Genomic DNA, 57,671 nt, shown 5'->3' with positions numbered 1-57,671 from the left:
ATAGGGTAACGAATGAATTGAGGTGGAAGAAATGACGAAAAAATGGGGTTTAATGGCTGTTGTTGTATTTGGTCTATATGCGGCCGCGATGTATTTTTATATTTTTCATGGTCCAAATAGCGGAATACCAGATGCTCTTCAAGGATCGGCAGCGGATCCAAGTACTTTTCTTACAACGCAGGAGTTGTTATTAAGTGAAGATTTATCTAAGATAAGAAATTTCTTGTTCTTTGTAGCAGGGCCGTTGGAATGGCTGCTTTATTTTGCTATTTTGATTACTGGAATGTCACGGGTGTTTGAAAAATGGAGTTCTGTACAGTTTAAATGGTCCTTGTTTAGAACAGGCATGTATGTTTTTTTGCTCTCGTTAGTATTGTTCATCCTACGATTCCCACTGGACTTTTATCAGTATACGGTGAGCAAAAGCTATGGTATTAGTACTCAGTTTTTTTCCTCCTGGATGCGGGATAATGTAATTGATTTTTGGCTTGATTTTGGGATGTCGGTGATTACGGTGTCGGTTCTCTATTGGCTCATCAAAAAAAGTCCGAAGAGATGGTGGTTCTATACTTGGGCGTTAACTGTTCCATTTTCAATTTTCCTTATGTTCATCCAACCCGTCGTGATTGACCCGATCTATAATGATTTTTATCCATTAAAGGATAAGGAATTGGAGACGAAGATTCTTTCACTTGCAGAGCAGGCGGACATTCCTTCAGACCATGTGTATGAAGTGAATATGTCGGAAAAAACGAATGCTTTAAATGCGTATGTGACAGGGATCGGCGAAATTTCTAGAATTGTGCTGTGGGATACGACATTAGACCGGTTAACGCATGATGAGATTCTCTTTATAATGGCGCATGAGATGGGGCATTACTTGTTAAAAGATATTTATATTAACATCGCTGTCTATTTGTTCATGACGCTTATTGGGCTTTGGTTAATTGCAAAAATAATGCCTCGAATGATTAATCGTTATGGATCGATTTTAAAAGTTAAGAAATTAAGTAATATTAGCTCACTGCCATTGTTTTTATTGATTTCATCTTTCCTGTTATTCTTCTCAAATCCATTGTCAAATGCGGTTTCGCGGTATCAGGAGGTCCGGGCCGATGAATATGCAATGGAGCTCGTGGAAAATCCCGAAGCAGCGATTTCGACGTTTCAACAGTTGACGAAAGCTGGACTTGGCGAAGTAAACCCGTCCACACTGGTCAAATGGTTCCGCTACTCCCATCCACCGATGTTAGAAAGAATCAATAAAGTAGCCGAACAAGCTGACGAAGAATAGAATAATTTAGGCGCTTCAAATCCCTGTAAATCAAGGGTTTGGGGCGTTTTTTCTTTTTCTGATGAATTGGCGCGAAGGATGGATTATATTGAACAAAACCTATCATCATAAATTGGTTATGTTATTATTTACATATTAGTCCTAATAATTGGAATAGAATGAAAATTACTGCGGGGGAAAGCTCTAATGGAACAAAAAATACTAGAATTGCTGAACGGAATTTATCCAGTGGAATTGATTAAAGTGGAAGCCGTTACAAATGAAATGTATCGGTGTACCGGAGCACAAGGCGAATATTTTGCAAGGGTTACAAACTACAAAGGGTATGATGAACAAGTAGAAGAGGTTGCCTATACTAACTACCTACATAAAGAAGGACTAGGAGTATCACCAACAATACTTTCAATAAATGGTCAAGAGGTAGAAAAGATCACCATTAATAATAAGGAAGTGCTAACAGTTCTTTATGAAGCGGCTCCTGGTAAGCACTTATCAAGAAAAGAATGGAATGCCGATGTATTAAAAGCGTTAGGCCGGCAAATCGGCAAATTACATCGTTTTTCCAGAAAGTTTGAAGAGACTTATCTGACACGCTATATCAACGATTGGCATCAAAATGAGGAGTACGCTTTCCTGAAATATATTCCTGAGGAAGAAACTACAATTAGAGAGGTTGCACAGAAGGTTTTAACAAAGATTAAAAACCTTCCGAAAGACAAGGCCAATTACGGGTTGTTACATGGTGATTTATGGTTAGAGAATGTAGTAGTAGATCGTGATTTAAAACTGACAATGGTTGATTTTCAGGATTGTGAGAAGCATTTTTATGCTTTTGATTTAGCTGTTCCTATTTATAGTGCGATTGAGTATTCATTTGTCGGTGGTGGCAACATCCTGGAATATGGAAGAAGTATAACGAAAGCAATCATCGAGGGCTACAAAGAGGAAAATGATATCGCGAACGAAATGCTAGAAAAAATTCCTTTATTTATAAAACTTAAAGAAGTGTTTGAATATAGCTTAATGCATATGTACTGGAACAAAGAAAAGTTAACGGAAGAACAGATTCGAATCATGAACCATTTTAGGATGAGAATTGAAAATGGTTATAATTTGTTGGATATAGATGGTTTGTTTTAAGGAGGTACTTCGATGTCATTCGAGCAATGCCAATATGTTAGTTCTTTAATGGGGAAATTCAGTAAAACATGGTTCGTTGCTGGTGGATGGGCGATTGACCTTTATATAGGGGAAGAAACAAGGGAATATAAAGATATTGAAATAGCTATATTTCGAAAAGACCAACTACATTTAAAGAGATATTTATATGACTGGGATTTTAAGCAGGTGAAAAAAGGTGAATTTTATGGTTGGGGAAATGAATTTTTAGAGCTACCAGTTCATGAAATACACGCTACTCATAAGTTAAGTGGAGAGAGAATTGAAGTTCTTCTTAATGAAACAGAGGAAAATGACTGGAAATTTAGAAGAGATTTAAGAATTCATGCGCCACTCAATTCAATTTGCAGCGTTTCTGAAACCGGCATTCCGTATTTAAATCCTGAAATTGTTCTATTATATAAAGCAAAGAATACAAGAGAAAAAGACCATCAGGATTTTCTCGCAATAAAGGACTTGCTTAATAATATGCAGAAACAATGGCTACGAAATGCCCTTGAACTGCACGAACCAGAACATAAGTGGGTTGAATTATTAGTTTAATTTATTTGGCAAGGATCTAAACTAATGAATGGAGATAACTATAGTGAAAAAAACAGCCATCATTTTATATCCGCAATTCAGCGAATATGAATTAAGTGTCGCACTATCGATTTTAATGCAAGGGAACAAGCCCATTGTAACGGTGGGGCTGGACAAACAACCTATTAGGGGAGAGTCTGGATTAACTTGTGTAGCTGACACCATGATTAGTGAAATTAACATTGAAGAGATTGATAGTATCGTGTTACCGGGTTGTTTAGATATTGAACCACTTCTAGATGAAGAGGACTTAGTCGAGTTTTTAAAGCAGGTTGTTTCAACAGAAACAATTGTTGCCAGTATATCAAGTTCTCCGTATTTTTTGGCACAAGCGGGTTTGCTGACAGGGAAGAAATATACGGTGGGGTTACCGATGGAAGCGATTGAAATGTTAGGTGTGTTTGAGAAGGAAAATTACTGCTCTGATTTAGTCGTACAGGATGGCAATATGATTACAGCGCGAGGAAGTGGGTTTATTAGATTTGGCATATGCTTAGGAAAGGCATTAAACCTCGAATTCGATGAAAGCTGGTATCAAGGAACATAAAAAATACATAATGATTTGGTGATGATGAAATGGATACTTCCTATGTTGTTGAAAATATTGATGATATGTTAAAAGGCGCGAAAATGATTGGTATCGGTTCAACAAGAAAAGTTTATCGTTACGAAAACCTTGTCTTCAAAACTTTTTTACACCCGGTTGGATACGCTCAAAGCAAAAATGAATATGAAATATATAAAGCATTAGAAATGAAAGGGTTAGAAAAACATATCGCACCGATTCTTTTTATGAATGAAAAATATGTTATTCAGCCTTTTTATGAGCAGCTTCCTTTAAATAATCACTGCTCATATGATCTTGATTTAGAGACAGATCCAAGAATGACAGAAGATTTAAAAGCTGCTCTTCGTGTATTTGATCAAGAACTAGATGGCTTTGATTTTAAAGATGGTGGCAATTATGGTTTGAATGAAGAGGGGCATCTTGTTTTAATTGATTACGGTATGACGAAAACATTATATGAAGAACAGTGGGTTCCATTAGCTGAAGCAGGTACGTTGCCTCAAATTCAATTTGAAAAATGTCAGGTGTGTAATATTGAAAAGGAACTTCGAATGTATGGGGAAAATGACACCGATCTGCGTTGTGTAGCTTGTGGTAAAGATTATTAATAAATAGTAGATTTTTGATGGAGGGAGGTGTACTCAGTGAATAAAAATAATGAAACTCCCCAAGCACGAAGAGAGCGAATGAGACAGGAAGAATTAAAGCGAAATCCATCTGCTAGTATGCATGGTGGGGGGCTTCAGGATTTGATCGGGGATTTGGGATGGAAAGGGACAGGATTACTTTTTCTTATAATAGTCATTGCTATTGTTATCTATTTAGCATTTTTCAACTAAAGAAGATTATGGGCAGGGCGTAACTTTGAATAATCAAATCTTAAAGGGGGATGCCTATGAAAATTTATTGGGTTTTAGTTGGCATATTTTTTCTCGCTTGGATTGCAATTTCACATCAATATCCTGAACCGAGTTGGTGGTCCATCTTTAATGCGGATCGCTCAACACATACACCCCTCATGGAGCATGTCTCATTAATTAAAGTGTCGATTACACTCATCATTTTTGGGGGAGTGCCTTACCTTATACAGCGGTTTATTTCAGTTTGAACGGGGGGATCAGATGTCCAGACGTTTTAGAGTAATTTTATTTATCGCTATTTTAGTTTTAGCATTAATATTCGCTCGGTTTATTTATATTGAAGTGAATAAAAGTATTTATAAAAATAAGGTATCGGATTATTTGATTACGGAAATGGGATACGATCAAAGTGAAATAGCTAAAGTTGAAGGGGTTTATGGATTTAAAATGCCTGAATTTTATGTAGCTGTGGTCTTTAAAAATGAACCGTACGTAGAATACCTTTATTTTGCACATGGCAGCGTATCACAGTACGAGTATCAGTTTAATGATTCTCAGTACAAAAATTTATCTCAGGATGAATTGAAAAATTATGAACCGAGATACTAGTGGCGATTTTTATGTGAAATAAATAAGGGAACTTTTTACCCTTAAATGCAAATATTGGTGGGATTTGAGTCAAAATAAAGGAAGAAATTACCGTTATTTCATTAATTAGAACGTTTTTTTATGAAATTAGACACGATAAGGGAAAATTCTTCCGTTATTTTTGAGGGTTTTCTGATTATTTTACAAATAAGGGAAATTAATACCGCTATTTTGGCAGGAGGTAAAAAATTTTGAAAAATAAATATGTCATTTTGTTTTCTACCTTACTTTCTATTTTAATAGTAAGCTCTGGATGCGCTATTTCAGGTGAGGAGAAAATAACAATTGAGGTTAATTCGGAATCAGAATATGTGGAAACATTTAAAGATTTGAATTTAGGCGTCCTGTTTGATTTTAATATTAAATTACCGAATGCGGATAAAAGCTGGGTGAATCTATGGGTGGAGCGATATATTGACGGTGAGTTGGAGTCAGAACCATTAACGCAATTGTCCTACGGTAACAGTCCTAATAAAGTTCAAGAAGGTCATTTGGGGTTTGGTATGATTAATACGAGCTCAGAAGATGACACGCTTGTTTTCCTTTATGGACCTAGTGTTAGAACAAATCCAGCAAGAATTGAAAAAGAAACTAAGTCGGGTGTTTTTAGAGGATCTGAATATGCCATTGGTAATGACAAAGTAGAATTGGAATTAGGTGAAACAAAAATTTTAGGAGTCTACAGAGAAACGGAAGGCGGCTCAATGCGTACGTTCGATTACCAAGATGACGATTCCATTAATCAAATGATTCAACAGGATGATGAGGTAATACTACTTAAAATAAAGGTTGAAGAAAGAATTATTAATTATTAACAGAGGGCGTGATTCTGTAATTAGAATCAACGCCCTTTTAATTAATGATTAAGCATCTCACAATAAAGTCCTTTTTTAGCTAACAATTGTTGATGTGTACCGCATTCGACAATTTGTCCTTGGAGCATGACGCAGATGCGATCAAACCGATCCAAGTCTGCTAAGGAATGGGTGACCATTACAACTGTTTTGTTAGCGGCTTCCTCGTGTAAGATGTTGAACAATATTTTTTCTGTTTGAACATCCAGACTCGTAAAAGGTTCATCGACAATCCATAAGTCACTGTCTTTTAATAAAAGTCGGGCAAAAGCTAACCGCTGTTTTTCTCCGCCTGACAAATTCCCGCCTTTTTCAAAAATAGGATCTTCGAGGTTTTTGTTTAATTGTGCTTTTTTAAGTACTTTCTGTAATGCCTCATCGGATGCTTTCTCATTCGCCATTAGCAGATTACTTTTGATTGTTCCCGAAAAGAAATGGTTGTGCTGCAGCATCGTACTCATATGTGCATACATCAACTGTGAACTGATGGCATTAATATCAGTAGTATTCACGCGGATTTCACCGGACGTTCTTTTTATTTCCTTCATTAAAAGTTGCAGTAGTGTAGTTTTGCCGCAGCCACTTGGACCAATAATGGCTATTTTCTCACCAGCCTGAATGTTTAACGAGAGCTGTTCAAGAGCAGGGCGAGTAGCAACAGGATACCAGTAGGAGACGTCGTGCAATTGTATCTGTTGGATAACCCCCTTTATATGCAGTGTTCCATCTGATTCATTTTTAGATGTAATTGCCTCAAGTCGATCAACGGCATTTTTCGTATGTCTTGCAAAAATAGGAACGAGGGCAAGGGGGACGGCCGATTCAAAAACCGTAAGCGAGATGAGCACAATTAACGCAAGATACACGCCATCCAGCTGTCCGACTGAAGTTAAATAAGCTCCGACAAATACTACTGAAAAACTTGTAAACAAAGCGATGAGCTGATTCCATAAATAAGAAGTCTGTTCCTGATCAAGCTCTTTTCTGCGGGAGTTTCCGTATGCTTTGTATAAGGCAGATAACTCCTCGGCTTTAGATTCATTTTGATGATGCAATACTAAATCCCTATAGCCGTAAAAGTATTCTGTAGCTAAAATCGTGAGTTCCTTTTTTTCTAAAGTACTTGTAGAATACGGACGGCGAAATAATATATAGGGAACAACTATGCTTGTCAGTACAATGCCAATGAGTAAAAGTAGTGAAATCCACGGTGAGAAAAACAGTGAAAATAATATGACGACGATAAATACAAAAAGGGCGATAAAGGGCGGATACAACACGCGTAAAAAGAAGTTTTGCAACTGTTCCACATCGCCTGTAATCCGGGTCAGCAGATCACCGCTTTTATAATGGTTGAGTACATGTGCTTGCGGTAAGAGCTTTTTGAAAAATTTCATCCGTACAATGCTAATAAACTTAAAGGTAACGCGATGTGAAATATAGCGTTCGGCATATTTACTTGCGGACTTAGTGACACCGAATAATTTAAGAAAGGCAGTTAAAATTAAAATGATGTAAAAAGGGGGCATGAGGGCAGCTTTTGAAATGAGCAAACCGCTTTGTGCAAATAAAGCCACCGCTGTTAACCCGCTTATTGTGCCAGCTAATAATGCAAGAAGTACATCTTTTTTATCCTGCCAAATCATTGAGACCAGTTCCTGCATTACGTAACCCTCCTTTCAACCATTTCCTTATAATATGGGTGATCTTTTAGTGTATCGGGTGTACCGGCTTTGACGATTTGCCCGTCTTCAACGATAAAAATGACATCTGCAAAACGGATGCTTTTATACTTGTGGGCAGCAATAATAACGGTTGCCTGTTCACTTAGCTTTTCAATGGATGTATTGAGCAGATGTTCTGTCGCAACATCCAATCCAGCTGTTGGCTCGTCAAAAAAGACAATAGAAGGTTCTTTTAGAAAAGCTCGTGCAATGGCTACGCGCTGCTTCTCGCCGCCGGATAGTCCGATGCCACCTTCACCGATCATGGCAGCAAGTCCATCTGGTAAAGACGCAACCCAATCTGTTAATTGTGCTTGCTTTAATGCACTATAAATTTGCATATCTGAAACGTGAAGCCCCATACATATATTGTCGCGAAGTGTTCCTGCAAAAATGTACGGATGCTGTGAAATATAGCTTGTTTGTGCATACCAGTCATTGGCACGGTACAATTTGCGCGGCTCACCGTTTAAATAGATAGCCCCTGAATCGAGTTCAGTTAAGCTTGATAAAAGATTTAATATCGTTGTTTTGCCGTGACCTGTTTTCCCGATAAATGCAGCGGTTTGTCCAGGCTGGATAGTGAATGATAGGGGGCCAATAGTAAAACCGCTGTTATAGCGAAATGTCACGTTTTCAACAGATAGCACCGGTCCATTTGTTAATTTTTTATCTCCCCACTGTACAGGTCTTTCCTCTTCCTTTAGCTGTTCTTCGAGTAATGCAGCAGCACCTAAACTCCCTCTGCCTGTATGAAATGCCGCGCCTAATTCTTTCAACGAATTATAATATTCAGGAGCCAATGTCAAAACAAAAAATGCCGGTGCAAAGGTAAGCGTTTTAAAAACAATCATTTGAAAGCCGATTTCCAGTGCGACTAGGCCAATGCCAAGCGTTGTAATGAGCTCAATAAAAAGTGTCGAGGCAAAGGCAATTTTTAATACACCGAGTGTCCGGCTCATAAAGGCTTCATTGCTCTTTGCTAAAATCTGCTCTTGCTGTTTGCTCTGCCCGAACAAGCGAATGGTCTGCAGCCCTTGGAGCAAGTCCAAAAATTTACCGGAAAATCGATTTAATGCATCCAATTGCTCCTCGGATTTTTTCTTCGTTTGCATTCCAATAATGATATAAGTAATTGGTACAAATGGTGCGGTGATAAGCATGATCCATCCACTGTTCGGATGAATGAGAAACACAGCAGTCAAAATCATAATAGGGACTACGACAGTCTTAATAAGCTGAGGTGTATATTCTCTATAATAACTTTCCAGTTGGTCCACAGTGTCTACTAGTAATGTGACCTTCTCGCCGGTTTGGTAAGAGACGTGTTTTTCCATTGTCGTTGAAGACCAATGCTGCATTAACTTTTCCCGAACTGTCACCTTTACATCTTCCGCCAGCTTTCCGCCGATCCGACCTAAAGAATATTGTGAAGCCAGTCTAACAACAATGGCTAATAGTAAGAGTAAAAAGAATACATACGTATACGTAAAAGGCTTCTTTTCCATAAAAACAAGGTTGACCGTTTCTACAATGCTGTAGCTTTGCAAAATAATACTCCCTCCCAAAAATAATGAGAAGAAAATTAAAATAACAATTTTGGATCGGTTAGCGCGCATGAAATGCTGCAGAAATGGCATAGTATCAACTCCTCATTAGCTATACTAGTCAAATTTTGTTAAAAGCAACCATCCACTATGCATTTTTTAGTTCTTCCGAGCAGAGAATCTTTGCGAGCAGTGAATATTAACAAATTGGATGTGAATACTGATGTGAGAATATTTAGTGAGACATGCACATTATTTACAGATTCTTGATGTTGGAGGTAATACAATGGACAACTCGGCAGTGTTTTGGAGCAGGGCGCTAACAGAGCTTACATTAACTTTTCATATTATATTTGCGACGCTTGGTGTCGGGGTCCCGCTCATCATATTAATCGCCCAATATGTAGGCTATAAGAAAAACGATGAACACTATACGTTATTAGCACGAAGAGTAGCGCGGGGGTTTACGATTACAGTAGCGGTAGGGGTCGTGACAGGAACCATTATTGGCTTGCAGCTATCCCTTTTATGGCCTCAGTTTATGGAGTTAGCCGGACAAACGATTGCGTTGCCGTTATTTATGGAGACGTTTGCCTTTTTCTTTGAAGCGATCTTTTTAGGAATTTATTTGTATACTTGGGATCGATTTAAAAATCCTAAATATCATATGTTGCTGCTCATTCCAGTAGCAATCGGCGCTTTCATGTCGGCTATTTTCATTACGATTGTCAATGCGTTTATGAATGCACCGAGGGGCTTTGATCTCGTTGGCGGAGAGATCATTAATATTCAACCGATTTTAGCGATGTTCACACCTGCAATGCCAACTAAAGTCGGACATGTGTTAACTTCAAGTTTTATGACTGTCGCATTTACATTAGCTGCGATTGCGGCATATAAACTGCTAAAAGGCGAGAACCATATTTATCATAAAAAGTCGTTGAACCTGATGATGAAGCTGGGGCTCATTTTCTCCATAGCAACAGCAGTTGTAGGAGACTTTTCAGCCAAGTATTTAGCGGAATATCAGCCGGAAAAACTAGCAGCAGCCGAGTGGCATTTTGAAACTGAAGCCGGGGCAGATTTAATTTTTTTCGGGATACTCGACGGAGATGAAGTGAAGTATGAAATTCGTATGCCGAAAGTGTTGAGTTTCTTAATCAGTAATAATTTCAATGCAGAAGTAACAGGATTAAATGATTTCCCTGAAGATGAAAGACCACCGCTCATTACCCATTATTATTTTAATATTATGGTGGCAATCGGCAGTCTGATGATTTTTTTAGCGCTCGGATATGTAGTCGGAAAATGGAGAGGTTGGCAGTGGATTGCATCCCGGTGGTTCAGGTGGCTTATCGTATTAGGCGGGCCTTTATCATTTATAGCCATTGAAACAGGCTGGTGGCTCGCAGAACAGGGACGGCAGCCATGGATTTTATACGGGATTATGCGCACAGAGCAAGGTGCCACAACAGCAACCGGTGTCGAATGGTTGTTTATCGCATTTGCTGTTGTCTATTTAATATTAGGGATCGGAAGCGTTGTCGTATTACGGAGAATTTTTAAAAATAATCCCGTTTCCAAAGAATTAGCGCTTCGTAAAGGCGGTGAACAATAATGTCGTTAGAAATCGTCGGAATTTTTGTTTTGTGGATTTTCTTGTTTGGCTACGTCATTGTCGCTTCGATTGATTTTGGTGCAGGGTTTTTCAATGCGTATAGTCTTTTAACGGGAAAAAATAATATTTTATCAAAAATAATTAAACGCTATTTATCACCGGTATGGGAAATTACCAACGTGTTTTTAGTATTTTTCTTTGTTGGCATCGTAGGCTTCTTTCCGCAGACGGCTTATTATTACGGCACAATTTTGTTAGTTCCGGTATCGATTGCTTTAATCTTATTGGCAATCCGGGGGAGCTACTATGCATTTGAATCTTACAGTGGTTTAAGAGGACATAAAGGATATGCGACGGCATACGGCATCGCAGGTTTATTGATCCCAGCCTCATTATCAGTCGTATTGGCGATTTCAGAAGGTGGCTTTGTCACAATGCAGGAAAACGGCCCGAAACTTGACTATAACGCGTTATTTACAAGTCCGTTAGCATGGTCAATTGTCGTATTGAGTCTTACCGCAGTCCTCTATATTTCCGCAGTCTTTTTAAATTGGTATGCCAATAAAGCAGGCGATATAAAGGCAAGTGATTTAATGCGTAAATATGCACTCATTTGGGCTATTCCTTTAATCATCAGTGCCATGGGAATTATTTTAGAAATGCGTAATACAAATAGTTGGCACTATCAAAATATACTGGATCTTACATGGTTATTTATCATATCCGGCATTTTATTTATTATAACGATTTGGCTCATTTGGAGAAAGAAGAGCTATGGTTTATCGGTAGTTGTGATGATTTTACAGTTTGCCACAGCGTTCTTTACTTACGGTATTTCTCATTATCCTTATTTGCTTTATCCTTATTTAACGATTCACGATAGTTTCACAAATGAATCGATGGCCATTGCACTTGTTTTAGCCTTTATCGCTGGACTATTTTTACTCATTCCATCGATGTATTTAGTTTTTAAATTATTTATTTTTCATAAAGGCTATATTACCGGGGAAGACGAAACACATGTTTAGGGGTGGATTTTATGATGGATTTTATAATTTTCTATGCACCGTTTATAGTCGTGTTCCTCTCTGTACTCGCAGCATTTGTAGTAGCGGTGAAGACGGAGACACATTAATTGGGGCTTCTTATAAGTAGCGCTTAGTATTAAATTAAAATACAGACACTATTTTTCTTTAAGGGAAAAATGGTGTTTTTTTGCTGTGCTCCAAATTGAATTTCAATACGATTTGATAAATTATGCTAAAATATGGTTATTACGTTAGGGGGGTATTGTCGATGAAAGCGATTATTCAAAGAGAATTTGGGGATGCAAATGTTCTTACATATGAGGATATTGAGCAACCGAAAATAGGAGATGGAGAATGTTTAATAAAGGTTTCTTATACGAGTGTCAATTACGCTGATATAAAAAAACGGATTGGCAACAAAGGACAAGGGAATTTCCCTTTAATATTAGGCTTAGATATTGCCGGGACTATTGTAGAAACGGCTCCTGATTCAAAATTTTCTATTGGAGACCGTGTTATTGCTTTTCCTAAAGGTGGAGCCTATGCAGAATATGTCCGAGCTAATGAAAAGCTAGTATTTAAAATTCCGGACACGCTTTCATTTGAACAAGCTGCTGCCATGCCGACTGTATCCATCTTATCGTATATGCTTTTACATGAAATTGGACAAGTAAAAATGACCGATACAATTGTAATACATAGTGCTGCGGGTGGCGTAGGTTCAATGCTTATACAGTTAGCGAAATTAGCAGGTGTTGAACGCATCATCGGAACAGTTGGTAACATCGACAAAGCAAGTTATGTTAAAAAACTTGGGGCGAACATGGTTTATACATATGAAACATTTACAGAGGAAGTTTTGAACGTAACAAATAATCAAGGGGCAAACATTATATTCGATTCGGTTGCCGGTGATGTCACAAGTAAGAGTTTAGACTGCTTAGCGTTCTATGGCACCCTCGTACAGTTCGGAAATAGCAGTGGAAAAGCCGGACAATTAAAAACAAGTGATGTCCACAGCAGTTGCCGAAACATTAAAGGTTTTAGTTTAGGGACAACGAGAGCACATGATCCAATACGACTGGCACCTGTTGCTGAAAAAGTCATTGAGCTTTTTAGTTCGAAACAACTTTCACTTCCAATCGCTCAAATTTTTAATTTAGAAGATGCTGCAGCAGCACATCAATTAATTGAAAGCCGAAATTATGAAGGAAAAGTATTGTTGAAAGTTTGAAGGAACGATTAAGGGGGCGATTCCATGACATCCATCTTTGTTCATGGTTTAGGGCAAAATTCCTCGAGCTGGGGAGAAATGATGTCATTCATGGGGGAATCAAATCAAATGTATCATCCGGATTTGTTTGATCTTGTGAAGGAGCAAGAATTAACTTATAAAAATCTATACACTGCTTTCTCGGAATATATTAATGAGTTTCTTGAATCCGTCAACCTTGTTGGCCTTTCGCTTGGAGCAATTTTGGCATTGCATTATACGTTAGATTATCCGGAGAAAGTGCAATCTCTTGTTTTAATCGCCCCACAATATAAAATGCCGAAATTATTATTGAAAATACAAAATATCGTGTTTCGGTTTATACCAAAATCGTCTTTTCAGAAACTCGGCTCCAGCAAGAGCGATTTTATTCGATTGACTGAATCTATGATAGACTTGGATTTCAGTCAAGATTTGAAGAGGATTGGATGCCATATGCTAGTTGTATGTGGGGAAAAGGATAAAGCGAATAAAAGGGCAGCGGAGCAGTTGGCGGCCAAACTTTCGAATGCAGAAATCCTCAAAGTAAAAGGGGTAGGTCATGAAATAAATACGGAGGCTCCCGAAAAATTAGCGTCCTTACTCACGGACTTTTTAAAAGAACAGCAAAGGAGTGATGAATCATAGAAGCGTTAGCAATTATTGTGATTGTATGGATATTCTTATGGTCCATTACTAGAACAATAGAGAAATCAACAAATAAAATTGTAGAAAAGCAAGTGGAGCAAAATAAACTGTTGGAAGAAATAAAAGAGAAATTGAACGAACGATAGGATAAGAGATTCACACTATAAAGTTCATATATTTAATAATACTGGAAATTAAAAGATAATAAGGTAATATAGTTTATGGGAAGATTATAGGAAAGAAATTTTATATTCATATACGATTAAATAAGTTTTTTCAAAATAATGAACCCTAGTAAAAAAAGAGAGGGAGCTATTGAATGAAGAGAAAACTTTTTGCAGCGTTTAGCGCACTAATGCTTGCGTGCAGTTTACCTTTAACCGGAACATTTGCCGCAAGTACGAACCAATTTTCGGATGTACCGCCTTCCAAGTACTTTGCTGAAGCGGTTTATGATTTGGCAGAACGGAATATTATAGGAGGCTATCCGGACGGTACATTTAAACCCGGAAATTCCATTACACGTGGGCAAGCGGCGGCAATCATTGCGAAGCTTATCAAACTGGATACAGCCAAAGTAAGAGATCCTAAATTTAAGGATGTTACGACAGCAAATGGTTTTTATAAAGCGATTGCAGCTATGGCAGAAAAAGGGATCATCCGAGGGTATGGAGATGGTCGTTTTGGACCAAATGATCCGATAACGCGGGGACAAATGGCTTCGATTCTTGTGAAAGCGTTCGATTTACCACGTTATGATTACTCGTCTCATAAAAATCCATTTGAAGATGTGAAAACAGGGACGGGACATAATCCGAACATTCTGAACATCCATCGACTTGGCATAACGGGGGGAACGTCTCCTACTAAATTCAGTCCCAATGTTGCGATTACAAGAGGACAAGCAGCTAAAATGTTGAAAGCTACAGAGGAAGCAAAGTCACAAATTGTTACATTGCATGCAAGCGACTACAACTGGGAACAGTTTAAAATGTTCGACTCTAATCATAGTGATTCGGGTTTATTTAATGCAGTATCAGGGAGCAATGAATTGAATGGTAGAACTGCTGATAAACTTCACTTAGTTCCGCTAAAAGAAGGGACGGGCACATTGCAAGTCGCTTTAGTCTATTCAGGAAATCCGGACAAGAAGTATTATCGGAAATACTATGTAAATGTTAAAGAAGTGAATGGAAAACTGAAGTTGACGCTTGAAGAAACACAAGATTTTCTTACTACACCTGCGATACTTGATGTGAAGAATAAGAAAGAGGTACAAAACGTTTCCCTCTATACAATGGACGGAAACAAGCTATCTGATAGTGTGGCGTTTACAAAATGTATGTCATACAGTCCATCTGATTGCAAAGACAGCGATCAAACCGATAATGAGGGCAAGTATAATAATATCCGCATCGCTATCGATAAGCCTGGGCGATATATTGCCATTATCCGTGATATTGATGGCAAAGAAGTAAGGTACGGAATTGAAGCGGTAAGTCTCACTCCGAGTTTTAAGTACAGTCTTCGAATACTGGAGGAGAAGACAAACGATTCAGTGGATTTGGGCGCAAACTACCACATCGGAAATCATATTTTACCAAAAGGTTCAGAGGAAATGGCTATAGTGACACGCGCTGAGGGAACCAACGAGTTCAGTGTCGTAGGAAAGAAAAAGGGCCGCTTTGAGATTAAGTTACCAGACCATAAAAAGACGGATCTTTTAGGGGTTCACGTATATGTGGATCAGCTAGGTCCTATTATTAATGTAAATATTTATGAAGAAATCGATACTCATATGTAATTAGGTGAGGTTATTACAGAAGCAGGCATGATGTATATGTCTGCTTTTTGTTATGTATAGAAGTATGTGAAAAGGAAGTTCAACTATAATGAGTCCTATGATAAAATGGAATTGCCAAGTTTTGTTATTCCGAAAATATCATTCGGAAAATCAATGTAAACCAGTTTTTATCTTACTACAATCATTCAATATGAAGGAGAATAAGATGAAAATGAATAAGGTTAATGAATTAATTGAAGAAATCAAATTTTCAGGAACAGTTTTAGTAAAAAGAAATGATCAAGTCATACAGCAGTTCAGCAATGGCTATGCCAATCGTTCATACGAAGCGTTAAATAATGAGCAAACGCACTTTGGTATTGCTTCCGGCTGCAAAATCTTTACCGCCGTTGCCATTTGCCAGCTCGTTGGAAAAGGACAGCTGTCTTTTGATACGAAGTTATCGGATGTGTTGGATATAACATTTCCTCATTTTGAACCGGACATTACAATTCATCATTTACTCACACATACTGCAGGAATACCGGATTATTTTGATGAAGAAGTAATGGATGATTTTGAAGAGTTATGGGTGAAGCATCCGATGTATTTAATGCGTAGTGGGAGTGATTTTTTACCGTTATTTCAAAATGAACCGATGAAGTTGGGGGTCGGTGAGCGATTCCATTATAATAACGCCGGCTATATACTGCTTGGACTTGTTGTTCAGGAAATTACTAGCATGCGCTTTGATGAGTATGTAGCGGAATTTATTTTTAAAGTTGCCGGTATGGAGCACTCAGGCTATTTCGCTATGGATGCTTTTCCGAACAATACTGCATTAGGCTATATTGATAATGAAGATGGATCGTGGAGGTCAAATATTTATTCCGTTCCTGCAAAGGGCGGGGCAGATGGTGGCGCTTTTATAACGGTCGAGGATATGTATCGGTTTTGGAAGGCGCTTTTTGATTTTACGTTATTAAGCGAGCAGATGACGAAGCAGCTGTTAACGCCGTATATGCACACAGACGATGACTATGACCGATTTTACGGCTACGGGGTTTGGATAGATATTCTCGATTCGAACATTACAAAATACCATGTAATGGGCTATGATCCGGGGGTAAGCTTTCACTCTGCCTATTACCCGGAAAGCAATGAAATTACAGTAGTATGTTCGAACAAAAGTGAAGGGGCTTTTAACGTCTTTAAGGCAATTGAAACTATGTAAACATGAAAACCAACTAGCAATATTGCGTCTAGTTGGTTTTCGTTTTCTAATATCCGGGTTGGGTTTTCTAATATAACAGTTCCATGTGCTAATAAGTTGTTGCATTGTTCAAATATCACCTGGAAAAATGCTAATAACTTGATTCAATCTGCTAATATCTGCGTTAAAAGTTCTAATATAATTTTTTACCAATCCATGTGCTAATAAGCTGCTGAAAAGTTCTAATATCCTGGTTGAATGTTCTAATATATTTTAAAAAGTGCTAATAAACTTTCGCTTTTCTAATAAACATGTCCGATGTGCTAATAAACTGCTGAAATGTTCAAATATCATCTGGAAATCTGCTAATATCCACCCCAAAGTTTCTAATATCTGAGCTAATTGTGCTAATAAATTCTCGCCCATAGTCAAGTGCAGCAAACCGATCACACAGCATCCCGCTTCTGATCAGCCTTCAACGCGATATATATCATCATAGCTAAGATCAGCGAAGTGCCGAACCATTGGAAGCTGCCAAACGGCTCCTTCAGCCATAAAACCGTTGCGAGTACGGCAGTCAATGGCTCAATATTGCCCAGCAAGCTTGTTTCTTTCGCAGTAAGGGTTTGCAGGCTTTCGATATAAAACCAAAAAGCGAGCATCGTGCCGAAAATAATAACAACGATTAAATAAAAGACAGTCGATCCAGTCCAATTCGAAATATCAGCATCCCAAGGTGGCTGTACAAAACTCATTGTAACTCCGGCAAGCAGCATACCCCAACCAACCACAACAAGTGAATCAAACCGCTGCAGCAAAGGGATGGCATAAAGTGTATAAAAAGCAAGCGACAAACCTGAAAGCAGTCCCCAAATAATAGCCGGGAGAGGTACGGCAAATGCAGACAGCGAGCCGTTTGTTAATAAAAAGAAACTCCCGCACAGGGCCAACACAATTGTTACCGCATCTTTTCTTGTAAATACGGATTGACCGCGTAGTGTGACCCACACAATAATCATGACTGGTGCCAAATACTGCAGTAATGTTGCGACAGCTGCATTTCCTTCTTTAATCGATGCCATATACGTGTATTGCACAGCGAGCATACCGACAATAGCAAAGGTAACTAATCGGAATGCTGTGTATTTTTGACGCCAAATAGCTAAAATTTGATGACGATCTTTAAATATTGCCTGGGTAATTAAAAGTAATATCCCAGCAATGACTAGCCGTGTCGAGACAAGCCAGCTCACTTCAATACCTTGAGTAAACAGCTGCTGTGACATCGTTCCGCCAATACCCCAGAAAAAACAGCCGCTTACAACTAATAGAAAGCCAATCATTCTTTTGTTTTTCATGCCTAACCCTCACTATATATGTAATCTCTTAATTTTAACGAACTTTTATATAAAACTCTATGATCGTTTTAACATAAGCTTGTGACATCGTCATATTTATATAACTATTTTAATATAATTAATAAAATCGCAGTCCCTTTTCTCAGATTATTAGGACATATAAACAATAAAAGAGGTGATTTATCATGTTAACAATTAGTGCAGGTCATTACGGAAAAGGTACAGGAGCAGTAGGGTATCTTGATGAAGGGAAGGAAACGGTTGAAGTTGTAAAGCAGCTCGAAAGGAAATTAAAAGCAAAGGGCATTTTGGTCCATACAATTATTGATACCCAATCGAAAAACCAACAGCAAAATTTATCGTATTTAATCCGACAGCATAACGCCACACAACGGCATTTGGATGTGAGTCTTCATTTTAATGCAACTAAAAATAAACAAAAAGCAGGAATCGGCACGGAGGTATTGTATATAAACCAGGCAATTTTGCCTTTTGCACAAAAATTAAGCGGACAAGTTGCGAAAGCGGGGAATTTTAAAAATAGGGGAGCAAAACTGCGTACAGATCTGGCCTTTTTAAAAGGAACAGTAAAAAAAGCGATTATTATTGAAATATGCTTTGTCAGCTCAGAGGAGGATGTACGATTATACCAAGCAAATAAAGAACAAATTGTTGAAGCCATTGCGGAAACTTTAAAAAGCTTCGTGTCAGTAACTGCACCCGTACAAAAGCAAATAACGACAATTTCCAGTCCTACATTGCAGCAAGCGGTGGAAGTTTTATTTAAAGATAAACAAGCGGTGCGCCGGCAACTAGTAGAGGGTATTCAGACAGGTGTTTACCAAAGGATATGGTTGGATAATTTTGAACAGGGTAAATTAACTCTATACGATTATTTAGCCCTCACCGCACTGCAATTTCAAAAAAATAAAATTTCTTTGTAACCTTTATGGAAATGAATCGACTAATGTAGTGAAATTACCGAAAGGGTGGAATGTTATGAAAAAAATAGTACCGTTAGCATTATCTGCATTTTTATTAGGGACGATGACTGCAGGAGCAGAACAGCCACTGAATAAAGAAGGGGCTGAGCAAGTTGTGAAGGAAGCGACATTTGCGAAGTATGCCGGAGAAATAACAGAAGTTAAACAAATGGAGACATCAAAACTTTATACAGCTAAAGTAGATGAAAACATATTCCACTTCCATGTTGATGATAAAACCCTCGTTTTTGATCAACAAGGCAATGAGGTGGATTTAAAGGTAGGGGATACAACGTCAATCTATATATTTGCCGACCAGCCAATGATTTTAATTTATCCTCCTCAATATTCACCGGCAGTGGTGATTGTGGAAAAAGAAGATGCAGCTGGCTCAGTAAAGGTAGCGCAATTTGATGAAAAACTTTTAAGTGATGACGGCGAATTAAAGCTGAACTTAGATGAAAAATCTGTCATCGTCAATGCAAAAGGTGAAAAAGTTGATGCGAAAGATGTAAAAAAATATAATGCCGCTGTCTTTTACGGACCAACAACGAGAAGCATCCCGGCACAAACTTCACCTGAAAAAATTGTTGTATTTCCAAAACTTGAAGATGCTGAGGAAGTAGAAACACCTGAAATTGCACCGGAAATTCAGGCGATTATTGGTGGGGATTATAAAGAAGTCGATGGGAAAATCATGGTACCTTTACGTCTTGTCGCAGAGGAGCTTGGCTTTAAAGTCACTTCTACAGGAAAAGGGGCTATTCTTTCAAAAGGCACATTATCCTACACAGTAACGCGCGGTGAAAAAGCATATGGACATAACCGTGCACTGCATTATTTTGAAATCGCTCCAGAGTTATTGGAAGATAATAAAACTTATGTAGAACTTAGCTTTGCGCAGGAATTACTTCAATAGTATATTCCAGGCTGAAATTCACTAATAAGGTGAGTTTCAGCCTTTTTATTAGAAAAATACATAAAAAAATCCTCTAGGAAAAGAGGAATTTGGTGATTTTAGTTTAAGTTCTTTCTTTTAAATACCAAGAAGTTTGGAAATAAAAATAGGGCAATGCCAAATATCAAATACCATCCCTTGCCGTCGTATGAAATCATAAGTATCAATTCCCAAGCATTTGATGGACCTGAATGAGAACCATTGCTGAAGGGGTAGGAAAAAATGAACGGTAAAACGCCTATAAACGTAAAAATGATTCCTAATAGCAGTGAGAAAGTAGCGAAAATTTTCATTGAACAGCCTCCTTACTATTAATAATATTCTGATAAATGAACTAATTCAATGAAAAGTTCTTACTATTGGCATCGGAAAAGCTGAAAGGGGAATTACCCATACTTTCAGCTCCTATCTATCCCTCAAACATACGAGTGATGGCTTCTCTATCATAATCCAAAATCCAATCATTATAGTGCTTATACAATGGTCTGAGCTTTTCAACATTACTACCTAAAACATCACAGCCTCGGTCATCATATACATGGAAAATGGTCTGTGTGCGTTTGTTCAGTATGTATACACGGTGAGGGATACTCGGTTTCACGCCTAAATCTGAATGAACAACTGCCCGCAATATTTTTGAAGCCGCAATCTCTTTAGCTCTGCAGGCTATTTCAAAGCGATAGATTAAGATTTCCTCCATTTCATATGTGTTCATTGAGATACGAAAGTGTTGGCTTCTATCCAAAAACGGTGATAGATTTTTCCGTTTTAAATCTACCTCCAATACATCCATAACGATAATGCACTCGTCATCGGGCTTATGCAAATCGTTATACAACGCCGCGGCACGTTCATTACTTCCTGCTATGTATTTCTTGTCATCGTGTTCATTTGGATCTCCCAGTTCAAAGCGGATTGCAGGTTGCCATGAATAAAATAAGCCTGGCATTAGCTTCAAGTTTGAAAAATAACGCTCTAAAAATAATGAATGCTCCATTTGAATCAACCTTTCTTTTAACAGATGCTAGAAAATAGTTTCTATCTATATTATCACATTGATTTTATTACGAGATTTTGCTGGATCATTCAAAAACTTGGGTTGACTTTCCAGAAGGACTTAAAAACAGCGGAAATACCTAATTTTAGAGGACTTGAAATATACTATTTACCCGATTAATTTCCTCTCTAAACAAAATTTTTATCGGATGTAATCATTTTGTAACTATAATGTAACAAGATTTTGATATTAAATATGGATTTACCTCTATTTATTTCCTTATTTCTACTATACAATGATGGAGACAGCTTATGAAAGGATAGGGAACAATGAATCAAAAATTGATTACATTGGTTGTTGCAATCTTCCTCGTTTGTACACTAGCTGTTACACCGACATCAGCTAAAGTAGTATTTGCAGATGTTGCGACAACCGATGCCACTTACGAAGAAATCCAATACTTAATTAGCTTAGGCGCAATTAAAGGATATCAGGAAAAGGGCAAAACATACTACAAACCAAACATGAGTGTGACGCGTGCACAAGCTGCGAAAATGGCAGTAATTGCTGCAGGTAAGAGTCCACTAAAAGTAAGTAAATCTTCTTACTCAGATGTTAAAGTCGGTACAGAACAATCCACTTATATTGAGCGAGCAAAACAGCTTGGATTGTTTTCAGCAAAGTCTGGAAAATTTTCTCCTAATGCACCCCTGTCACGTGAAGAAATGAGCCATGTATTAGCAGTGGCTTTCAATTTAAATGTCAATGACTACAAGGACTTAGCGATTGTTTTCCCAGATGTAACGACATCGAATACATATGCTTCGTATATAAAAGCAATTTATTATAACGGGATTACAAAAGGAAATGATGGCAGATTTATGCCGAAAAGCTCGGTAACTCGAGCACAGTTTGCATCATTTATAGCACGTGCTAAAAGTGAAGAATATCGCCTTGCATTACCAGATCAACTTGATGCAGTCGATGTGACACAAGTGATCGGTTTAGTATCGGTAACGACTGATGGCTTAAATGTCCGTACAGGTCCGAATACGTCAAGTACAGTAATTGGAAGAGTTAATACAGGTGGTAAATTATCTGTCTATGCAGTAGAAGGGAACTGGTTGAAAGTATCTTATCAAGGCTATTACGGTTATATCAGTAAGTCATACGCCAAATTCCTTGAACAAGATGGTAATGCAATAGGTCCATCAATTAAGGCTGTCACAGCAAATGCAACATTGAACCTATATTACAAACCAACTTCTTCTTCAAAAAAAATAACGCAAATTTCAGCTGGAGCAGCATTGTCTGTTTATAAAGAAATAGGCGGCTATTATTTAACGACTGTTGATGGAGTACCTGGCTACATTGTAAAAGCGAGTACGACAGTTGTAGGTGGTTCTGTTGTGGAACCTCCAAAAGTAGATGACGAAAAACCTGTCGCAACGACAAATACAATTGGTAAAGTAACGGTTGCGAGCTTAAATATGCGTCAATCAGCATCAGGCTCATCAAAAACTATCAAAACTTTATCAAAGGGCTCAGTTATTGCAGTTCATTCGATTAACGGCTTTTGGGCAAAAGTTACAGCAGGCAAAGATACGGGCTATGTTCATAAATCATATATTAAATTGATGAATGAAAAAGGCAGCGCTGTAAAAGACCGTATTATTATTCTAGATCCAGGGCACGGCGGTAAAGATCCAGGTGCCGTTAACTCAGGTCATACGGAAAAAGCGATCGTATTAAAAGTTTCCAACCTTGTAAAACAAAAGCTTGAAGCTGATGGTGCGAAAGTGCAGATGACTCGTTCTGGCGATACGTATCCTTCATTACAGGAGCGTGTGAAATTTACGCAGGACAAGTTCGGTGAAATTTATGTGAGTATTCATGTAAACGCTGCAACATCTACAAGTGCACAAGGAACAGAAACGTACTATAGTATCAGTTCAGGTGATCAGTTTGAAGAGGATAAAAAGCTTGCCACGTATATTAATACAGAGATTGTCAATAATGCGAAAATGAAAAATCGCGGCGTTAAAGAAGCGCAATACTATGTAACGCGCAATATGATCATCCCTTCTGTATTAGTTGAGCTTGGATTTATCTCAAATGCTGAAGACCGCAAAAAGTTAGTTGATGATAAGTATGTAGAAATTTATGCACAATCGATTTATAACGGGATTGTGGATTACTATAAAAAATAGATTTTATATGGCCGATTCCTTTATGGAGTCGGTTTTTTTGTGTATTTATTGACAAATTTTAGGGATTTATTAAACTGGAAATAGTTGTATCCTCTAATGCTTCTGCACACACCGCTAAATAGACGGAGGAATTCCGCTTATTCACCTCAAAAACATAAAGTTAAAAGTATTTTATACAAATAGGCGGAAATCTTACCTTTATTTCCTGCTAAAATCACTCCATTATAAAAATAACAGTAAAATCTCCGCTTATTCTTATAATTCCACATTTAAAATTTAGGAGGGTATTTTTTATGAGTTTTGAAGAAGAATATCAAGTATTTTTGAATTTGCACGTACAAGCAAGAACTGGGGAAAGGCTAAGGCGATTAAAAGAAGGTCATAATCAGGCGGAAATGCTGTTTTTAAAGCAAGTATGGTGGCCGCTATTTTCCCATTTCAATTATCTTCATCCAGAATATGAAGTCGATGATTTTAAGGATGGAAAAAGGTATTTGGATTTTGCCTATATTCGTCCAGGTGTCCGGATTTGCTTTGAAATTGACGGGTATGGTCCACACTTGAAGAATATAAGCAGATGGCAGTTTGCCGATAATCTCGAACGGCAAAATCAGTTAGTCATTGACGGATGGACTGTAATTCGCTTTTCTTATGACCAAGTGAAAGAGAGGCCACGACGCTGTCAGCAAATAGTTCAGCAAGTTTTCGGGCAGCGGTTAGGTGATAAACTGGATTATACATCTTTAACCTATTATGAAAAAGAAGTTCTTCGGCTGGCAGTTCGGAAAGGGGGAGCGATCTTTCCAAAAGATATAGAGACATATTTGAAAGTAAGTGACAAAACCGCAAGAAAACTGTTAGCTCAACTAGTCGAGAAGAAAATGCTTATCCCCGCGTCTGGCACGAAGAGAGTCCGCTCGTATCAGCTAGGTAATCACATCAAACTTCCAATCGAAAAATAACGGAAGGAATTTCCGTTATTCACCAAATAAATTAAAAATGTTCTGAAATAAGGGAAGAAATTTCCGTTATTCGTTCAAAACTGGTTAAAAGGGACCCGTTTTACGCAAATAAAGGAAAATGGTTCCGTTATTTTCTACATAAAATGATTCAAGTCGTGAAATAGCGGAAAACGCTTCCCTTATTTTATCCTTACCTAGAGAGATATTGTGTTCTTGCGAGAAGAGAATCCGTTCGTACCGGTTGAATAGACTTCCCATCAAAAATAAAAGAAGGAATTTCCCTTATTCACCAAATAAATTAAAAATCTTCTGAAATAAGGGAACAAATTTCCGTTATTCGTTCAAAAGCTTCAAAAAAGGACTCGCTTAACGCAAATAAAGGAAAATACTTCCCTTATTTTCACATAAAACGATTCGAATCTTGAAATAGCGGTAAATGCTTCCCTTATTTTACTTTTCCCGGTTGGGGAAAATTACACTAGCATTTAAGATACAGGAGTTTCAGAGGCTATAAGTGAAATATCGAACTTTGTTTGATTAGTGAACTGAGAAAGTGTGAATTTATTCAGTATCTTAACGGATGCGGTAGAAGGGGAAAAAATCCTTAGAAGATCATAAATGATGTTCTTCAATTAATGGGGAACAAGGGGGAAGATTAAATGAAAAGAGTATTACTTACTGTATTATTAAGTTTTATATTATTTGGTTGTTCAGATGTAAATAATGAATCGGATTCGAGTCCAATATTAGACAAAGAGTTTGTAGAAGCAAATGCAGAAATAGGTCATTCTAAAGATGAAGTTGAAGAAATATTTGGAACAGAATATTTCTCTGGAGAAGGTGAATTCGAGACCAATGAAGTATGGGTGTACGATAAAGTGAAAGACGATTTCGAGTATGAAAAAAGTATACAAATAGTCCCCTTTGATGAAATCAGAGAAGGAAATGTGGATTATCAGTTATATATAAATTTTGTTGAGGGCGAAACAATTATGTATCTGTATATTTACAGAGGAGAAGATGGGGAACTTTGGCAGTATCAAGTAAATCCAGATGGAACTACACAAGATAGAAAAATGTAGTGATAATGAACTGTTGCGGCCTTTAGTTCAATAAGGATAGTAAAATATTATGCTAAAAAGCGTTCAATTCTGAGCGCTTTTAATTGTTTTTATATGGCTATTTCACTGTTGTAATATATGCTGATTAACCTGTTATTTGCACTTTTCTCCTCAACAACCTAATTTGTTAACCATATTCCCAAGTCTTTTTTTATTTTCTGAATTTTTTGTTGACACACTATATCAGCGTCCGATATATTATATATCAAGAGCCGATATATCAGACGTCGATAGAACGGAGGGGTTTTATTGCAGCAACCTTTAACAGAGGGGGTTTATTATATTTTGTTGGCACTATATGAACCGCGCCATGGATATGGAATTATGCAGATCGTCGAGGAATGGAGCGATGGGCGTGTAAAGTTAGGCGCGGGAACTACGTACGGTGCACTGAAAAATTTGCAGGAAAAGAAATTTATTGAAACATTAGCGGGGGAAGGACGAAAAAAAGAGTATGTCATTACAGCGCTTGGCAAACAGATTGTTGAAGCTGAAGTTACCCGCATTAAAGAGCTCTATAACAACGGTAGAAAAATTATACAAGCGGAAGGAGATTTGTGATGCGTAAATTTAAAGTTTTCCTGGATGATGCGAAAGAAGAAAAGTGGATTAACGATATGGCAACTGAAGGCTGGTACTTCCAAAGCTTTCACTTTCCATTCTACACTTTTGCAAAAGGTGAACCAGGTGAATATGAATACCGTTCAGAAATGCTTGAAGGATTCGGTTTCGGGAAAGCGGCAAATGAGTATTTGGACTTTGTTCAAAGTACAGGTGTAGAGGTCGTGCAAAAACGTTTTAACTGGGTATATTTCCGTCAGCATAAAAGTAAGGGGAATTTTGAGCTATACAGTGATCCGGTTTCAAAGCTCTCTTATATAAACCGAATTTATACTCTTTATGGTACCGCAGCTGTATTAAATTTAGTATTTGCTCTATTTAATGGGGTGATGTCAGTGTTTGAGAATAGTTTACATTTTAACAGCTTTATTTCTGGACTGAACACCGGCGTTTTCATTGCACTTCTCTATCCACTGGCAAAAACAGTTTACCGTAAACAGAATTTAAAAAAAGAAATAGCGTTGTATGAAAATTAATGATGAATTGAAAATTTTTACAATATATTGAAACTTTAACGAGGGAAGCACGTAAAAAATAGTATGTCATCACATCTTACCGATTTAGAAACTTCCCACATTAAAGTGCCTAATAAATCTTTACAAGCAAAAGGGGAAATGTGATGCGTATATTTAAGCTTTTTAGTGATGATGCGAAGGAAGAGCAGTGGATTAATGACATGGCAAATCAGGGCTGGCATCTTAAAAAAATACGATTCTCATTTTATTACTTTGAGCAGGGCGAGCAAGGTGAATACGAGTACCGTCTTGAAGTACTTGATCACTTTCTTAAAGGAAAAGATGTAAAAGAATACTTGGATTTTACAGAAAGCGCTGGGATCGAGCTAATACAAAAGCGTTTAAACTGGTTATATTTCCGCCAGCACAAAAGCAAAGGTCCGTTTGAATTATATAGTGATGCTTCTTCGAAATTAAAGTATTTCAATCGAATGCTGTCGATCTATTATCCATTACTATTTATTAATTTCCTGGCGGCCTGTACAAATGGTGCGTTTGCGTTGGGGGAACTTACGTATGATGTAAATTTCCTCATCAGTGTTATGAATCTACTTGCTGTGCTCTTACTAATCGTTCCGACAATCAATGTTATAAAGCGAAAACGTATTTTAAAAAAAGAAATGGCTATGTTTGAAAATTAAGGAGGGAAATGAGAATGGTGTTACAACTAAAAGATGTTACAAAGAGATACAGAGATTTTGTGGCAGTCGACCGGCTTAATTTTACCATTGATAAAGGTGAAATTTTCGGGTTAATCGGTCAAAATGGAGCAGGAAAAACGACGACATTCCGCATGATTTTGGATTTGCAGGATACGACAGAAGGCTTAATTACGTGGGACGGGCAACCAATTAAATCAGTCGATCGTGATATTTTAGGCTATTTACCGGAAGAGCGCGGTATTTTCCCGCAAATGAAAGTGGAAGAGCAATTATACTTTTTTGGTGAGCTTCACGGTATGGATAAAGCGGTAATTAAAAAGGATATCGATTTCTGGATTCAACGCTTTGATCTGGAAGAAAAGCGAAATGTAAAAGCAGAAACACTTTCAAAAGGTAATAAACAAAAGGTACAGCTTATTGCGAGCTTTATCCATAAACCGAAGTTTTTAATTTTAGATGAGCCGTTTAGCGGGCTGGACCCAGTTAATATGGAGCTGCTAAAAGATGCCATCCTATACTTACGTGATCAAGGAATGACGATTTTATTTTCAAGTCACCAAATGGACAATGTCGAGGAGCTGTGTGATCATTTATGTTTATTAAAACGTGGTGAATCATTGTTCTCTGGCTCATTGCTCGATTTGAAGAAGCAATACGGCAAAACGAAATTGACAGTACGAACAGATAAATCATTTGAAGAGTTAAGCAAGTTCCCTGGTGTAGTTCATGTTAAAATGGAGCGTGACTCACAGGCCGTACTGACTTTGGAAGACGAATCTTATGCACCTGCCATTTTTGATTTACTTTCCAATGGGGGCTATATGGAAAAGTTCAGTTTGGATTATTTATCATTGCACGAGATCTTCAAAGAGAAAGTAGGTGCTGGCCTTGTCTAAATTTATGGTACTCGTTAAACAACTATATAAACAGAAAGTATCGGCTAAGTCATTTATATTAACTACATTACTTTACTTAGTCGTCCTTGCGGGAATTATATACTGGTCGGAAATTAGAGACCTAATTTTCTCTGGCGATGCTGACACGATTGCTGTTGTAAATGAAACAAATTTCGATGTATCGGAAGTACTGCAAAATACAGATGATTACGAATATGAATATGTAACAGCAGGTGAAGTTGCAGATAAGTTAAAGGACGGGGACTATTATGCGGCCTTTACATTAACGGATGCTGATGGGAAATTGGCAGCAAAAATTGAATCTTATGATCCATTACCGTTAAATGACCAGTCAAACTTTCAAGAGATGCTAAGTCAGGCAGGTCAAATTTATGCGATGAGTCAATTAGATTTATCACCGGAGCAACAGCAGCTTTTATTATCATCTGAACCGATCATTACATTAAATTCGATTAATGAAGCAGCAGCAGATGGTAAGTCCGCTGATGAAAAAATGGCTGGTGTATTTATTTCGTATGCTATCGGAATTATTATTTATATTTTTGTCGCTACGTATTTATCCATTATTACGACAGACGTGGCTTCAGAAAAAGGGTCACGTGCACTGGAAATGTTACTTGTAAGTGTTAAGCCTGAAATCCACTTCCGTTCGAAAATCGTTGGTGTATTTTTAGTCGCACTTACGCAGTTTATCATCCTATTCGGTGGCTTATTGTTACTGTTACGCTTCTCAGACGGAGGGAACAAATGGTCCATCGTAACGGATTTACTTGATTCGATGTCAATGAGCTATTTCCTGTATGTGATGGGATTCCTGTTCTTAACAATCTTCATGTATTTAATCATCGGGGCACTATTCGGTTCACTTGTTTCAAAGGTAGAGGAAGCAGGTCAAGTGATGATGCCGGCAATGATGCTAACACTTGTAGGGTTTTATGTCATGCTTACAGGTATGGGTAACCCAGATACAATGCTAATTAAAGTATTCTCTTACATTCCATTTACTTCAGGAATGGTTATGCCAATGCGATTAGGCGCAACGGATATAAGTGCAATCGAACCAATTATTAGCTTCGCTGTATTATTAGGTACTGTATTAGCGTTATACTTCCTGAGCTTATCATTCTATAAACGAAGTGTTCTAACGTATTCTTCGGGTGGTATTATTGAGAAAATGAAAACAGTATTTAAAGTGACGACTTAACTGTGTGAGTAGCTATTGTCCGTCATTCGTAGTAAACTAGAGAAGTACGGAGAGATTTGTATACACAAATCTCTCTTTTTTTGAACGAAAAACAGTAGTAAGGATGAAAACATGAGAAAAAAAGTAGAATTACAAGTAGATGCAAAAGCGATTAAAGATTTAACGAATGGCTATCCCCTCATTTTAAAAGATGCGATTGTAACTAATGAAGTATCAATTGAAGAAGGCAGCCTACTGCATTTAGTCGATAAAAACGGTGGTTATATTGCTACAGGCTATTACGGTGCACAAAATAAAGGGATTGGCTGGGTTCTTTCACGTAAAGAAAAAGAGCTGATTGATGTAAAGTTTTTTGCGAAAAAAATTCGCGAAGCTGCTGAAAAGCGTGCTGACTTTTTTGCATCCGAGCAAACGAGTGCATTCCGCGTATTTAACGGGGAAGGCGATGGCATTGGCGGCTTAACAATTGATTTCTTTAACGGCTTTTACATGGTGAGCTGGTATAGTGAAGGCATTTATTCATTCCGTGAAGAAATTTATGAAGCATTAAAGCAAGCAGTCAATACGCGCGGTGTGTATGAAAAACTGCGCTTCAATACGAACGGCCAATATATCGATCAGGATGATTATGTATCAGGCGAAAAAGGTGAGTTCCCGTTAATCGTGCAGGAAAATGGCATGAATTTTGCGGTTGATCTAAATGATGGGGCAATGACTGGTATTTTCCTTGATCAGCGTAATGTACGCAAAGCGTTAAGAGACAGCTATTCTCTAGAGAAAACGGTACTGAATACATTTTCTTATACAGGGGCATTTTCTGTAGCAGCAGCACTTGGTGGCGCGGCTGGCACAACGAGCGTAGATTTGGCTAAACGAAGCTTGCCAAAGACGATTGAGCAATTTAGTGTGAATGGAATTGACTTTGAATCACAAGATATTAAAGTAATGAATGTTTTTGATTACTTTAGTTACGCGGCTCGTAAAGGCTTGAAGTTTGATGTTGTGGTCCTTGATCCACCAAGCTTTGCCCGTACGAAAAAAATGACATTCAGCACGGCTAAAGATTATCCGAAGTTGTTGAAGGATGCATTAGCTATTACAAATGACAATGGGGTCATCATCGCCTCAACAAATAACGCCAGCTTTAATATGAAAAAGTTCAAAACGTTTATAGACAAAGCCTTTAAAGATGCCGGTACTCGCTATAAAATTCTGGAAGAGCACCAGTTACCGGAAGACTTTACGGTGCCACACAACTTTCCGGAATTCAATTATTTAAAAGTTGTCATCATACAAGTGATCAACTAAATGGAGTGATTTTACATGAAATATAATAAAACGATTATGCTGAAACTTATAAATGAACATCGCGAGCTACATGATGAATTAAAGAAATTAAAATCAGAAATGGGTCTTGAGAAAAACTTTGCTGTCAAAGCACTATATCATTCTGCAGTGGCAGAAGATGGCCCGTACATGAAAGATTATCAGGATTTAGAAAGACTGCGTTAATAACTAGCACCGTAACAATTTGTCACAATTGTTACGGTGTTTTTTATATCGTTAAAATAAAGCACTAAAAAGCAAATTTATGGGGCATAATTTTGTATATAAGTGAACAAATTGAGGAGAAATGTTCATTAAAAGTTTGTTTGTTTTGTATGGAAAATATAGGTATTGTATAGATGAGAAGTGGTAGTAACTATCACTTATTTTAAGGAGGAAATTAATATGTCTCGTTTATCAGGTAAAGTAGCAATTATTACAGGGGCAGCCCAAGGTATGGGTGCAGCACATGCAAAAGCATTTATTGAACAAGGTGCTAAAGTAGTTTTAACAGATTTAAATGAAGAAAAAGGTAACGCATTTGCAGCAGAATTAGGCGAAAATGCTTTATTCGTTAAGCAAAATGTTGTTTCTGAAGAAGAGTGGGCAACAGTTGTAGCGAAAGCAGAAGAAGCTTTCGGTCCAGTAAATGTATTAGTAAACAATGCAGGTATTTCATTAAATAAATTTATGCTCGAGTTATCTTTGGACGAGTACATGAAAATCGTAAACATTAACCAAGTATCTGTATTTTTAGGTATGAAGGCTGTTGCAGGTTCAATGGCAAAAGCTGGAGGTGGTTCAATCGTGAACATCTCATCTATCAACGGTTTAGTTGGTGGAGCAGTTGGTTACACAGATACAAAATTCGCAGTGCGCGGTATGACAAAAGCAGCAGCACTTAACTTAGCGCATATGGGTATTCGCGTGAACTCAGTACACCCAGGTGTAATTGCAACACCAATGATCATGCAAGAAGATGCAAAAGAAGCGATCGAAGAGTTTGCAAAACATATTCCTCTAAAACGTGTATCTCAACCAGAAGAAGTATCACAATTAGTAGTATTTTTAGCTTCTGATGAGTCTAGCTACTCTACAGGCGCTGAATTCGTTGTAGATGGCGGGATTACAGCTCAATAAGAAATATGTAGTTTGGGCATGAGTTCGATATTTAATCGGACTCATGTCTTTTAATTTTGTGTCTGCTTCGTTAGCCATTGTATTCTCCGTTAGCTCGACACAAATCTCTCTGCTACGTGTCTTTCCCCGAGAGTCGCCGACTTAACACTAAACAACTAATTTTTCTTCAATATTAAATAAATCTCCAAATTTTATGTATATATATGGTAAAGTTGGATTGAGGTGAGGTAATGAAGAACTTATTTTTAGTAATCTTTTTCCTTTCATTAAACTTCCTTTTAATTGGGTGCAGTAATGAAAATCAGAAAGAGATAAATGAATTAGAGAAAGTATATATGGAAATGCGGGAAATTGCATGGACGAGTTTGAGTGACTTGGCTAAAGAAACAGTGATAGGTAATTGGGAAGGTGCCAAAGTAACAGAGGAAAGCATTATTGAAGAAAGACAAACAAACGGAGAGGAAAAGCTACTAAAAGTTGTGAAAGTAGGATTTACTACATCTCAAGATCAATTTTTAGGGCCAATTGGGATTTATATTGACCCTTCTACTAAAGAAATAGTTAGTAGAGATATAAGAATGTAAAAATGTGCTCGGGGTATGATGAAGACAAATCGCTGTAGCAAGCGAATCACATTCGAATAGAGGTGTTTTTTAAGTATGTTTAATAATATTTGAAAGATTCTTTTTTCTATATACATATTTTTAGTACTAAATTTTATTGTGATTAAATTCAATGGAGAGCTACAACTTGTTATTAATAGAATACAATCGAATATCCAGCGTAGAAATAATGGAGAATCATTTGCAAACTTAGTTCCTTTTAGAACAATTGAAACTTATATAAGTGATTTGAGTTTTAGTGTAGCTTTTATGAATATTTTTGGTAATATTATTCCACTTATACCTTTGGGTTTTTTAATACCAATGGCTTTTCCCTCTCGAAGAAATTTAATCAAAACAATGATTTCTTGCTTTTTAATCATAATCAGTGTAGAAACTCTCCAACTAATCTTGCTTTTAGGCATTTTTGATATAGATGACATTATTTTAAACCTACTAAGTTGTTTTATAGGGTTTATACTTTTTAAAGCGTATATGAAAATCTTTAAAGTAGGTTCTTAAATTTAGTTATTCTTACTAATGCCTCTTGAAGGTGTATAGGACTGTATCGTATAACAATTCCAAAAACGGGGGAGGTTAGAGCTTTATGGAAACATTAGTTCCTTTATCATTAATAGGTATTCCACTTTTTTCGATAGTGCTTTGTGTCAATATTATCAACTTGCTAAAAATTATAATCCATCACCCAGAACAATCTGTAAAAAAACAAACTTTTATTATTAGTGTCAGTGTTGCTTACATACTATTTTCATTTGCTTGTCTATTCATTGCCATTGCCGACTCAATTATGTGGGCATCTCAATAAGCTTTTGGAACTTTATAAAGGGTTAACAATATCAGATAGAAAATAAAAATATGATAAGTTCGAAAAGGCCTTCCGATTCGTGTTGGGTATTATAAAACAAATGATGTATATAAAGAATTAATCGTATTTTGCGAAGAAAATGAAATTCAATATAAGAAAACAAACGATTATAAGGTCATTGAGAACATGGGGTAATTATACAGATCAGTCCAAACAGTGATCCAGATTTTCTCAAAGACTGTATTAAATTATAAAAAAATTATTTTATTTTTTATAAATTTTTATGGGTTAATTTTCTACCTGTAGCAATAATATCTGCGAAACGAGCCATTTTACATGAATAATTATGCAAAGAGTGTCAGATCCCGTAATAGGTATCTGGCACTTTTTGTTTGAGTGTAGACCTAAAGGGGTATTCACTTTTATTGTAAGGTACTTAGCAAAAGATCTTAGAAATTTATGAAAGGGAATGGTAGGTAATATGCAGTTTAATAAAAGAATCATATTCATTTTCAGTTTACTCGCGGTTTGCTTCTTATCTGCTTGTGCCGAGAAAGAGAAGCTTGCCGACGGATCTGAACTGATACATAAAGATCAATTTGTTTTTGCTGCTTCTGGCGAATTTAAGCCATTTAGTTATGTTAATAATGAAGATCTTAGCATGTCCGGCTTTGATATTGAAGTTGGCGAAGCGATCGCAAAGGAACTCGGTCTTGAGCCGGTTCAAAAGCGGATTAAGTTTAAAGGAATTGTTGAAGGTGTCAAAACGGGCCGTGCAGATGTAGCTGTAGCCAGCCACACGATTAATCCACAGAGAAGCAAACATGTTTCCTTCAGTACCCCCTATTATTATTCCGGACCGCAAATTTTTACGAGACCTGACAGTGACATTGAAACTGTCGACGATTTAGCGGGTAAGGAAGTAGCTGTAGCAAAAGGTTCAACCTATTCTGATACAGCCTCCAAGTATACAGACAATATAAAAACCTATGACAGTGATATCACAGCTTTACAAGCGTTAAGCAGCGGCCGTCATGATGCGGTAATCACCGATTTCGTAACCGGAAAAAATGCTGCAAAAGAAGGCTTTAAAATTGAAGGTAGGGAGCTAATTGAGCGCAGTGAACAAGCGATTGTACTACCGCAGGATAACCCGAACTTATTAAAGCGAGTGAACGAGGCGCTGGAAAAACTCCGGGAAGATGGAACACTCACTGAAATCAGTATGAAATATTTTGGTGAAGACATTACAAAAAAACCGGAATAATTCAATTTATTAAAGACGAAAGGAAGTATGTACAGTGCCAAGTTTTTCACATTTTTTCAATATATTAATGGATACTAGAGATGTTTTTTTTAAAGCAATGCTTTTAACGTTACAACTAACGGTTGTTTCTATTTTGATTGGAATTGTTATCGGACTTTTCTTTGCCTTAATGAAAATTTCTAAAATTAAAGTATTAGAACTTATATCAGATACCTATGTCTTTTTAGTCCGAGGAACACCGTTAATTGTTCAAATCTTTATCCTCTACTTCGGTCTAAGCGGGCTTTTCCTGATTCCTGATTTTTGGGCTGCTTCACTTGCATTAGCGTTACATAATGGCGCCTATATTTCTGAAATCCTTCGAGGGACAATCCAAGGAGTCGATAAAGGTCAAATGGAGGCAGGACGCTCTTTAGGGATGACTAAAGTGCTGACATTAAGAAGAATAATTCTTCCACAGGCATTCCGCCGTGCTCTTCCACCACTTGGCAACCAGTTTATTATTGGATTGAAAGATTCGTCGTTAGCTGCATTTATTTCCATGAATGAACTCTTTAATGTAGCGACAACACTCGGGTCGAATAATTTTGATGAAATGACTTATTTACTCATTGTAGCAGTCTACTACTTAGTACTGGTAGCATTGTTAACATTTATAGTAAACCGATTAGAAAAGAAATTAGCAATTAGCGATAGGTAGGAGGCAACAACAATGGAAGCGAAGGAAATGATTAAAGTCACTCAATTGAATAAGTCATTTGGTGACTTGCACGTATTAAAAAATATTGACATGACTGTTTATGAAAGCGATGTTGTTTGTTTAATAGGATCAAGTGGTTCAGGGAAAAGTACGCTTCTTCGCTGTCTGAACTTTTTAGAAAGAAAAGATAGCGGCGGTATTATTATAGAAGGTAAAGAAGTGGATCCTAGCAACGACGATTTGAATAAGATTAGAGAAAAGGTCGGAATGGTGTTTCAGCATTTCAACCTGTTCCCTCATAAAACCGTTTTGGAAAATATTATTGAAGCGCCGGTTATGGTAAAGGGCGTTGACAAAAAAGTTGCAACGTCCAAAGCAAAAGAATTACTAGAAAAAGTAGGCTTGGAAGATAAGGCCGATGTCTTCCCTAATAAACTATCAGGCGGGCAAAAGCAACGGGTCGCCATTGCAAGAGCGCTTGCAATGGAACCAGACATCATGCTTTTCGATGAGCCGACTTCAGCGCTTGACCCAGAGCTTGTCGGAGAGGTTTTAACTACAATGAAAGAACTGGCTAATGAAGGAATGACGATGGTTGTTGTTACGCATGAAATGGGATTTGCTAGAGAAGTAGCCGATTGGATTGTGTATATGAACGAGGGGGAAATTATCGAGCGCGGAGATCCTGAGCAATTTTTCGAACATCCGAAAGAGGAACGTACGAAAGATTTTTTAAAGACGACAATGCTGAAATAAGCAAAAGAGGATTCTGTCTATCTATTTAGGCAGGATCCTCTTTTTTCTCCATTTAAGGAAAAACAAATTAACAGATGGTTTTAATTTTTCAGTTTTACTTATATAATAGATTATAAAGCAACTTTTAGTTTATGTGAAGTTGTTACTTTTGATGTGATTATTATGTTGCAAGAAATATTTGCAATGGTTTGTAATCTGTTTGTAATGGGTATTTAACATCAGATTAATAAACTTCAAAATTGGATTTTTAAAAAAGAGGAGTGGTATTGTATGCTATCCATACAAAATTTGACGAAAACTTATCGTGGGAATAAAAAGGCGGTAGACAATTTAAGTATTGATATTGAGCAAGGCGAATTTATCGTCTTTATCGGAACAAGCGGCAGTGGCAAAACAACCGCTCTACGTATGATCAATCGCATGATAGAGCCGACCAGTGGCAAAATTATGATGGACGGAACGGATTTATCCAAAATGAATGCAGTGCAGCTTCGCAGGCAAATCGGCTATGTTATTCAGCAAATCGGCTTAATGCCACATATGACTATTAGAGATAATATCACCCTCGTACCAAAACTCCTTAAATGGGACAAACAGGAAAAAGATAAAGTAGCCGAACGATTAATCGGCATGGTAAACCTACCTACCTCTTATTTGGATATGTATCCAGCCCAACTATCTGGCGGACAACAGCAACGAATCGGCGTTATACGTGCTTTAGCAGCGAATCAGGACATCATTTTAATGGATGAACCATTTGGGGCACTAGATCCAATTACACGTGATACACTTCAGGATTTAATGAAGGATTTGCAGGTGCGCCTTGGCAAGACCGTTATTTTTGTAACGCATGATATGGATGAAGCGATCAAGCTAGCCGACCGAATTTGCATTATGCACGAAGGGAAGGTAGTACAGTTTGATACACCAGACAATATATTAGCAAACCCCGCAAATGATTTCGTACGTGATTTTATTGGCTCCCACCGCCTAATTCAAAATAAACCAAGCGTCAAAATAGTAGATGAAGTAATGATCCAGCCCATTTCCATTACAATTGAGAAAAGTCTGGATGATGCACTACGTCTGATGGTATCAAAACGTGTAGATACGTTATTTGTGACAGATGCAGACAAACGGTTGATCGGTTATTTAAATGTTGATAGCTTTACAGGTCCGCAACGAACACGACAAAGCATTAATGAAGTATTACAGCGAGAAGTTATATACGTTAAAACCGGGACAAAGCTGCAGGATTCTGTTCGACGTATTTTAAAACGGAATCTTCAAAACATCCCGATTGTCGATAACGACCACAAACTAATCGGATTAATTACCCGTGCTAATATTGTTGATACAATTTATGACACGATTTGGGGCGACGAGGAAGAAAATAAAAATGCTCTTCTTGTAACTCGGGAGGAGAATGTACTATGATAGCCTTTTTTACGGATAATAGCAGTGACATCCTATTAAAAACATGGGAACATTTTTATATTTCAATTATTGCATTACTTCTTGGTGTAATCTTCGCGATTCCTCTAGGTATATTTTTATCAAAAACAAAAACAATAGCAAAAATTGTTTTAGCCATTACAAGTGTTTTCCAAACATTACCCTCTTTAGCCATCTTAGCTATTATGATTCCATTTCTAGGTGTTGGGAAAATACCGGCAATTGTTGCTTTGTTTATTTATACGTTACTTCCAATTCTAAACAATACTTATATCGGATTAAAATCTGTTAATGCAGATTTGCGAAAAACGGGCATTAGTATGGGGATGACACCATTGCAGTCTATATGGATGGTGGAATTACCTCTTGCAATCCCAGTTATTATGGCAGGGATACGATTATCTGCTGTTTATGTCATTGCCTGGGCAACACTTGCATCGTATATTGGGGCTGGTGGTTTAGGTGACTTTATTTTTAACGGTTTAAACCTTTATCAAACTGAATTAATTATTGGCGGTGCTTTACTAGTTACAGCATTGGCACTGCTCACTGATTTTATATTGTCTAGAGTAGAGATTTGGACAACTCCAAAAGGACTAAAAGTAGAGAAATGAGGCCAAACAGAATGAAAAAAACGATCCTTTTATTCGGAAGTATGCTGCTGGCGTTAGGTTTTCTAGCTGGCTGTTCGATTGGCGGTGACCAGGCAAGTAATACCGACAAAATTAAGATTGCTAGTGCCGTTACAACCGAATCACAAATTATGGGCTATATGCTCAAACATATGATTGAGTATTACTCAGATGAACAAGTAGAATTAATCAATAATCTTGGTTCGAGTACCGTTCTTCACCAGGCAATGCTCAATGGGGACGCTAATATTTCGGCTACACGTTACACCGGTACAGAATTAACCGGCGCTTTAAATGCGGAACTGATAAAAGATCCTGCCGAGGCATTGGACTTTGTTCAAAATGCGTTTCAGGAAAGATATAACCAAACATTCTTTGATAAATATGGTTTTGAAAACACGTATGCCTTTATGGTAACGCAGGAAACAGCGCAGCAATACAATCTTAATAAAATCAGCGATCTGGCTGCAATAGCTACTGATATTGAAGCGGGTGTTGATACATCTTGGCTAAGTCGTGAAGGTGATGGCTTTAAGGCGTTTGTTCAGGAATACGGATTTCAGTTTAAACGTACATATCCAATGCAAATTGGCTTAGTGTATGATGCTGTACAGGCAGGTGAAATCGACATTGTCCTTGGGTATACAACAGATGGCCGTATTGCGTCTTATGACTTAAAGGTTCTTGAAGATGATTTGAATTTCTTCCCACCTTATGAAACAAGCGTACTTGCAACGAATGAAATTTTAGAAGCGAAACCTGAACTAAGGGAAATTCTCCAACGTTTAGTTGGTAAAATTTCTACAGATAAAATGCAGGAACTGAACTATTTGGCGGACAATAACTTATTGGAACCCTCTGTCGTAGCAGAAAATTTCCTGATTGAAAACAATTATTTCAGTAATGAGGAGGGTGAGGAATAATGGAAGATTTATCGCAATTAAGTACGTTTGAACAGCTTTTCTATTATTTTAAGGAAAACGGACTTTATGTACTTGAACTGTTCTTTACGCATTTTTATATTTCAGTGTATGGTGTATTGCTTGCTGCACTCATCGGAATTCCAATCGGTATTTTTATCGCTAAAAATATGAAGCTAGCTGGATTTATCATTACATTAGCAAATATTATTCAAACGATTCCGGCATTAGCCTTAATGGCGATGATTATGCTAGTGCTCGGTTTAGGGAAATCAACGGTTATCGCAACGGTATTCCTTTATTCACTGCTGCCGATTATTAAAAATACGTATACGGGAATTACAACGATCAATAAAAGTTTAACGGATGCAGGGCGCGGCATGGGGATGACACGTAGACAAATCCTCTATATGATTGAACTGCCATTATCTTTATCGATTATTATTACAGGTATTCGAATTGCTTTAGTAATTGCTATCGGTATTACTGCAATTGGTGCTTTCATCGGTGCGGGCGGATTAGGGGATATTATTATCCGCGGCACAAACGCAACAGATGGAACTGCCATTATTTTGGCCGGTGCAATTCCGACAGCGTTAATGGCGGTAATTGTAGATATTGGGCTAGGTTGGCTTGAGCGCCGTTTCGATCCGGAAAAACGTCAGAAACGTCTTAATAAGAGTGCTATTTCCAATACCGGATTGGAGTAATCAAAAAGTAGTCTCAATTTATCAATTTAAATCAATCAAGAAGCGCTTTAAATCTTAGAATACTAGGATTTATAGCGCTTTTTCTTATGTCTTTATGTTTAATATTTAGGCTAAAGTGTTAATCCTAACAGTATGTAGATTATCCACTACATAAACAGGGAAGATGTGTTGAAGAAAAAAGTAAGGCTTTGAAAGGGTGGTACTTATTTATAAAAAATGGAATAAGCAGTTTATTGGTGGCGAATGGAGAGAAGGCAATAGCGAAAGAGTGTATGTAGATCAGAACCCATACAGTGAGGAAACGATCGCGGAAATTCGACTGGCAAATGAAAAGGATATAGATGAGGCTTATCAGGCGGCAAAAGAAGCGCAAAAAGAATGGGAAAAGGTTAATCCTTATGAAAGACAAGCCATTATTGAAAAGGCCGCTCAAATAGTAGAAAAACGAAGAGATGAAATCGTTCAAGTTTTAGTGGAGGAAAATGGGGCTTCCCATACGAAAGCTAATATTGAAGTTTCTGCTGCAATGGGCATTATGAAAGAGTCAGCAACATTCCCTCTTCGAATGCACGGGCAAATTATGCCATCTGTCATCCCAGGGAAGGAAAATCGTGTTTATCACAATCCTGCGGGAGTCGTAGGGATTATTAGTCCATTCAATTTCCCGTTTCATTTAACGATGCGTTCCTTAGCACCTGCTTTAGCAACTGGTAATGGGGTAGTGCTTAAACCGGATTTGCAGACGATGATTTCAGGCGGTTTAATTCTAGGGGAAATTTTTGAAGAGGCCGGCATTCCAAAAGGTTTATTCAATATTACAGTTTGCAGTTCTTCTGAGATTAAAGATACTTTTATTGAACACCCGATCCCGCAAATTATATCCTTTACTGGTTCTACACCGGTAGGACGTCATATTGGGGAGCTTTGCGGAAGACATCTTAAGCGCGTTGCTTTAGAGCTTGGCGGAAACAATGTCATGCTTGTACTAAAAGACGCCGATGTACAACGAGCAGCAGCTTCTGCAGCCTTTGGAAAATTCTTAAACAGCGGTCAAATTTGTATGTCCCTAAATCGGATTGTAGTTGAGCGTCCGGCTTACGAAGCATTTATGAAAGCCTTTGTGGATAAGGCATCCCAGATTAAATATGGAGATCCGAAAAATGAGGATGTTGTAGTTGGCCCGCTAATCAACAATAAACAAATCAAACGGATACAAAATTTAATCGACAAAAGTATTGCACAAGGAGCAGAATATGCGCTAAAAGGCGAAGTGGAAGGAAACGTACTAGCCCCTACCATCTTGACGAATGTCACAAATGATATGCCGATAGCACAGGAAGAAATCTTTGGACCTGCTGTAGGTGTCATCGTTGTAGATAGTGAAGAAGAAGCGATTCGCGTAGCAAATGACAGTGACTATGGACTAAGCGGTGCAGTACACGCCGGTACAACCGAACATGGTGTTGAAGTCGCCAAACAAATTATTACGGGAATGATTCATGTTAATGATCAGGGAGTCAATGACGAACCAATCGTTGCATTTGGCGGTGAAAAAGCTTCAGGATTAGGTCGATATGGTGGAGAATGGGCAATTCATGAATTTACAACAACGAAATGGATTTCTGTTCAGACAGATCCAAGGGAGTATCCGTTTTAATAGCTGGCTTACATGAGGTGACGTCCTAATCGCAAATTGCGATTAGGGCTTTTTACATTTGGGTAAATAAATATAATGAGACTTTAAAATTAGGGACGGTAGTACACTTTACACCTCTAATTTAACTGTCAATGTTTATGAACATTTTATAACAACATGATTTAAATATAGCAAAATTTACTGGTTTTAGGATTGAACTTAAGGTAAAAACACAATAGAGAGAGTATTCTATAAATTTTATTGAAATAGGGAATTGAGTTGTAAGGTGTAAAAGTGTATTGTAAAAGAAGGATTTATCGGTAGAATAGAACAAAAGTAAAAGAAAAGTTTATTTTCTCACTGAACAGGTATTTATTGGATAATGAGTGCTTTATAGTATAAAAGATTAAAAGAAGGAAAAATACTTTGTAGACATATAGTACTAATTTCTAATATCGTGTTATAATAAAGTTACTAAGTATAAAGTCTATTGAGTCGTAAAAAAATTGCGAGGTAAAAAATGAAGAAAACGTCATTGTTACAAGAAGAAAAGCGTTCAACAATTCTATTTTTATGGTTATTTTATGTAGTATTTTTTGTTTATGAAATATTTTATAATAATTTATTCCCAGCATATCCGTGGAGTGATGTTAGTACAAAGAGCTCAGCGTGGTATGATTTTATGTTTATTAAATTTAGCGTCATGATTATCCTTATTCTATTATCAATTTATTTAATTAAAAAGAGAAAAACAGAAGTTGTAAAATATATATTATTTATAGGCTATTTTTTAACGAATGTAATTTCAGACATATTATATTATAAAGATAGTTCGCTTACTTACACTAGTGGTAATATGGTAGAACTTGTAATTATACTTTTCTCCCCGATTTTTGTGAATAGGAAATTTACATATTTTATAACAATTGGATTATTGCTTAAATACATCGTGGTTGGTATATTTATACAGGATCCATTAATCATATTTCCAATAAGTATAATGATTGTACTATCAATTATTTCTTTTATACTACTTCATCGATTTTTAAATTATATTAAAGCATTGAAATACTCATATGATGAACAATTAGAAGGTATTGTTAAAGGTGTCATTGCTATATTGGAGTTGAAAGACCCCTATACTAGGGGGCATAGTGAACGAGTTGCTGCTTATGCAATGAACATGGCGGAAGCTACAGGGAAATTTAAAGCGTCTGAATTAAATTCTTTTTATTATGCTTGTTTACTACATGATATTGGAAAAGTTAATATACCAGATTCAATTTTGACAAAGTCTGGTATGTTGACAGACGAAGAATTTGATATAATTAAAACACACCCTGTTGTTGGAGCTGAAGCTATTCGTGACGTTGATGGGGTTGCTGATAATATTGATGTAATCTACCATCATCATGAAAGATGGGACGGTAAAGGCTATCCAGATAGACTGTCTGGGAAGGATATTCCATTTTCAGCAAGAATTACAGCGGTTGCCGATGCCTTTGATGCGATGACTTCCTCCAGATCTTATCGCCCTGCTCTTCCATTCGAAGTGGCATATGAGAGGATAGTAGAAGGACAAGGCACACAATTCGATCCTCAGCTTACAGAATTATTTAAACAGATTTATCCTGAATGGGTACAGATTTCTAAAAATTACCGTAAAGGTATGGATATGAGAGGAGGGGATAAACATGAAAATTCGCAAACTAAATAAAATCAAAGTTACTTGCTGGTGGTGTTGGTTAATTCCGAAATGATGAGTAAGGTAAATGTAGGGTGCTATAATTATAGCATCCTATTTTAATTTATAGAGGAGGCAATCCGTTGAAGGTATCTTTGCAATCAGAAATAACGTTATATCCGTTATCCATTCGAAAAGATAAAAAAAATTATATCGTGGAGGAGCCGATTTCCGGTGACTTCTTTGAATTGCCTGAGATAGGTGTTGATGCAATCCAACGTTTGGAAAAAGGTGAAAATTTAGCTGCAATTGAAAAGGCGCTAAAAGAACATTATCCCGAAGAAGAAGTCGATATCATTGAATTTGTTGAGCAATTGGTGGAGTTAGGGCTTGTTCAACATGTGGATGGTGTCCAAGTACATAGAGAAAAAGAAAAGCAGGCTAAATCTGAAAGTGGTTTTCTTTGGATCCCGCAATGGATGGGGCGTATATTTTTTAATAGCTTAATGAATAAAGTTTACTTGTTGTTGCTAGTATCGAACATATTCATTCTTATATTGAATCCAGAATTTTTTCCTCATTATAAAGACATATTCCTGTTCGATTCGATGGTACTAAATGTCCTTACATATCTATTAATTTCTTTAGTATTAATTGTCATTCATGAATTTGGGCATATTCTCGCCATTAGATCGCAGGATTTACCGGCTAAATTAAGTATTGGGAATCGGCTTATATTTATTGTATTTGAAACGGACTTGACTCAAGCTTGGAAGCTCGATCCTAAAAAGAGGAATATCCTATACTTAGCTGGCATGTCTATTGAGCAAATAATTCTCTTCCTTTCATTCGGTTTTATGCTGCTGTTTCCAAATGCAAGTTTTGTAGGAATCGTTAGCATCATCGTGTTGGATATTTTTATAAAATCCATCTATCAATGCTGTTTCTATATGAAAACAGATGTCTATTATGTCGTTGAAAATGTTACAGGGTGTTATAACCTGATGGAGAGCGGCAAAGTTTATTTAAGATCATTCCTTAAAAAACATCGTAAATCAGCAAAGGATCATAAAGAGATGTTCCAGGATGAATGGAATTTGGTCCGTATTTATAGTGTATTTTACATAATTGGCGTTTTTTTAACGTTACTTTTAACCTTTGTGTACTTTATACCACAGCTCTATTATATGATCACAACCGTTTATTTAAATATTATGGGGGCAGGAGACCGTGCAGCATTTTGGGATGCAATTGCCTTCTTAGTACAAACGATGTTGATGCTTATCCTGCTCGTATATTTGGCAAGGAAAAAAAGACGAGAAAACTAAATGAAACCGCTAAACTTGTATAGACTCAGGTTTAGCTTTTTTTTATGCATTTTACAATTATATACAATAGAACGTACATTCGTGTTATGATTAATTGAAAATACTAAAAAGGGGATAGTTATGAAATTAAAAAACATCAACATAGAAGAAAGAATGAAACACTATAATGTGCAAGGTTTAAGTATAACATTAATTGAGGGCGGTCAAATAAGTGGCACAAAAAATTACGGCATATTAGAAGTAGGTTGCAATAGAAAAACAAATGAAGATTCTATTTTTAGTGCGTGTTCAATTAGCAAGTTCTTAACAGGCATGCTTACTATGAAGCTAGTAGATGAAGGACTTCTCGATTTAGATGGCGATGTGAATGAAATTCTTGAATCATGGAAAATACCAGAAAATGAATTTACTAAAAATAAAAAGGTGACATTACGGCACTTACTAAGCCATCAATCTGGAATTAAAGATCCTGAAGGTAGTTTTTCTGAATTAAATACGGAAATAGGGGTTCCGTCGATGGTTGAATTATTAGAAGGCCGAACTCCTTATTGTAAAACGCCTATTAACGTCAAGTATGAACCAGAAAGTGAATTTCATTATTCGGATGCAGGGTTTTGTATCATTCAGCAATTGATAGAAGATGTCACTGAAAAGCCGTTTCATCAAGTTGTGAACGAGCAAATATTTGAGCCATTGCGAATGACAAATAGCCACTTCCATATCACTATGTTGGACGTAGATAGGCTAAATTTTTCTTGTGGTCACAACAAGAATGGTGAAATAGTAGGTGGGAAATATCCTCTATATCCTTATCCAGCAGCTTCGGGATTATGGACAACTTCTTTAAATTTAGCTGAATTGGTTCTTGAATTAATGAATTCTGTAAAGGGAGCAAGCAAGATTGGCATTTCAGAAAGTTTAGCAAAAGAAATGATCACCCCACAAAGAGGTAAAAGGTGGACTGGATTCGGTGTATTTCTAGAAGGCTCTGAAAAAGAACTGGAAATTACATCACTTGGTTGGGGAGTGGGTTTTCAATGTATGATGGTGGCGTTTCCCTTTTTAGAGAAAGGTGCTGTCATCATGACGAACACTGAATTGGGTGTACATCAACTGGAAGGTATTATAGGGAAAATATATAAGTCTCTTTTGTCTTAAAAAGCGTAAAAGGGGGAGAAATATGCAGATAGCTTTCGCAAATCCAACTCAAATACCTGAAGTTGTGTCGTTCTTCAACGTAAATTTGGACAGCAATAACAGTGCAATTTATTCTCAAGAATTCTTATGTCCTCATGGAATTAAAGCAGCTATAAGAAGAAAGCAAATGATAGTAGCAACAGTAAACGGTCAAGTAGTAGGGGCATTTCGCTTTTACCGAAAAAAAAGACAAAACAAAATATCTTTGTATCAATTTGCGGTTAGTGAAATTTACCGTGGTCAAGGGTTATTAAAAAAGATGCTAGAAACGATAAATGACTTACCTATCATTTCATTATGTCCGACTAATTCTAATTTGAATAATTATTATGTTAAATCAGGATGGTATTTACAAGAACAAAGTGGGGAATTTAATGTGTGGGTTTTTAATAACTGAACATGTGATAGTAAAATAAATTTAAAATATTTTCAAAAGCTTGTCCCTTTTCGCCATTTTTTTTGACATATGTATGGTGAAGGGAGATGCATATGATGGTATTTGATTATTTAAAAACTTATGAAACATTCAACACAGTAGCGGAAATGGATGAGGCAGTGGCACAGCATCTTGAAGCAAATGATTTAACAGAAAGCGAGCGTAATGTTATTTTACGTATCGCGCAGTCGGCACTGGCTTACCCAGGGGCAGCACATTTAAAGGCGAAGACAATTGCGGATAGTGTAGGAATCAGCACAAAAACAGTTTATCGTTCGGTGAAAAAAGCAGCCGAACTTGGTATATTACGAGTCGTTGCAAGTACGAAATTGAATGGGATTAAAGGGGCAAACATCTATCAAATTTTACATGTCCCATCGGAAATGTCCGAGCGAGTCCCAGCTGAAGAAACGCATGAAATAAAGGAAATCAGCAATTTTTCTGAGCAACAAACTATTTCTTTTAATCTTTTTAAAACAAGCTCTTTAAATGAAATATATAAATATATAGTTGGTCAAATGAACGAGTGGCAAAAAACATTATATGAATTCATGACAAGTTTGCCAATGAAAGAAGAGTTAAAAGATGGCTTACGAGCAGCCATTTTAGCGACACCGATCCAAAACAGACGGGAGTTTACGATTGCAAAGGATGCTATGTGGCGAATTATTCAAGATATTCATGAAGGGAAATTAACGATCCGTACAACATTACGCGCAATTTATAAAGGAGCATATGATAAGGCGATTGCACGCCCGGTTTTACGAGAAGTGAAAGAACAGAAGCAAAGTACGCGCCCAGTGCCATTTTATGATTGGTTGACAGAGCGATGAAGGGGTAGCAGTAGCTACTGTATAGTTTTTTGAATCTAATACAGTGTTAAAAGTACTTTGAGAATGTAACACCTATTTTTAACAATTAGCCGAATTTTTGTCGGGATTTGTACATATAAATTCTTTCGGCAATAAAACTTATTAACAAACCGATTACTAAAGGAACTAACGACCCTATTGAAAAAAAGAACTCGCTTGCATTATTAGTATACTCGTACTGCAACATTAGCCAAGGAATAGTAAGCACATAACCAAGCAAGTAAAGTAAGGCTGTTGTCAGTGCAAACGTTCCCAAAGTAACTATGAACCCTTTCAATTTCATTTAAGAAACACCTCCTAATTAGATATTAACAAATTTTCCTTGTTTTTAGTATAATATGCATTAGTTCGATATATTAGCAAATTTCTTTTAGAAAAGAGCCTTAATTAAAGGGGAGAGTTAATTTGAAATTAAGTAACAATTCTATGATTCCATCGTTATTACTCGTTATAAATCTTATTTTTACTTTATTTTTGATAGAAGAGTTAATAGATGCTACCGATCCAAATTATGGTTCATTAGCTTTATGGACACCTGTAATTGCTGTGATTTCCCTTATATATATTAAAAAGTTTGTCGTAAAGAAAAATACTGTTTTTATACGTATATTACAAGTGTTGAATTGGTTCTTTATCCTTTTTCCAATCCTTATTTTATTATGGGGAATGTTCATTATGATGAATTATTAATAATTCTATTTGTAGATAGTCAATGAGTTCTATTTTATGTAACTTCAAAGGAAAGTAATATCGTAATCCAATCTATAAAAGGTGAGGTGAAAAAATATTGAAAAAGTTAATCTGTCTATGCTTTGCGATTATTTGTTTATCAGGGTGTTTTGCTGAAAATTATAGTGTTGGACACCCTATTACAAAATTAGAAGTAAATAAGTCGGAATATAATTTGCAGCCCTCTCGAATAGGATGGAATACAAAGGGAGATACGACCTCATTGAATGAAAATGATCTTGAATCGTTATTAAGCAAATCTGAAAAAATTAATGTAAGTAGTGGACAATTTTTAAAAATTACATTTGAAGATAGCATTGAAGATGAAGGGCAATATACTGATATTAAAGTCGAAATTTCAGCAACTCAAAATGGCGATAAACAATTATTATATGAAGATGATATGGAAACTAGTATGTTAGAAGAAATACATTCTTTTGCTGTCCCTACTGAAAAGGGTGAATACATTCTTGAAGTCGAATTTACTTCAAATGGCAACTATGCAAAATATATAGGAGATTTACATGTTGAATAAACTTTTCGAGGGTAAAATTAATTGATGATTTAATAATTAGAAATCCAAAAATCTAAAATCCTAATAATAAATCTGATGACTATTAGACATATAAATACGAAAAACAGTAATGTAATAATTTTTTTCTCTCTTGGCTTCATTATTATCGCTCCTTTTTACAACCATCTACCACTTATTTTACACATTTTCCAACATACTAAAAGGGACACTAACTATATATGAGTTGTGTCCCGAAATATGCTGCTTTCAAATTTTATATCATAAAGGTCGTAAAGCACTTGTCTTATCTATAAAAATAAATGCATCGTATCTGCTGCCGACTCTGGAAGGTACGTAATTTCCGTATGCTTCGTATGCCGGATCGTAAACAACGCCAATTGCGCGGTGGCCAATCCAATCCTTAAACAGCTGTCTATTTTCATCCGTAAATAAAAGTACTTTATCTTCGGGGCTTGCTGCGTGGAGCTGGCCTTCCCATTTGTCTATATTTGCCGGTGGGACTGGGATAATTTCAAAAGGATCTCCCCAGCGGTCTGCAGCAATGACCGTACCTTCATATGTGCCAAAGCCAATTGCATACGTATTTTCCTTCCCGTATTGCTCCCGGATCACTTGACCGACATTGATCAGCTGCTCATCCTTCATTGAGGTTTCGGAAGCATCGCCGATATGGGTATTATGCTCCCAAACGATGATTTTCGTTTCCTCTCCGTAATACTTGCGCAATTCATGAATCGCCTCCACCATATGATAATCACGTGTATTCCACGATTTTTCATCTGACATCATTTCCCGGTAGTACGATTCTGCATTTTTTGCAACGAGTGCATTCATCATGACATTTAAATCTTCTTCCTGCTGACTAGAATATTTATCTTTATGGTTACGTAATGAGCTTAACAAGCCCGTCACTTCACGAATACATGCATCAGAAAATTGAACGGCGGAAATGGCGTAGTGCTCATGGCTCCGATTGTACGGTTCAAAGCAGGAAAAAGCTTTTTTGGCATGTTCTAAATCAACCTTATGCTCGGGATGGTCCGATAAAAAGTTTAATACTTCATCTATTGATTCGAACAGGCTATACATATCGATGCCATAAAAACCTATTTTTTGTTCGCGCTTAGTATTAATCTCTTTTAACCATTCCGTAAAGGCAGCGACCTCTTCATTGGCCCACATCCACGTTGGCCAACGATGGAAAGCTTTCTTTAAAACTTCTTTTGCGGTTGTACTTTCTTCGCTGTAGCCTTTTACATACCGGTTTACTGCTTGGGCGGATGGCCAGTCTCCTTCAACTGCAATGAGTTGAAAGCCTTTTTGTTCGATTAACTTTTTTGAGAGCTCAGCACGCACTGTATAAAATTCCGAAGTTCCGTGGGAAGCCTCGCCAATCATCACAATTTTGGCATCTCCAACGGCCTCTACCATTTTATTTAAACTCGTATCATTAAGTGGTAGGGAATGTTCTGTTATAGAATGGATTAATTTATCTTTCATTGGAAACTCCTTTCTTTTCAAAAAAAAGTGGTTCATTATTATTAACCATAAATGTATAGTTATGAAACTAAATTGGGGTGAAAAAGAGGAATGCCAAAAGCGAAAATAGGCATTCCTAATATAGATACGGTAGTTTTACTTATTTCCTTTGCGTTTTACTAACCATCTTTTATAGCTATATATTGTAATTCCAACTAAAACAAGAACAATGATACTTACGACGATGATCAGTGTCCAAATGGAATTATCGTCCTCTGAATCGGTTTCATCTTTTAACGTATCGATAATGGAGTCCACATTCGAGTCCAGTTTATTCACTGTATCTTCAGCAGTTTCCTGATTACTTGGATCCTTGGCTGTATTTACTGTAAAGGAAAATGAACCTGTTAAAGGGTGTCCGTCCTCGCTGATACTATTCCATTCGACGATATAAGTGTCGTTAGGAAGAGGTGAAGCTAATGCACCTGTTAAGACACCATCATTTACTGTGATAGAAGTTATGGGCATTTCGGAGCCGTCACTGGACAGCACTTTAAAAATACTGCCTTCTTCAATTTTACCTGAATATGTTAATTCAATTGTTTGTAATGGCTCTGTAACCGTTGCACCTTTATCCGGATTTGTTGAATCCAAATATGTGTGAGCATATACATCAGGTACAAATAGTAAAAATGCAAATGCAAGCGCAAATAAAAGTTGTTTCATCAATAATTTACTTCCCTTCATAATCTTTTTAATCCGTTCCCAATTACAGCGATTTACACATTTGGATTGAAATTTGCTGAGAATGGAGTGATAAATTTAGTATGGACAAAAAGAGGTGGAAATATCGGAAAGTTAATTAGATAGAGAAGCAATTTTTATCTATTGCAAAACGGTAATTCTTTGGATTAAGTATGAGGAGAATCAACTTAATATGAAAAAAATAAATTTTACAGGCATATTAAATGGAGACATTTTCTATGCTTTTTCGGTTTGCACTAAAAAAATAATTCGGAATCCGAAAAAATATTTCTTTTTGATATATCCGAAAATTATAAAATTTGTTAAAATAGTGGAACTTGAGTAAAAAAAGAAGGTGAAAAAATGAAGGTGTTTTTGAAATTAGGCTGGTTTTTTAAAGAGCGAAAGTTTCAGTATACAGTCGGGTTGCTGATGCTTATATTAGTAGCGATTCTACAGCTCGTACCACCAAAAATTATTGGATATACAATTGATGAAATTGGGGATCAGACATTAACGAAATCAGGCCTATTCAAATGGCTTGCCATCATTGCCGTTGTAGCGATTGCAATGTATGTGCTGCGCTATTACTGGCGTCAAATGATTTTCGGTTCTTCCAACTTATTGGCACGTACATTGCGTGAAAAGCTACATCGTCATTTTACGCAAATGTCCCCGTCATTTTATCAAAAAAATCGTGTCGGCGATTTAATGGCCCATGCGACAAATGATATTAGTGCAGTGCAGCAAACAGCTGGCGGTGGGGTTTTAACATTATTTGACTCGATTACAACAGGCGGGTTTGTTATTTTAGCAATGGCGATTACCATTGACTGGCGTTTGACGTTAATTGCGTTAATTCCGATGCCATTGGTTGCGCTATCGACGAGCTATTACGGCAAACTATTGCATGAACGTTTTCGCCATGCCCAGGCTGCGTTTTCAGATTTAAATGACAAAACACAGGAAAGTATAAGCGGCATGAAAGTATTAAAAACATTCGGTCAGCAATCTCAAGATGTAGCAGATTTTACTAAGCTTTCGGATGAAGTAGTAGAAAAAAATATGCGTGTGGCGAAGGTCGATTCTTTATTCGATCCGACAATCAGCTTTGTTGTGGGATTAAGCTTTATGCTAAGTCTCGGCTTCGGAACGAAATTTATTCTAGAAGAGGCCATGACTGTTGGGGATTTAGTTACGTTCACTACGTATTTAAGTATTCTTATTTGGCCGATGCTGGCGATTGGGATGCTGTTTAATATTGTTGAGCGCGGTAGTGTTTCCTATGACCGTATCGAAAAAATATTGAATACACCAATTGATATTGACGACAAGCCTAATGCTATTATGGAAAATCCTTCAGGGGACCTTGTTTTTAACGTTCAATCGTTTACATTCCCAGGTGATGCGTCACCAACGATAAGGGATATGCACTTTGAATTAAAGCGTGGAGAAACGCTAGGTATTGTAGGGAAAACAGGTGCAGGGAAAACGTCGATATTAAAGCTGTTGCTCCGTGAATTTGAAGGATATGAAGGTACGATTCAATTTGGCGACCACAATATAAACGATTACAAGAAAGAATATTTACGCCAGTCAATTGGCTATGTCCCTCAAGATCATTTCTTATTTTCTGCAACACTATACTCCAATATTGCATTTGCCAATCCAAATGCTAGTTTGGAAGAAGTGCGTGCTGCAGCGAAACTGGCAAATATAGACGAAGATATTTTGAGCTTCACAGATGGATACAGCACCCTTGTCGGTGAACGTGGCGTCTCACTTTCCGGCGGGCAGAAGCAACGAATTTCAATAGCACGTGCTCTATTAATGAAACCGGAGCTTCTCATTTTAGATGATTCTCTTTCTGCAGTGGATGCACGAACAGAGGAAGCAATTTTACATGCCTTGAAGGAAGAGCGTAAAGATGCGACAACGATTATTACATCTCACCGTCTAAGTGCGATTCAACAAGCGCATGTCATTATCGTTGTAGAAGATGGCACGATTATTGAAAAAGGTACTCATGAACAGTTAATGGCTTTAGAAGGAAGCTATTATGAGATGTATCAGCTACAGCAACTAGAGCAGTTAGTCGAGCAAGGAGGCGATCGTCATGGCGAATGATACAACTACCATTTCAAGTAAAGAACAGCGAATTGTATTAAAACGGCTATTTACATATTTAAAGCCTCATAAAAAGTTATTGGCGATTGCATTGTTCCTGCTTGTGCTAACTGTAATCGGGGATATAATCGGTCCGTATTTAATCAAAGTATATATTGATGACCATTTAATGATCGGTAATTTTGATATGACGCCGATTTTAATTTTGGGGATTAGTTATTTCATGATCCAGTTATTAAACGTCTTCATTACGTATTATCAAAATATTAAATTTCAGCAGCTTGCGTTAAAGGTCATCCAGCAGCTACGTATTGATGTATTTACGAAAATCCATAAGCTTGGAATGCGTTATTTCGATAAAGTACCAGCCGGCTCTATTGTATCAAGAGCGACAAATGATACTGAAGCGATTAAGGATATGTTCGTATCGGTATTGATTAGCTTTGTGCAGGCAGCATTTTTAATTGTCGGTGTCTATTTTGCAATGTTTTTCCTAAACGCGAAGCTTGCACTTTATATGCTGCTACTATTGCCGGTCATTATTTATATTATTTGGCTGTACCGGAAAATGAGCTCGGTCGTGTATATGCGTATGCGCGAAAAACTAAGTGAGCTTAATGCGAAACTATCAGAAACACTGTCAGGCATGAGCATTGTGCAGGCTTTCCGTCAAGAGAAGCGCTTTAATGATGAATTTGACCGTGTCAATGAAGAGCATTTCCAATCGATGATGGCGAATACGAAAATGAACAGTTTACTGCTTCGACCGATTATCGATTTAGTGTACTTCACGGCTATTATTATTTTACTGTTCAACTTTGGGTGGGCATCGTTTGAAACTGCGGTAGAAGTAGGGGTTGTGTATGCGTTTATTACGTATATGAACCGCTTCTTTGATCCGATCAATCAAGTAATGGAACGGCTTGCACTGTTCCAACAGGCAATTGTTGCCGCTTCACGTGTGTTTGAGCTACTTGATAATGAAGAACTGGAGCCAGCACAGCAAAACAAGGCGGTTACCGTGTCACAAGGTCATATTGAGTTTAAAAATGTGTCGTTCAGCTATGACGGGAAACAGGATGTACTGAAAAATATATCGTTTACAGTCAATCCTGGTGAAACCGTCGCACTCGTCGGTCATACGGGTAGTGGGAAAAGCTCAATTATTAATTTACTGATGCGCTTTTATGAATTTAAGCGTGGCGATATTTTAATAGACGGCCAATCGATTAAAGATTTTGAACAACAGGAGCTTCGTGACAAAATGGGCTTAGTGCTGCAGGATCCGTTTTTATTCTACGGGACGATCGATTCGAATATCCGTTTGTACAATGAAAAGCTGACTTTACAAAAGGTGAAGGAAGCTGCTGAATTTGTGCAGGCAAACGACTTTATCGAAGCTTTGCCGGATGGTTATGAAAGCTTTGTTACGGAGCGTGGATCTACGTTTTCAAGTGGGCAACGTCAATTAGTAGCCTTTGCACGAACGATTGCAACGAACCCGAAAATTTTAGTATTGGACGAAGCGACTGCAGCGATCGATACGGAAACAGAGGTCGGCATTCAGCAATCATTGGAGAAAATGCGAAAAGGCCGTACAACTATCGCCATCGCGCACCGACTCTCGACAATTCAAGATGCAGAGCAAATTTTAGTGCTGCATAAAGGAGAAATTGTTGAGCGCGGTACCCACCAGCAGCTTATCGCACAAAAAGGGTTATATCAAAAAATGTACTTGCTGCAAAATGGGATAGTCGAGTAGCTTGTTGAAATGAAAAGTCATATTCATTCCTAACATGTGCGGGGGTGGATATGACTTTCTTGCATTAGTGGGGAGGGGGAGGGGCATTTGTAGTGTTGGGCGTCGAATATCGGGGTTGAACTGGCGAAGACGATTATGTGGGATGAAATGGCGATTATAGCAAACTAAGTGGCGAATAAATTCCCCCGCATTCAAAAAGGGCGAAGATATAATTTTAAGTGACGAATATCGGGATTAAACTGGCGAAGTCCCCTGAACTGGCGAATAAAAACACCTGTTCCACACATCAATATTTACTTCCTTCATAACGACAACTATAATTGAAATATAAAAATACTAGAAGGTGCAATAATGTCAGAACAAAAAAAGGGTATCCTGTTTGCAATGGGTGCCTATTTCATGTGGGGGATTGTCCCACTCTTTTGGAAACAAATAGATCATGTTGGCAGCATGGAAATATTGGTAGGGCGCGTTATATGGTCCTTCGTTTTTACAGCGCTCTTTATTTTAATCATTCGCCAATATAAAGAAACGATTGCCGATATTAAAATACTTTGGAAAAATAAGAAGAATTTTATTTTACTATTTATCGCCGCCGTCGTTGTTTCCATCAACTGGGGAATTTTCATTTGGGCAGTAAATAACGAACACCTATTACAGGCGAGTTTAGGTTATTATATTAATCCGCTTATTTCAGTATTGTTCGGGTTGATTTTCTTTAAAGAAAAAATTTCGAAAGCTACTACTGTTGCTGTACTGATTGCTGCATTTGGGGTTGGCTACCAGGCATTTTTAGGTGGTACAATTCCATGGGTGTCATTAGCACTTGCTTTATCTTTTGCCTCTTACGGTGTTATCAAAAAGAAGATTCCGCTGGATGCAACGCGCGGTTTAGCAATCGAAACATTATTTATATTACCGATCGCAATCATTAGCTATATTTACTTAATGCAAACGACGGAAATTGCTTTTATGCACGTTGATTGGAAAACGAATTTATTTTTAATCGGCAGTGGTATTGTAACAGCGATTCCGCTCATCTTTTTTGCGAAAGGTGCACAAAAAATTCCGCTTTACTTAATGGGCTTTATCCAGTTTTTATCACCGACAATCAGTTTACTGCTGGGGATTTTTCTTTACAAAGAACCCTTTACTACAACAGAATTTGTAACGTTCCTATGCATTTGGCTCGCTGTATTTATCTTTTCAGCGGCAAAGGTTCAGGAAGCAAGAAAACAGCACGTCGCATATGCGAAAAGTGTGTAACTAAAAAGAATCGGCCACATTGCTTTAATGCAAATGGCCGATTTTTGATTCCAAAAAATAGACGGAGAAATTCCGGTTATTACTTTAAAAAAACTCCAAATGAGGTGATTTTTTCATACATAAGCGGAAAAACTCCCTTTATTTCCTCGTAAAACTACCGTCAAGTACCAAATAACAGGAAATCTTCCGCTTACTTTCCTTCCACGAATTATTCTACAATTGATGTAATGATATATCCTTTTTCATTATCACCAGACACGATATAGTTTTCAGAATCCGGGATATTAACAGTAGTCTTATTATCCGTATACTGCACGAAGTAGGAGGTACCATTTATTTCTGTTGTATAAAACTGCTCCTTTTTAAGGAAAGTAATATATTCCTCAAGCACGAGATTATTTTTTTTCATGATCATACTATGGGGCAAGCCTATGTAACGGAAATGCCATGGTTCGTAGTTGATACCAGTCACATCCACCTTGTCTTCTGGGTAACGTAAGATGAAGCCAAAATCCGCTGCATATTCTTCCAACCATTTACCTTCATCGACATTCTCCATTTTGCCGGCAGTCGAACCAATATCAAGTGATAAGCCCGTCTGATGTTCACTATGGCCGGATGGCAGCGCATAGTCAGCGCCATGCTCTTCATAAAGCTGCTGCTGTAGTTTACCGCTGCGATACGCACTGTTAATGATAAAATGTTCAATTCCATCCTTCGCTGCTGCATCAAATAGTTGCTTGAGCGGCTTTATTGCCTGATTCTCGAAAAGAAATTCTGAATTCACAATAACATTTTCCGCGATATCAGTTGGGATTGGCGCTAAATTGGTCGGGTCCTGTTTTAGCTGAATGTCTCGATTGACGAGTACAAGATTTCCGCTCGAAATTGCATAAGGTTCTAGGGATAACTGCTGTGGTAAATCAGGAGCAGTTGCTTGTTTACCCATAAAAAATTGATAGCCTATAACGGCAACTATAAGTGCAAAAATTAGTTTTTTCATATAATAAATCTCCTTTAATCCAAGCATAGCGCATAAAACTTAATAAAAACTGATAAGAATTCTTAAGAATATATTAAGAAATATAAACTTACCACATAAACTTAACCAAATTAAAGGTTTTTTAAGTTCCGATTCATTCATCAAAAAAAATTGATTTAATGATTGCGATACAAAATTGCTTTGGTTATAATTAATATATCAAAATAAATTGATGAAGGAGGATATCTTTATTGGAAATTCAGTTTGAGCAATATGAAAAGAAATTTAAGGCATTGGCAGATCAAAAGCGACTGGAAATCTTGTATGAGTTATGCCAACGTGGCCAAAGTTGCGTTTGTGATTTAACCGAAGCATTTGACATGTCCCAATCAAAATTATCGTATCATCTCAAAATCCTTTTGGATGCAAATTTGATTACGAAAGAAACGAAAGGAACATGGAGCTATTATGATTTAAATGATAAAGAAGTAAACAATTTATTATCAGAAGAGCTGTGCTGCATATTTAGAAAGACTGGAAAAGGCAGCTGCTGTTAAATTTTTTTGTTTCTTAAATCAAAATTTTTTGATTAATAATACATTGGAGGTAAGTATATGAAATATGTACATGTAGGTATAAACGTTACGGATCTTGAAAAATCAATTGAGTTTTATGAAAAAGTTTTTGGAGCTTCACCAGTTAAGGTGAAAGTAGATTATGCTAAATTCTTGCTTGATACTCCGGGACTGAATTTTACACTGAATGTTCGTGATGAAGTGAAAGGAAATCAAGTTAATCATTTTGGATTTCAAGTAGAGACGAGCGAGGAAATTACTGCTCATAAGGAAAGACTAGAAAAAGAAGGCTTTTTTGCACGTGATGAAATGGATACTACATGCTGTTATGCTGTGCAGGATAAATTCTGGGTGACAGATCCAGACGGAAATGAGTGGGAGTTTTTCTATACAAAAGCTGATAGTGATGTTCATAAAATAGAATCTACTACTTGTTGTGTGGAAGTGGATACAAGCAATTCCTGTTGCTAATTAGAAATAAGTTTGTACACCGTGATTGATGGAGGTTATATTTAGTGATTACAGCAATTCTAGCAACAGCGATTTTTTTATTAACACTTATTCTCGTCATCTGGCAGCCAAAAGGATTAAATATTGGTTGGTCAGCTTGTGGTGGGGCAATATTGGCCTTATTGGTCGGGGTAGTGGATTTTAATGATGTAAACGAAGTAATAGGTAT

The 57,671-nt window shown here is 37.1% G+C and carries 64 protein-coding genes (1 of these 64 only partly in view); 54 read left to right on the top strand and 10 right to left on the bottom strand.

The window, feature by feature from the left end; all coding sequences use genetic code 11:
- The first annotated feature begins 31 nt into the window (after positions 1 to 31).
- From NYE67_RS10820 to NYE67_RS10780, 9 genes are all read left to right on the top strand, one after another.
- A complete protein-coding gene (locus NYE67_RS10820; protein ID WP_340730055.1) occupies positions 32 to 1,294 on the top strand; it encodes a M48 family metallopeptidase in 1,263 nt (420 codons plus the stop codon).
- A 186-nt stretch (positions 1,295 to 1,480) separates the two neighbouring features.
- Positions 1,481 to 2,434 (top strand): phosphotransferase enzyme family protein, encoded by a 954-nt coding sequence (locus NYE67_RS10815; RefSeq protein WP_340730054.1) that lies wholly within the window; start codon positions 1,481 to 1,483, stop codon positions 2,432 to 2,434.
- Between the two features lie 12 nt (positions 2,435 to 2,446).
- Positions 2,447 to 3,016 (top strand): nucleotidyltransferase domain-containing protein, encoded by a 570-nt coding sequence (locus NYE67_RS10810; protein ID WP_340730053.1) that lies wholly within the window; start codon positions 2,447 to 2,449, stop codon positions 3,014 to 3,016.
- A 43-nt stretch (positions 3,017 to 3,059) separates the two neighbouring features.
- A complete protein-coding gene (locus NYE67_RS10805; RefSeq protein WP_340730052.1) occupies positions 3,060 to 3,602 on the top strand; it encodes a DJ-1/PfpI family protein in 543 nt (180 codons plus the stop codon).
- Between the two features lie 29 nt (positions 3,603 to 3,631).
- Positions 3,632 to 4,231, top strand: coding sequence for a protein kinase (locus tag NYE67_RS10800; protein WP_340730051.1), 600 nt, complete (start codon positions 3,632 to 3,634; stop codon positions 4,229 to 4,231).
- Between the two features lie 36 nt (positions 4,232 to 4,267).
- Positions 4,268 to 4,462, top strand: coding sequence for a DUF6366 family protein (locus NYE67_RS10795; RefSeq protein WP_340730050.1), 195 nt, complete (start codon positions 4,268 to 4,270; stop codon positions 4,460 to 4,462).
- 56 nt (positions 4,463 to 4,518) lie between these two features.
- Complete coding sequence (locus tag NYE67_RS10790; protein ID WP_340730049.1) at positions 4,519 to 4,731, top strand: hypothetical protein; 213 nt, start codon at positions 4,519 to 4,521, stop codon at positions 4,729 to 4,731.
- Between the two features lie 13 nt (positions 4,732 to 4,744).
- Positions 4,745 to 5,092 carry a DUF3139 domain-containing protein gene (locus NYE67_RS10785; protein ID WP_340730048.1) on the top strand — a complete coding sequence of 116 codons (348 nt, stop codon included), beginning with the start codon at positions 4,745 to 4,747 and terminating at the stop codon, positions 5,090 to 5,092.
- Between the two features lie 230 nt (positions 5,093 to 5,322).
- Positions 5,323 to 5,946, top strand: a complete 624-nt coding sequence (locus NYE67_RS10780) for a hypothetical protein (protein ID WP_340730047.1) — start codon at positions 5,323 to 5,325, stop codon at positions 5,944 to 5,946.
- 41 nt (positions 5,947 to 5,987) lie between these two features.
- On the opposite strand, the gene cydC is transcribed toward NYE67_RS10780, so the two are convergent.
- Complete coding sequence (gene cydC / locus NYE67_RS10775; protein ID WP_340730046.1) at positions 5,988 to 7,649, bottom strand: thiol reductant ABC exporter subunit CydC; 1,662 nt, start codon at positions 7,647 to 7,649, stop codon at positions 5,988 to 5,990.
- Positions 7,649 to 9,349, bottom strand: coding sequence for a thiol reductant ABC exporter subunit CydD (gene cydD / locus NYE67_RS10770; RefSeq protein ID WP_340730045.1), 1,701 nt, complete (start codon positions 9,347 to 9,349; stop codon positions 7,649 to 7,651). Before cydD ends, cydC begins: the two co-directional genes overlap by 1 nt.
- Before the next feature lie 193 nt (positions 9,350 to 9,542).
- Between cydD and NYE67_RS10765 the strand changes: the two genes are divergently transcribed.
- From NYE67_RS10765 to NYE67_RS10735, 8 genes are all read left to right on the top strand, one after another.
- Complete coding sequence (locus NYE67_RS10765) at positions 9,543 to 10,874, top strand: cytochrome ubiquinol oxidase subunit I (protein WP_340730044.1); 1,332 nt, start codon at positions 9,543 to 9,545, stop codon at positions 10,872 to 10,874.
- On the top strand, positions 10,874 to 11,902 hold the full coding sequence (locus NYE67_RS10760; RefSeq protein ID WP_340730043.1) for a cytochrome d ubiquinol oxidase subunit II: 1,029 nt from the start codon (positions 10,874 to 10,876) through the stop codon (positions 11,900 to 11,902). Before NYE67_RS10765 ends, NYE67_RS10760 begins: the two co-directional genes overlap by 1 nt.
- A gap of 11 nt (positions 11,903 to 11,913) precedes the next feature.
- Positions 11,914 to 12,009, top strand: coding sequence for a cytochrome bd oxidase small subunit CydS (gene cydS / locus NYE67_RS20800; protein WP_445683374.1), 96 nt, complete (start codon positions 11,914 to 11,916; stop codon positions 12,007 to 12,009).
- A 161-nt stretch (positions 12,010 to 12,170) separates the two neighbouring features.
- The gene (locus tag NYE67_RS10755; RefSeq protein WP_340730042.1) at positions 12,171 to 13,136 is read left to right on the top strand and encodes a quinone oxidoreductase family protein; all 966 of its coding nucleotides are present in this window, start codon (positions 12,171 to 12,173) and stop codon (positions 13,134 to 13,136) included.
- A 24-nt stretch (positions 13,137 to 13,160) separates the two neighbouring features.
- Complete coding sequence (locus tag NYE67_RS10750) at positions 13,161 to 13,802, top strand: alpha/beta fold hydrolase (RefSeq protein WP_340730041.1); 642 nt, start codon at positions 13,161 to 13,163, stop codon at positions 13,800 to 13,802.
- A 17-nt stretch (positions 13,803 to 13,819) separates the two neighbouring features.
- Positions 13,820 to 13,948, top strand: coding sequence for a hypothetical protein (locus NYE67_RS10745; protein WP_340730040.1), 129 nt, complete (start codon positions 13,820 to 13,822; stop codon positions 13,946 to 13,948).
- Positions 13,949 to 14,121: 173 nt separating this feature from the next.
- Complete coding sequence (locus NYE67_RS10740; RefSeq protein WP_340730039.1) at positions 14,122 to 15,606, top strand: S-layer homology domain-containing protein; 1,485 nt, start codon at positions 14,122 to 14,124, stop codon at positions 15,604 to 15,606.
- Positions 15,607 to 15,811: 205 nt separating this feature from the next.
- Positions 15,812 to 16,819, top strand: a complete 1,008-nt coding sequence (locus NYE67_RS10735; protein ID WP_340730038.1) for a serine hydrolase domain-containing protein — start codon at positions 15,812 to 15,814, stop codon at positions 16,817 to 16,819.
- Here the strand turns inward: NYE67_RS10735 and NYE67_RS20795 are convergent.
- The gene (locus tag NYE67_RS20795) at positions 16,732 to 16,938 is read right to left on the bottom strand and encodes a carbon monoxide dehydrogenase beta subunit family protein (protein WP_445683373.1); all 207 of its coding nucleotides are present in this window, start codon (positions 16,936 to 16,938) and stop codon (positions 16,732 to 16,734) included. The genes NYE67_RS10735 and NYE67_RS20795 overlap by 88 nt on opposite strands.
- A gap of 306 nt (positions 16,939 to 17,244) precedes the next feature.
- Positions 17,245 to 18,156, bottom strand: a complete 912-nt coding sequence (locus NYE67_RS10730; RefSeq protein ID WP_340730037.1) for an EamA family transporter — start codon at positions 18,154 to 18,156, stop codon at positions 17,245 to 17,247.
- Between the two features lie 185 nt (positions 18,157 to 18,341).
- On the opposite strand from NYE67_RS10730, the gene NYE67_RS10725 reads away from it, so the two are divergent.
- Together NYE67_RS10725 and NYE67_RS10720 are read left to right on the top strand one after the other, a co-directional pair.
- Positions 18,342 to 19,100, top strand: a complete 759-nt coding sequence (locus tag NYE67_RS10725; protein WP_340730036.1) for an N-acetylmuramoyl-L-alanine amidase — start codon at positions 18,342 to 18,344, stop codon at positions 19,098 to 19,100.
- 55 nt (positions 19,101 to 19,155) lie between these two features.
- Complete coding sequence (locus tag NYE67_RS10720; RefSeq protein ID WP_340730035.1) at positions 19,156 to 20,058, top strand: stalk domain-containing protein; 903 nt, start codon at positions 19,156 to 19,158, stop codon at positions 20,056 to 20,058.
- Between the two features lie 98 nt (positions 20,059 to 20,156).
- On the opposite strand, the gene NYE67_RS10715 is transcribed toward NYE67_RS10720, so the two are convergent.
- Positions 20,157 to 20,390, bottom strand: a complete 234-nt coding sequence (locus tag NYE67_RS10715; RefSeq protein ID WP_340730034.1) for a hypothetical protein — start codon at positions 20,388 to 20,390, stop codon at positions 20,157 to 20,159.
- Between the two features lie 116 nt (positions 20,391 to 20,506).
- Positions 20,507 to 21,094, bottom strand: coding sequence for a DUF3885 domain-containing protein (locus NYE67_RS10710; protein WP_340730033.1), 588 nt, complete (start codon positions 21,092 to 21,094; stop codon positions 20,507 to 20,509).
- 329 nt (positions 21,095 to 21,423) lie between these two features.
- On the opposite strand from NYE67_RS10710, the gene NYE67_RS10705 reads away from it, so the two are divergent.
- The 27 genes from NYE67_RS10705 to NYE67_RS10575 all read left to right on the top strand — a co-directional run bounded on the left by NYE67_RS10705 (position 21,424) and on the right by NYE67_RS10575 (position 46,754).
- A complete protein-coding gene (locus NYE67_RS10705; protein ID WP_340730032.1) occupies positions 21,424 to 23,304 on the top strand; it encodes an N-acetylmuramoyl-L-alanine amidase in 1,881 nt (626 codons plus the stop codon).
- 293 nt (positions 23,305 to 23,597) lie between these two features.
- Entirely contained in the window at positions 23,598 to 24,266 is a 669-nt protein-coding gene (locus tag NYE67_RS10700; protein ID WP_340730031.1) for a DNA-binding response regulator, read from the top strand.
- A gap of 659 nt (positions 24,267 to 24,925) precedes the next feature.
- Positions 24,926 to 25,348 carry a PhoU family transcriptional regulator gene (locus NYE67_RS10695; RefSeq protein ID WP_340730030.1) on the top strand — a complete coding sequence of 141 codons (423 nt, stop codon included), beginning with the start codon at positions 24,926 to 24,928 and terminating at the stop codon, positions 25,346 to 25,348.
- 288 nt (positions 25,349 to 25,636) lie between these two features.
- On the top strand, positions 25,637 to 25,948 hold the full coding sequence (locus NYE67_RS10690) for a PadR family transcriptional regulator (RefSeq protein WP_340730029.1): 312 nt from the start codon (positions 25,637 to 25,639) through the stop codon (positions 25,946 to 25,948).
- Positions 25,948 to 26,484: a DUF2812 domain-containing protein gene (locus NYE67_RS10685; protein WP_340730028.1), complete on the top strand. Its 537-nt coding sequence runs from the start codon at positions 25,948 to 25,950 to the stop codon at positions 26,482 to 26,484. Before NYE67_RS10690 ends, NYE67_RS10685 begins: the two co-directional genes overlap by 1 nt.
- 143 nt (positions 26,485 to 26,627) lie before the next feature.
- The gene (locus NYE67_RS10680) at positions 26,628 to 27,164 is read left to right on the top strand and encodes a DUF2812 domain-containing protein (RefSeq protein ID WP_340730027.1); all 537 of its coding nucleotides are present in this window, start codon (positions 26,628 to 26,630) and stop codon (positions 27,162 to 27,164) included.
- Positions 27,165 to 27,178: 14 nt separating this feature from the next.
- Positions 27,179 to 28,081: an ABC transporter ATP-binding protein gene (locus tag NYE67_RS10675; RefSeq protein WP_340730026.1), complete on the top strand. Its 903-nt coding sequence runs from the start codon at positions 27,179 to 27,181 to the stop codon at positions 28,079 to 28,081.
- The gene (locus tag NYE67_RS10670) at positions 28,074 to 29,306 is read left to right on the top strand and encodes an ABC transporter permease (RefSeq protein WP_340730025.1); all 1,233 of its coding nucleotides are present in this window, start codon (positions 28,074 to 28,076) and stop codon (positions 29,304 to 29,306) included. Before NYE67_RS10675 ends, NYE67_RS10670 begins: the two co-directional genes overlap by 8 nt.
- Before the next feature lie 111 nt (positions 29,307 to 29,417).
- Entirely contained in the window at positions 29,418 to 30,614 is a 1,197-nt protein-coding gene (locus tag NYE67_RS10665) for a class I SAM-dependent rRNA methyltransferase (RefSeq protein ID WP_340730024.1), read from the top strand.
- A gap of 15 nt (positions 30,615 to 30,629) precedes the next feature.
- Complete coding sequence (locus NYE67_RS10660; RefSeq protein ID WP_191701867.1) at positions 30,630 to 30,818, top strand: hypothetical protein; 189 nt, start codon at positions 30,630 to 30,632, stop codon at positions 30,816 to 30,818.
- A gap of 219 nt (positions 30,819 to 31,037) precedes the next feature.
- Positions 31,038 to 31,772 (top strand): glucose 1-dehydrogenase, encoded by a 735-nt coding sequence (locus tag NYE67_RS10655; protein WP_340730023.1) that lies wholly within the window; start codon positions 31,038 to 31,040, stop codon positions 31,770 to 31,772.
- A gap of 230 nt (positions 31,773 to 32,002) precedes the next feature.
- A complete protein-coding gene (locus tag NYE67_RS10650; protein ID WP_340730022.1) occupies positions 32,003 to 32,356 on the top strand; it encodes a hypothetical protein in 354 nt (117 codons plus the stop codon).
- Between the two features lie 138 nt (positions 32,357 to 32,494).
- Positions 32,495 to 32,896, top strand: a complete 402-nt coding sequence (locus tag NYE67_RS20790; protein ID WP_445683372.1) for a VanZ family protein — start codon at positions 32,495 to 32,497, stop codon at positions 32,894 to 32,896.
- 85 nt (positions 32,897 to 32,981) lie between these two features.
- Complete coding sequence (locus tag NYE67_RS10640; protein WP_340730020.1) at positions 32,982 to 33,200, top strand: hypothetical protein; 219 nt, start codon at positions 32,982 to 32,984, stop codon at positions 33,198 to 33,200.
- A 469-nt stretch (positions 33,201 to 33,669) separates the two neighbouring features.
- Positions 33,670 to 34,467: a transporter substrate-binding domain-containing protein gene (locus tag NYE67_RS10635; protein WP_445683371.1), complete on the top strand. Its 798-nt coding sequence runs from the start codon at positions 33,670 to 33,672 to the stop codon at positions 34,465 to 34,467.
- A gap of 34 nt (positions 34,468 to 34,501) precedes the next feature.
- On the top strand, positions 34,502 to 35,167 hold the full coding sequence (locus tag NYE67_RS10630; protein ID WP_339212391.1) for an amino acid ABC transporter permease: 666 nt from the start codon (positions 34,502 to 34,504) through the stop codon (positions 35,165 to 35,167).
- A gap of 12 nt (positions 35,168 to 35,179) precedes the next feature.
- A complete protein-coding gene (locus tag NYE67_RS10625) occupies positions 35,180 to 35,923 on the top strand; it encodes an amino acid ABC transporter ATP-binding protein (RefSeq protein WP_340730019.1) in 744 nt (247 codons plus the stop codon).
- A 270-nt stretch (positions 35,924 to 36,193) separates the two neighbouring features.
- Entirely contained in the window at positions 36,194 to 37,360 is a 1,167-nt protein-coding gene (locus NYE67_RS10620; protein WP_340730018.1) for an ABC transporter ATP-binding protein, read from the top strand.
- Positions 37,357 to 37,992 carry an ABC transporter permease gene (locus NYE67_RS10615; protein WP_340730017.1) on the top strand — a complete coding sequence of 212 codons (636 nt, stop codon included), beginning with the start codon at positions 37,357 to 37,359 and terminating at the stop codon, positions 37,990 to 37,992. The genes NYE67_RS10620 and NYE67_RS10615 overlap by 4 nt, the downstream gene beginning before the upstream one ends.
- An 11-nt stretch (positions 37,993 to 38,003) precedes the next feature.
- Entirely contained in the window at positions 38,004 to 38,933 is a 930-nt protein-coding gene (locus NYE67_RS10610) for an osmoprotectant ABC transporter substrate-binding protein (protein ID WP_445683370.1), read from the top strand.
- Positions 38,933 to 39,640: an ABC transporter permease gene (locus NYE67_RS10605; protein ID WP_340730015.1), complete on the top strand. Its 708-nt coding sequence runs from the start codon at positions 38,933 to 38,935 to the stop codon at positions 39,638 to 39,640. The genes NYE67_RS10610 and NYE67_RS10605 overlap by 1 nt, the downstream gene beginning before the upstream one ends.
- A 205-nt stretch (positions 39,641 to 39,845) precedes the next feature.
- A complete protein-coding gene (locus NYE67_RS10600; RefSeq protein WP_340730906.1) occupies positions 39,846 to 41,297 on the top strand; it encodes an aldehyde dehydrogenase family protein in 1,452 nt (483 codons plus the stop codon).
- Between the two features lie 499 nt (positions 41,298 to 41,796).
- A complete protein-coding gene (locus NYE67_RS10595; RefSeq protein WP_340730014.1) occupies positions 41,797 to 42,993 on the top strand; it encodes an HD-GYP domain-containing protein in 1,197 nt (398 codons plus the stop codon).
- 110 nt (positions 42,994 to 43,103) lie between these two features.
- On the top strand, positions 43,104 to 44,288 hold the full coding sequence (locus NYE67_RS10590; protein ID WP_340730013.1) for a PqqD family peptide modification chaperone: 1,185 nt from the start codon (positions 43,104 to 43,106) through the stop codon (positions 44,286 to 44,288).
- 120 nt (positions 44,289 to 44,408) lie between these two features.
- On the top strand, positions 44,409 to 45,446 hold the full coding sequence (locus NYE67_RS10585; protein WP_340730012.1) for a serine hydrolase domain-containing protein: 1,038 nt from the start codon (positions 44,409 to 44,411) through the stop codon (positions 45,444 to 45,446).
- Between the two features lie 22 nt (positions 45,447 to 45,468).
- Entirely contained in the window at positions 45,469 to 45,882 is a 414-nt protein-coding gene (locus NYE67_RS10580) for a GNAT family N-acetyltransferase (RefSeq protein WP_340730011.1), read from the top strand.
- Between the two features lie 92 nt (positions 45,883 to 45,974).
- Positions 45,975 to 46,754, top strand: a complete 780-nt coding sequence (locus NYE67_RS10575; protein ID WP_340730010.1) for a helix-turn-helix domain-containing protein — start codon at positions 45,975 to 45,977, stop codon at positions 46,752 to 46,754.
- A gap of 85 nt (positions 46,755 to 46,839) precedes the next feature.
- Here NYE67_RS10575 and NYE67_RS10570 read toward each other — a convergent pair whose 3' ends face one another.
- On the bottom strand, positions 46,840 to 47,076 hold the full coding sequence (locus NYE67_RS10570) for a hypothetical protein (RefSeq protein WP_340730009.1): 237 nt from the start codon (positions 47,074 to 47,076) through the stop codon (positions 46,840 to 46,842).
- A gap of 143 nt (positions 47,077 to 47,219) precedes the next feature.
- On the opposite strand from NYE67_RS10570, the gene NYE67_RS10565 reads away from it, so the two are divergent.
- Both NYE67_RS10565 and NYE67_RS10560 read left to right on the top strand, forming a co-directional pair.
- Positions 47,220 to 47,483 (top strand): hypothetical protein, encoded by a 264-nt coding sequence (locus NYE67_RS10565; protein ID WP_340730008.1) that lies wholly within the window; start codon positions 47,220 to 47,222, stop codon positions 47,481 to 47,483.
- A 97-nt stretch (positions 47,484 to 47,580) separates the two neighbouring features.
- Positions 47,581 to 48,057, top strand: a complete 477-nt coding sequence (locus NYE67_RS10560; RefSeq protein ID WP_340730007.1) for a hypothetical protein — start codon at positions 47,581 to 47,583, stop codon at positions 48,055 to 48,057.
- Positions 48,058 to 48,315: 258 nt separating this feature from the next.
- Here the strand turns inward: NYE67_RS10560 and NYE67_RS10555 are convergent, their stop codons facing one another.
- On the bottom strand, positions 48,316 to 49,557 hold the full coding sequence (locus NYE67_RS10555) for an erythromycin esterase family protein (protein ID WP_340730006.1): 1,242 nt from the start codon (positions 49,555 to 49,557) through the stop codon (positions 48,316 to 48,318).
- Positions 49,558 to 49,692: 135 nt separating this feature from the next.
- Positions 49,693 to 50,262, bottom strand: coding sequence for a copper resistance CopC family protein (locus NYE67_RS10550; protein WP_340730905.1), 570 nt, complete (start codon positions 50,260 to 50,262; stop codon positions 49,693 to 49,695).
- Positions 50,263 to 50,643: 381 nt separating this feature from the next.
- Here NYE67_RS10550 and NYE67_RS10545 point away from each other — a divergent pair, with 381 nt between their 5' ends.
- The 3 genes from NYE67_RS10545 (at position 50,644) to rarD (ending at position 55,435) form a co-directional block, all read left to right on the top strand.
- Positions 50,644 to 52,407, top strand: coding sequence for an ABC transporter ATP-binding protein (locus tag NYE67_RS10545; protein ID WP_340730005.1), 1,764 nt, complete (start codon positions 50,644 to 50,646; stop codon positions 52,405 to 52,407).
- The gene (locus NYE67_RS10540; protein ID WP_340730004.1) at positions 52,397 to 54,169 is read left to right on the top strand and encodes an ABC transporter ATP-binding protein; all 1,773 of its coding nucleotides are present in this window, start codon (positions 52,397 to 52,399) and stop codon (positions 54,167 to 54,169) included. Before NYE67_RS10545 ends, NYE67_RS10540 begins: the two co-directional genes overlap by 11 nt.
- 351 nt (positions 54,170 to 54,520) lie before the next feature.
- Complete coding sequence (gene rarD / locus NYE67_RS10535; protein WP_340730003.1) at positions 54,521 to 55,435, top strand: EamA family transporter RarD; 915 nt, start codon at positions 54,521 to 54,523, stop codon at positions 55,433 to 55,435.
- Positions 55,436 to 55,643: 208 nt separating this feature from the next.
- Here the strand turns inward: rarD and NYE67_RS10530 are convergent, their stop codons facing one another.
- Positions 55,644 to 56,438, bottom strand: a complete 795-nt coding sequence (locus NYE67_RS10530) for a M15 family metallopeptidase (protein ID WP_340730002.1) — start codon at positions 56,436 to 56,438, stop codon at positions 55,644 to 55,646.
- Between the two features lie 230 nt (positions 56,439 to 56,668).
- Here NYE67_RS10530 and arsR point away from each other — a divergent pair, with 230 nt between their 5' ends.
- The 3 genes in view from arsR to NYE67_RS10515 are tightly spaced (at most 57 nt apart) and all read left to right on the top strand, a layout consistent with a single transcriptional unit that may run on beyond the window.
- A complete protein-coding gene (arsR, locus tag NYE67_RS10525; protein ID WP_340728101.1) occupies positions 56,669 to 56,974 on the top strand; it encodes an arsenical resistance operon transcriptional regulator ArsR in 306 nt (101 codons plus the stop codon).
- Between the two features lie 57 nt (positions 56,975 to 57,031).
- Positions 57,032 to 57,463, top strand: coding sequence for an ArsI/CadI family heavy metal resistance metalloenzyme (locus NYE67_RS10520; protein ID WP_191698774.1), 432 nt, complete (start codon positions 57,032 to 57,034; stop codon positions 57,461 to 57,463).
- 44 nt (positions 57,464 to 57,507) lie between these two features.
- Positions 57,508 to 57,671, top strand: partial view of an arsenic transporter gene (locus NYE67_RS10515; RefSeq protein WP_340730001.1) — the start only. It continues 1,132 nt past the right edge of the window; the window shows 164 of its 1,296 coding nt (coding positions 1–164); its start codon is at positions 57,508 to 57,510; its stop codon lies beyond the right edge, outside the window.

The organism is Solibacillus sp. FSL W8-0474 (assembly GCF_038004065.1).
Taxonomy (GTDB): domain Bacteria; phylum Bacillota; class Bacilli; order Bacillales_A; family Planococcaceae; genus Solibacillus; species Solibacillus faecavium.
The sequence above is the reverse complement of the archived record's forward strand: the minus strand, read 5'-3'. Positions and strand labels throughout refer to the sequence as shown.

What these genes read in the sequence shown, in the direction of transcription:
- NYE67_RS10550 (WP_340730905.1), bottom strand. Translation starts at nt 50,262, where the DNA reads ATGAAACAACTTTTATTTGCGCTTGCATTTGCATTTTTACTATTTGTA.
- NYE67_RS10790 (WP_340730049.1), top strand. Translation starts at nt 4,519, where the DNA reads ATGAAAATTTATTGGGTTTTAGTTGGCATATTTTTTCTCGCTTGGATT.
- NYE67_RS10540 (WP_340730004.1), top strand. Translation starts at nt 52,397, where the DNA reads ATGGCGAATGATACAACTACCATTTCAAGTAAAGAACAGCGAATTGTA.
- NYE67_RS10720 (WP_340730035.1), top strand. Translation starts at nt 19,156, where the DNA reads ATGAAAAAAATAGTACCGTTAGCATTATCTGCATTTTTATTAGGGACG.
- NYE67_RS10735 (WP_340730038.1), top strand. Translation starts at nt 15,812, where the DNA reads ATGAAAATGAATAAGGTTAATGAATTAATTGAAGAAATCAAATTTTCA.
- NYE67_RS10710 (WP_340730033.1), bottom strand. Translation starts at nt 21,094, where the DNA reads ATGGAGCATTCATTATTTTTAGAGCGTTATTTTTCAAACTTGAAGCTA.
- cydD (WP_340730045.1), bottom strand. Translation starts at nt 9,349, where the DNA reads ATGCCATTTCTGCAGCATTTCATGCGCGCTAACCGATCCAAAATTGTT.
- cydC (WP_340730046.1), bottom strand. Translation starts at nt 7,649, where the DNA reads ATGCAGGAACTGGTCTCAATGATTTGGCAGGATAAAAAAGATGTACTT.
- NYE67_RS10785 (WP_340730048.1), top strand. Translation starts at nt 4,745, where the DNA reads ATGTCCAGACGTTTTAGAGTAATTTTATTTATCGCTATTTTAGTTTTA.
- NYE67_RS10580 (WP_340730011.1), top strand. Translation starts at nt 45,469, where the DNA reads ATGCAGATAGCTTTCGCAAATCCAACTCAAATACCTGAAGTTGTGTCG.
- NYE67_RS10635 (WP_445683371.1), top strand. Translation starts at nt 33,670, where the DNA reads ATGGTAGGTAATATGCAGTTTAATAAAAGAATCATATTCATTTTCAGT.
- NYE67_RS10705 (WP_340730032.1), top strand. Translation starts at nt 21,424, where the DNA reads ATGAATCAAAAATTGATTACATTGGTTGTTGCAATCTTCCTCGTTTGT.
- NYE67_RS10610 (WP_445683370.1), top strand. Translation starts at nt 38,004, where the DNA reads ATGAAAAAAACGATCCTTTTATTCGGAAGTATGCTGCTGGCGTTAGGT.
- NYE67_RS10530 (WP_340730002.1), bottom strand. Translation starts at nt 56,438, where the DNA reads ATGAAAAAACTAATTTTTGCACTTATAGTTGCCGTTATAGGCTATCAA.
- NYE67_RS10565 (WP_340730008.1), top strand. Translation starts at nt 47,220, where the DNA reads ATGATTCCATCGTTATTACTCGTTATAAATCTTATTTTTACTTTATTT.
- NYE67_RS10520 (WP_191698774.1), top strand. Translation starts at nt 57,032, where the DNA reads ATGAAATATGTACATGTAGGTATAAACGTTACGGATCTTGAAAAATCA.
- NYE67_RS10800 (WP_340730051.1), top strand. Translation starts at nt 3,632, where the DNA reads ATGGATACTTCCTATGTTGTTGAAAATATTGATGATATGTTAAAAGGC.
- NYE67_RS10570 (WP_340730009.1), bottom strand. Translation starts at nt 47,076, where the DNA reads ATGAAATTGAAAGGGTTCATAGTTACTTTGGGAACGTTTGCACTGACA.
- NYE67_RS10615 (WP_340730017.1), top strand. Translation starts at nt 37,357, where the DNA reads ATGATAGCCTTTTTTACGGATAATAGCAGTGACATCCTATTAAAAACA.
- rarD (WP_340730003.1), top strand. Translation starts at nt 54,521, where the DNA reads ATGTCAGAACAAAAAAAGGGTATCCTGTTTGCAATGGGTGCCTATTTC.
- NYE67_RS10750 (WP_340730041.1), top strand. Translation starts at nt 13,161, where the DNA reads ATGACATCCATCTTTGTTCATGGTTTAGGGCAAAATTCCTCGAGCTGG.
- NYE67_RS10545 (WP_340730005.1), top strand. Translation starts at nt 50,644, where the DNA reads ATGAAGGTGTTTTTGAAATTAGGCTGGTTTTTTAAAGAGCGAAAGTTT.
- NYE67_RS10685 (WP_340730028.1), top strand. Translation starts at nt 25,948, where the DNA reads ATGCGTAAATTTAAAGTTTTCCTGGATGATGCGAAAGAAGAAAAGTGG.
- NYE67_RS10760 (WP_340730043.1), top strand. Translation starts at nt 10,874, where the DNA reads ATGTCGTTAGAAATCGTCGGAATTTTTGTTTTGTGGATTTTCTTGTTT.
- NYE67_RS10605 (WP_340730015.1), top strand. Translation starts at nt 38,933, where the DNA reads ATGGAAGATTTATCGCAATTAAGTACGTTTGAACAGCTTTTCTATTAT.
- NYE67_RS10820 (WP_340730055.1), top strand. Translation starts at nt 32, where the DNA reads ATGACGAAAAAATGGGGTTTAATGGCTGTTGTTGTATTTGGTCTATAT.
- NYE67_RS10555 (WP_340730006.1), bottom strand. Translation starts at nt 49,557, where the DNA reads ATGAAAGATAAATTAATCCATTCTATAACAGAACATTCCCTACCACTT.
- NYE67_RS10815 (WP_340730054.1), top strand. Translation starts at nt 1,481, where the DNA reads ATGGAACAAAAAATACTAGAATTGCTGAACGGAATTTATCCAGTGGAA.
- NYE67_RS10585 (WP_340730012.1), top strand. Translation starts at nt 44,409, where the DNA reads ATGAAATTAAAAAACATCAACATAGAAGAAAGAATGAAACACTATAAT.
- NYE67_RS10625 (WP_340730019.1), top strand. Translation starts at nt 35,180, where the DNA reads ATGGAAGCGAAGGAAATGATTAAAGTCACTCAATTGAATAAGTCATTT.
- NYE67_RS10680 (WP_340730027.1), top strand. Translation starts at nt 26,628, where the DNA reads ATGCGTATATTTAAGCTTTTTAGTGATGATGCGAAGGAAGAGCAGTGG.
- NYE67_RS10640 (WP_340730020.1), top strand. Translation starts at nt 32,982, where the DNA reads ATGGAAACATTAGTTCCTTTATCATTAATAGGTATTCCACTTTTTTCG.
- NYE67_RS10730 (WP_340730037.1), bottom strand. Translation starts at nt 18,156, where the DNA reads ATGAAAAACAAAAGAATGATTGGCTTTCTATTAGTTGTAAGCGGCTGT.
- NYE67_RS10755 (WP_340730042.1), top strand. Translation starts at nt 12,171, where the DNA reads ATGAAAGCGATTATTCAAAGAGAATTTGGGGATGCAAATGTTCTTACA.
- NYE67_RS10740 (WP_340730039.1), top strand. Translation starts at nt 14,122, where the DNA reads ATGAAGAGAAAACTTTTTGCAGCGTTTAGCGCACTAATGCTTGCGTGC.
- NYE67_RS10665 (WP_340730024.1), top strand. Translation starts at nt 29,418, where the DNA reads ATGAGAAAAAAAGTAGAATTACAAGTAGATGCAAAAGCGATTAAAGAT.
- NYE67_RS10810 (WP_340730053.1), top strand. Translation starts at nt 2,447, where the DNA reads ATGTCATTCGAGCAATGCCAATATGTTAGTTCTTTAATGGGGAAATTC.
- NYE67_RS10695 (WP_340730030.1), top strand. Translation starts at nt 24,926, where the DNA reads ATGAAAAGAGTATTACTTACTGTATTATTAAGTTTTATATTATTTGGT.
- NYE67_RS10620 (WP_340730018.1), top strand. Translation starts at nt 36,194, where the DNA reads ATGCTATCCATACAAAATTTGACGAAAACTTATCGTGGGAATAAAAAG.
- NYE67_RS10595 (WP_340730014.1), top strand. Translation starts at nt 41,797, where the DNA reads ATGAAGAAAACGTCATTGTTACAAGAAGAAAAGCGTTCAACAATTCTA.
- NYE67_RS10765 (WP_340730044.1), top strand. Translation starts at nt 9,543, where the DNA reads ATGGACAACTCGGCAGTGTTTTGGAGCAGGGCGCTAACAGAGCTTACA.
- NYE67_RS10700 (WP_340730031.1), top strand. Translation starts at nt 23,598, where the DNA reads ATGAGTTTTGAAGAAGAATATCAAGTATTTTTGAATTTGCACGTACAA.
- cydS (WP_445683374.1), top strand. Translation starts at nt 11,914, where the DNA reads ATGATGGATTTTATAATTTTCTATGCACCGTTTATAGTCGTGTTCCTC.
- NYE67_RS10725 (WP_340730036.1), top strand. Translation starts at nt 18,342, where the DNA reads ATGTTAACAATTAGTGCAGGTCATTACGGAAAAGGTACAGGAGCAGTA.
- NYE67_RS10660 (WP_191701867.1), top strand. Translation starts at nt 30,630, where the DNA reads ATGAAATATAATAAAACGATTATGCTGAAACTTATAAATGAACATCGC.
- NYE67_RS10575 (WP_340730010.1), top strand. Translation starts at nt 45,975, where the DNA reads ATGATGGTATTTGATTATTTAAAAACTTATGAAACATTCAACACAGTA.
- NYE67_RS10650 (WP_340730022.1), top strand. Translation starts at nt 32,003, where the DNA reads ATGAAGAACTTATTTTTAGTAATCTTTTTCCTTTCATTAAACTTCCTT.
- NYE67_RS10715 (WP_340730034.1), bottom strand. Translation starts at nt 20,390, where the DNA reads ATGAAAATTTTCGCTACTTTCTCACTGCTATTAGGAATCATTTTTACG.
- NYE67_RS10675 (WP_340730026.1), top strand. Translation starts at nt 27,179, where the DNA reads ATGGTGTTACAACTAAAAGATGTTACAAAGAGATACAGAGATTTTGTG.
- NYE67_RS10655 (WP_340730023.1), top strand. Translation starts at nt 31,038, where the DNA reads ATGTCTCGTTTATCAGGTAAAGTAGCAATTATTACAGGGGCAGCCCAA.